Annotated in this window: 40 protein-coding genes, 1 pseudogene and 1 other annotated feature (1 of these 42 running past the window's edge); of the genes and pseudogenes, 5 read left to right on the top strand and 36 right to left on the bottom strand. The window is 45.9% G+C overall.

Annotation, left to right across the window (positions count from 1 at the left end; translation table 11 throughout):
- Positions 1-29: 29 nt before the first annotated feature.
- The 11 genes and pseudogenes from OCV54_RS02480 to OCV54_RS02425 form a co-directional block, all read right to left on the bottom strand.
- Positions 30-176 (bottom strand): annotated as a pseudogene (locus OCV54_RS02480) (DUF6017 domain-containing protein); the annotation flags it as partial.
- Between the two features lie 442 nt (positions 177-618).
- The gene (gene rlmD / locus OCV54_RS02470) at positions 619-1,998 is read right to left on the bottom strand and encodes a 23S rRNA (uracil(1939)-C(5))-methyltransferase RlmD (protein WP_055222471.1); all 1,380 of its coding nucleotides are present in this window, start codon (positions 1,996-1,998) and stop codon (positions 619-621) included.
- Between the two features lie 133 nt (positions 1,999-2,131).
- Positions 2,132-2,656, bottom strand: a complete 525-nt coding sequence (locus OCV54_RS02465) for a metallophosphoesterase (protein WP_055222470.1) — start codon at positions 2,654-2,656, stop codon at positions 2,132-2,134.
- Positions 2,657-2,717: 61 nt separating this feature from the next.
- Complete coding sequence (locus tag OCV54_RS02460; RefSeq protein WP_022217550.1) at positions 2,718-3,320, bottom strand: XTP/dITP diphosphatase; 603 nt, start codon at positions 3,318-3,320, stop codon at positions 2,718-2,720.
- A 39-nt stretch (positions 3,321-3,359) separates the two neighbouring features.
- Complete coding sequence (locus OCV54_RS02455; protein WP_055222469.1) at positions 3,360-5,054, bottom strand: lectin like domain-containing protein; 1,695 nt, start codon at positions 5,052-5,054, stop codon at positions 3,360-3,362.
- Positions 5,051-6,208: a THUMP domain-containing class I SAM-dependent RNA methyltransferase gene (locus tag OCV54_RS02450; RefSeq protein WP_055222468.1), complete on the bottom strand. Its 1,158-nt coding sequence runs from the start codon at positions 6,206-6,208 to the stop codon at positions 5,051-5,053. The genes OCV54_RS02455 and OCV54_RS02450 overlap by 4 nt, the downstream gene beginning before the upstream one ends.
- A gap of 32 nt (positions 6,209-6,240) precedes the next feature.
- Positions 6,241-6,549: a rhodanese-like domain-containing protein gene (locus tag OCV54_RS02445; RefSeq protein ID WP_055222467.1), complete on the bottom strand. Its 309-nt coding sequence runs from the start codon at positions 6,547-6,549 to the stop codon at positions 6,241-6,243.
- Between the two features lie 130 nt (positions 6,550-6,679).
- On the bottom strand, positions 6,680-9,322 hold the full coding sequence (locus tag OCV54_RS02440; protein WP_022217547.1) for a valine--tRNA ligase: 2,643 nt from the start codon (positions 9,320-9,322) through the stop codon (positions 6,680-6,682).
- 95 nt (positions 9,323-9,417) lie between these two features.
- Positions 9,418-9,633, bottom strand: a binding site (T-box leader).
- 61 nt (positions 9,634-9,694) lie between these two features.
- Positions 9,695-10,531 (bottom strand): hypothetical protein, encoded by an 837-nt coding sequence (locus OCV54_RS02435; RefSeq protein WP_055222466.1) that lies wholly within the window; start codon positions 10,529-10,531, stop codon positions 9,695-9,697.
- Between the two features lie 7 nt (positions 10,532-10,538).
- Positions 10,539-12,464, bottom strand: coding sequence for a DUF5716 family protein (locus OCV54_RS02430; RefSeq protein ID WP_055222465.1), 1,926 nt, complete (start codon positions 12,462-12,464; stop codon positions 10,539-10,541).
- Between the two features lie 33 nt (positions 12,465-12,497).
- Positions 12,498-16,064 carry a DUF5717 family protein gene (locus OCV54_RS02425; protein ID WP_022217545.1) on the bottom strand — a complete coding sequence of 1,189 codons (3,567 nt, stop codon included), beginning with the start codon at positions 16,062-16,064 and terminating at the stop codon, positions 12,498-12,500.
- Between the two features lie 186 nt (positions 16,065-16,250).
- Here OCV54_RS02425 and OCV54_RS02420 point away from each other — a divergent pair, with 186 nt between their 5' ends.
- Positions 16,251-17,321, top strand: coding sequence for a pyridoxal phosphate-dependent aminotransferase (locus OCV54_RS02420; protein WP_055222464.1), 1,071 nt, complete (start codon positions 16,251-16,253; stop codon positions 17,319-17,321).
- 55 nt (positions 17,322-17,376) lie between these two features.
- Entirely contained in the window at positions 17,377-18,018 is a 642-nt protein-coding gene (locus OCV54_RS02415) for a phosphoribosyltransferase (protein ID WP_022217543.1), read from the top strand.
- Positions 18,019-18,143: 125 nt separating this feature from the next.
- Here the strand turns inward: OCV54_RS02415 and OCV54_RS02410 are convergent, their stop codons facing one another.
- The 21 genes from OCV54_RS02410 to OCV54_RS02310 all read right to left on the bottom strand — a co-directional run bounded on the left by OCV54_RS02410 (position 18,144) and on the right by OCV54_RS02310 (position 39,423).
- The gene (locus OCV54_RS02410) at positions 18,144-19,715 is read right to left on the bottom strand and encodes an extracellular solute-binding protein (RefSeq protein ID WP_055222463.1); all 1,572 of its coding nucleotides are present in this window, start codon (positions 19,713-19,715) and stop codon (positions 18,144-18,146) included.
- A complete protein-coding gene (locus OCV54_RS02405) occupies positions 19,712-20,503 on the bottom strand; it encodes an ABC transporter permease (RefSeq protein ID WP_055222462.1) in 792 nt (263 codons plus the stop codon). Before OCV54_RS02405 ends, OCV54_RS02410 begins: the two co-directional genes overlap by 4 nt.
- On the bottom strand, positions 20,503-21,303 hold the full coding sequence (locus OCV54_RS02400; RefSeq protein WP_015534262.1) for an ABC transporter permease: 801 nt from the start codon (positions 21,301-21,303) through the stop codon (positions 20,503-20,505). The genes OCV54_RS02405 and OCV54_RS02400 overlap by 1 nt, the downstream gene beginning before the upstream one ends.
- A gap of 14 nt (positions 21,304-21,317) precedes the next feature.
- The gene (locus tag OCV54_RS02395) at positions 21,318-22,766 is read right to left on the bottom strand and encodes a polyamine ABC transporter ATP-binding protein (RefSeq protein WP_015534263.1); all 1,449 of its coding nucleotides are present in this window, start codon (positions 22,764-22,766) and stop codon (positions 21,318-21,320) included.
- 33 nt (positions 22,767-22,799) lie between these two features.
- Positions 22,800-23,024: a hypothetical protein gene (locus OCV54_RS02390; protein ID WP_015534264.1), complete on the bottom strand. Its 225-nt coding sequence runs from the start codon at positions 23,022-23,024 to the stop codon at positions 22,800-22,802.
- A 635-nt stretch (positions 23,025-23,659) separates the two neighbouring features.
- Positions 23,660-24,553 carry a hypothetical protein gene (locus tag OCV54_RS02385; protein WP_055222461.1) on the bottom strand — a complete coding sequence of 298 codons (894 nt, stop codon included), beginning with the start codon at positions 24,551-24,553 and terminating at the stop codon, positions 23,660-23,662.
- Between the two features lie 52 nt (positions 24,554-24,605).
- The gene (locus OCV54_RS02380; protein WP_055222460.1) at positions 24,606-25,760 is read right to left on the bottom strand and encodes a M20 metallopeptidase family protein; all 1,155 of its coding nucleotides are present in this window, start codon (positions 25,758-25,760) and stop codon (positions 24,606-24,608) included.
- Positions 25,757-26,539 carry a TraX family protein gene (locus OCV54_RS02375; protein ID WP_022217537.1) on the bottom strand — a complete coding sequence of 261 codons (783 nt, stop codon included), beginning with the start codon at positions 26,537-26,539 and terminating at the stop codon, positions 25,757-25,759. The genes OCV54_RS02380 and OCV54_RS02375 overlap by 4 nt, the downstream gene beginning before the upstream one ends.
- A 314-nt stretch (positions 26,540-26,853) precedes the next feature.
- Positions 26,854-28,311, bottom strand: coding sequence for a glycoside hydrolase family 32 protein (locus OCV54_RS02370; protein WP_055222459.1), 1,458 nt, complete (start codon positions 28,309-28,311; stop codon positions 26,854-26,856).
- 22 nt (positions 28,312-28,333) lie between these two features.
- Entirely contained in the window at positions 28,334-28,516 is a 183-nt protein-coding gene (locus OCV54_RS02365; RefSeq protein ID WP_262563236.1) for a hypothetical protein, read from the bottom strand.
- Positions 28,517-28,589: 73 nt separating this feature from the next.
- Entirely contained in the window at positions 28,590-29,264 is a 675-nt protein-coding gene (locus OCV54_RS02360; RefSeq protein WP_004850770.1) for a V-type ATP synthase subunit D, read from the bottom strand.
- Positions 29,265-29,543: 279 nt separating this feature from the next.
- Entirely contained in the window at positions 29,544-30,914 is a 1,371-nt protein-coding gene (locus OCV54_RS02355; protein ID WP_004850771.1) for a V-type ATP synthase subunit B, read from the bottom strand.
- A gap of 4 nt (positions 30,915-30,918) precedes the next feature.
- A complete protein-coding gene (locus OCV54_RS02350; RefSeq protein ID WP_022217533.1) occupies positions 30,919-32,682 on the bottom strand; it encodes a V-type ATP synthase subunit A in 1,764 nt (587 codons plus the stop codon).
- A gap of 36 nt (positions 32,683-32,718) precedes the next feature.
- The gene (locus OCV54_RS02345; protein WP_022217532.1) at positions 32,719-33,039 is read right to left on the bottom strand and encodes a V-type ATP synthase subunit F; all 321 of its coding nucleotides are present in this window, start codon (positions 33,037-33,039) and stop codon (positions 32,719-32,721) included.
- The gene (locus tag OCV54_RS02340) at positions 33,032-34,003 is read right to left on the bottom strand and encodes a V0D/AC39 family V-type ATPase subunit (protein WP_015534272.1); all 972 of its coding nucleotides are present in this window, start codon (positions 34,001-34,003) and stop codon (positions 33,032-33,034) included. The genes OCV54_RS02345 and OCV54_RS02340 overlap by 8 nt, the downstream gene beginning before the upstream one ends.
- A 14-nt stretch (positions 34,004-34,017) precedes the next feature.
- Positions 34,018-34,620: a V-type ATP synthase subunit E gene (locus OCV54_RS02335; RefSeq protein ID WP_055222458.1), complete on the bottom strand. Its 603-nt coding sequence runs from the start codon at positions 34,618-34,620 to the stop codon at positions 34,018-34,020.
- A gap of 24 nt (positions 34,621-34,644) precedes the next feature.
- A complete protein-coding gene (locus OCV54_RS02330) occupies positions 34,645-35,118 on the bottom strand; it encodes a V-type ATP synthase subunit K (RefSeq protein ID WP_004850778.1) in 474 nt (157 codons plus the stop codon).
- 28 nt (positions 35,119-35,146) lie between these two features.
- A complete protein-coding gene (locus tag OCV54_RS02325; RefSeq protein WP_055222457.1) occupies positions 35,147-37,174 on the bottom strand; it encodes a V-type ATP synthase subunit I in 2,028 nt (675 codons plus the stop codon).
- A gap of 37 nt (positions 37,175-37,211) precedes the next feature.
- Complete coding sequence (locus OCV54_RS02320) at positions 37,212-37,523, bottom strand: vacuolar (H+)-ATPase G subunit (RefSeq protein ID WP_022217528.1); 312 nt, start codon at positions 37,521-37,523, stop codon at positions 37,212-37,214.
- 379 nt (positions 37,524-37,902) lie between these two features.
- Positions 37,903-38,328, bottom strand: a complete 426-nt coding sequence (gene rpiB, locus OCV54_RS02315) for a ribose 5-phosphate isomerase B (protein ID WP_015534276.1) — start codon at positions 38,326-38,328, stop codon at positions 37,903-37,905.
- Positions 38,329-38,370: 42 nt separating this feature from the next.
- The gene (locus OCV54_RS02310; protein ID WP_015534277.1) at positions 38,371-39,423 is read right to left on the bottom strand and encodes an L-threonylcarbamoyladenylate synthase; all 1,053 of its coding nucleotides are present in this window, start codon (positions 39,421-39,423) and stop codon (positions 38,371-38,373) included.
- Positions 39,424-39,599: 176 nt separating this feature from the next.
- Here OCV54_RS02310 and OCV54_RS02305 point away from each other — a divergent pair, with 176 nt between their 5' ends.
- Complete coding sequence (locus tag OCV54_RS02305; RefSeq protein ID WP_055222456.1) at positions 39,600-40,370, top strand: N-acetylmuramoyl-L-alanine amidase; 771 nt, start codon at positions 39,600-39,602, stop codon at positions 40,368-40,370.
- Positions 40,371-40,922: 552 nt separating this feature from the next.
- A complete protein-coding gene (locus OCV54_RS02300) occupies positions 40,923-41,816 on the top strand; it encodes an adaptor protein MecA (protein WP_015534279.1) in 894 nt (297 codons plus the stop codon).
- Positions 41,817-41,880: 64 nt separating this feature from the next.
- Here the strand turns inward: OCV54_RS02300 and OCV54_RS02295 are convergent, their stop codons facing one another.
- Together OCV54_RS02295 and OCV54_RS02290 are read right to left on the bottom strand one after the other, a co-directional pair.
- Positions 41,881-42,648 (bottom strand): CpsB/CapC family capsule biosynthesis tyrosine phosphatase, encoded by a 768-nt coding sequence (locus OCV54_RS02295; protein WP_022217525.1) that lies wholly within the window; start codon positions 42,646-42,648, stop codon positions 41,881-41,883.
- Positions 42,649-42,695: 47 nt separating this feature from the next.
- Entirely contained in the window at positions 42,696-42,908 is a 213-nt protein-coding gene (locus tag OCV54_RS02290; RefSeq protein ID WP_015534281.1) for a DUF1858 domain-containing protein, read from the bottom strand.
- A gap of 195 nt (positions 42,909-43,103) precedes the next feature.
- Between OCV54_RS02290 and OCV54_RS02285 the strand changes: the two genes are divergently transcribed.
- On the top strand, positions 43,104-43,274 hold the full coding sequence (locus OCV54_RS02285; RefSeq protein WP_015534282.1) for a DUF362 domain-containing protein: 171 nt from the start codon (positions 43,104-43,106) through the stop codon (positions 43,272-43,274).
- A 99-nt stretch (positions 43,275-43,373) separates the two neighbouring features.
- On the opposite strand, the gene OCV54_RS02280 is transcribed toward OCV54_RS02285, so the two are convergent.
- Both OCV54_RS02280 and OCV54_RS02275 read right to left on the bottom strand, forming a co-directional pair.
- On the bottom strand, positions 43,374-46,091 hold the full coding sequence (locus OCV54_RS02280; protein ID WP_055222455.1) for a cysteine peptidase family C39 domain-containing protein: 2,718 nt from the start codon (positions 46,089-46,091) through the stop codon (positions 43,374-43,376).
- On the bottom strand, positions 46,092-46,114 hold the end of the coding sequence (locus tag OCV54_RS02275) for a hypothetical protein (RefSeq protein ID WP_015534283.1). Its footprint extends 535 nt past the window's final position; only the last 23 of its 558 coding nucleotides appear in the window; its start codon lies off the right edge, out of view; its stop codon occupies positions 46,092-46,094.

Here is a 46,114-nt window from a genome sequence, read left to right as displayed (position 1 = left end):
CAACTGCTGTTTCCAGCAGCTATGAATCGTTACTTACCATAGAAGTCATGGTTTACTTCTGCTTTATAGTAATTACTACATGTTACCGGAGCATTATACAGTGTCGTGAGCATATAGCTTCGTATGTTGCGTACCTTTGTAGTATTGTTGCGAAGGCATTCCAGCACATACTCCATCGTATCAGTTTTCACGCCTGTTTTTGCATTTCTTCCACTGCGTTTTCTTTCTTGATACTTCTGCATACACACGTTTATATTTATCTATTCCAACATTATCGAAAAAAATTGAAACATTATTCACGTCAAATCGCTTATCTCTCTGAAGTAAACGTACAAACCAACGTATGTCATTTTTTGTCCCTTGAAGCCTTATCTTTAACATATTGACACCTCCTTGAATAGAAAATAAAAGGCAGGGATATTCAATATTTTGTAATTAAATATCCCTGCCAAATTGGCTATTTTATTCACTTTTATTCATCAAAGAATATTGTGTCCCTCGTGTCGACTCTATAGCCGACAACGACATGAATTCTGTCCACTATCTGCTTTTTATTCCTTTTCACATCGGTTCTGCCGAAATTGAAAAAGCTGCAAAAGTGCGTAAATTCAAGGATTTTCACGAATCTGTACGACGTAGCCCTATTATAGTCTCCACATGCACCGTCCCCGGAAACTGATCGACGGCACAAGCCTTGGTCACAAAATATCCATGCTCCTGCAAAGTCACCAGATCCCTGGCAAGTGATGTAGGCTTGCAACTTATGTATACAAGCGCTTTCACGCCATAGTTGATGATCTTCAACAGGGCCTTCGGATTGATTCCGTCACGAGGTGGATCAAGTACTATGAAATCCGGCTTATCCTCTATGTCGTCTATGACCCTGAGCACATCACCGGCAATGAATTCGCAGTTGTCAAGACCATTGAGCTCCGCATTCACACGGGCGGCATCCACGGCTTCCTCAACTATCTCCACGCCGATGACCTTCTTTGCAACAGGCGCAAGAAGCTGGGCTATCGTTCCGGTTCCGCTGTAGAGGTCGAATATGACGGCATCCTTTGTATCACCCACATAAGAGCGCGCCTTGTCATAGAGTCTCTCCGCGCTCTTGGTATTTGTCTGGAAGAAAGAGAACGGTGATATCTTGAACTGAAGTCCAAGGACAGTCTCATATATATACTCTGTTCCGTAGAGCAGATTTGTCCTGTCGCTGATGACTGCATCCGCCATGGAGTCATTTTCCGTGTGGAGAATTCCCGCGATCTTGCCCTCAAGTGGCAGCTCCAGCAGCCCCTTCACGTATGCATCAAGGTCGAGAGCCGCCAGATTCTGGGTGGTTGTCACCAGATTCACCAGCAGATCGCCATTTGTCGCCGAACGTCTGATAACCAGATGGCGCAGAAGCCCCTCGTGCTGCATCTTTTTGTAATATGGGAGTCCCGCCTCCTTGCAGAACTGGACAGTATATTTCACTATCTTGTTCAGATCATCATTCACTATATAACAGTCATCCATCTGAACGATGTCGTATGTGCTGTTCTTCTTGTGAAGTCCAAGCGCCAGCGGGCCGTCCTTGTACTCATCGCCAAATGAGAACTCCATCTTGTTCCTGTATCCCTTTGTCACAGGAGATGCAATTATCCCCTGCCACTCATAAGGATGAGCCTCACCATCGATCACACCGTCAAGAAGCCCTTTGACAAGCTCCTCCTTCACCTTCAGCTGATTCTCATAGCTGAGCGTCTGGTAGCTGCAGCCACCGCACATTCCAAAATGCGAACAAACCGGCGAAGCATCCTCAAGTTCCGACTTCTCCAAAACCTCAAGGAGTCTGCCGTCGGCCTTGCCCTTCTTCAGCTTCGTTATGCGGCAGCTCACCTTCTGGCCTTTTATCGCACCCTTAACTGTTACTTTTCTGTCATCCATATGAAAGCTTCCCTTGTTCGGGAACTCATATGTGTCTATCACACCTTCAACTATATCGTGTTTCTTCATTCTATTTCCAATCCTTATTTATTTTTCTGGAACGGTCTGCCCTATCCCCACAGATCCTCAAAAAACTTCTTCCTCTTCTTCTCCTCCGGTATGGAACATCAGCCATTTAAAGCTGCCTTCGGCAGGGCTGATGCTACATGTCAAATTTTCTTCGAAAACTTGACACATTCGACTCTACCCTCGGCAGCTCATTCTGCGCAAAAAACGGCGTTCCGTGCTGGTCAAAATCAAGCAGCATATACGTTCCAATCCGGTTGTCCCTCGGCAGAGCCAGACTTCCCGGATTCACTATATATGAACCCTTGTAGCACGTCAGGTCACGGCGGTGTGTATGTCCATACATTACGAAGTCATATCCTTCCGTGTCGATAAGCTCCTCCAGATATGAAATACCGCTGTTCACACCATACCTGTGTCCATGCGTTATAAATGCCCTCTTATCTCCGATGTTGAATTCGTCATATATCGGGAGCTCCGGGTTGTAATCGCAGTTGCCCCTCACCATGTGGATCTCACAGTCAAACAGGTCATGTATCAGCTTTTCGTCTCCCTCCACATCACCGAGGTGTATCAGCATGTCCACGTCGCCAACTATATCGTGTATCTGTTTTAAGCAGCTACTCTTGCCATGAGTGTCACTTATTATCAGTACTTTCATCTATTCCTCCTAACGAGAATCCATCGATCCCACTGATCATTAACTGATTTATTCCTGATTCTCACTTACTCTCCCTGTGCGCTCTGATGACGTTCTTCATCAGTCTCAGTGCATTTCCCCTGTGACTGATCTTGTTCTTCTCCTCAGGATCAAGCTCCGCAGTGGTCTTGCCCAGCTCTGGAAGGTAAAATATAGGGTCATACCCGAAACCGTTCTCGCCGCGCTCCTCGTAGCCTATGATTCCCTCTATGGTTCCGCGCTCTGTGTACTCGCTTCCATCCGGGAACACTGCTGCTATAGCGCACACGAATCTTGCTGTCCTCTCAGGATCTGGAACCCCGGCCAGCTTGTCTATTATGTACTGGTTCTTTATCCTATACGATGTGTCCTCGCCTAGGAATCTCGCGCTGTATATTCCAGGCGCCTTGTCCATATAGTCGACCTCAAGGCCTGAGTCATCGGCAAGCACCAGACATCCGCTCTCCTTGCTGATGGCTCTCGCCTTGATCAGAGCATTCTCCTCAAATGTCTGTCCGTCCTCCACTATGTCTATATCGATCCCAGCCTCCTTCATGGACTGTATCTCAAATCCGAGGTCAGCAAGTATCATGCGGACCTCCTTCATCTTTCCTTCATTTCCCGTTGCAAATATCAGCTTGTCCATAATAGTTCTCCTTTCCCACAGCTTACATACACTTCCTGTTTATTCTGTCTTATCCGTAAATGCCTTGAGGCAGACGTTACATTTTCTCTCTTTTTCCGCACTGTACCACTGATTTCCATACAGACTTATATAGCCTTCTCCGTCGGAGATGTCAAAGCTGTCGGTCATGGAATCCGCATCATACTCTATGGCTATCGGGTATTTGCTGCCCGGCGTGGTTATATGTACTATGACCGCAAATTTCTTCTCATCCGGGAGCTTTACCACCTCATCCAGGTTGACCGTGTAGTATCCTGCATACTCCATCTCGCCTGACGCGACAAGCTTCTTATTTGCCAGATCGTCAGTGTTCTCAAAATTTGTAGCCACATATACTTCATATGTCGTCTTTGCATCAGTAGCATAGAATGACACAGCCTTGAGCTCCTCGCTCTTGCCTGCCGTGTAAACATTTGCAAAATAGGCATCCTCCTGGTCAAATCCAAGAACTCCTACCCAGCCCAGCTTGTCCGACTGGTATATCTTATCGTAGTTGTCTGCACCCTCAAGTCTGGTGTACACAACACTGGTCTCGCAAATATGCGCATCATAGTAGGATATATAGAAATATCCATCCTCGCCAAATTCGGTTCCCCAACTGTTCTTACAGATAAAAGCACCATCTTTCTTCGGCGCCTTGTTAAAGTTGTTCTTGCTGTAATTGTCATCCCATCCTACTATTACCACATCGTGGTTGATTCCCTCTGAACCATCATAATAGTACGCATGAGTCTCCTCGTTGTAATACTCCGAGCTGCTGTCGGCATCTATCATATCGCTGTATATCGCAGTCTCCACACCGCCCTTGGTGTACACTGCCTCTTTCACAGCCTTCAGATTCTTGTCGTCAATTATCTCCGCCTCCTGCAAATGCTTCACGGCCTTAAGCTTGGAGTTCGTCTTGTCATCCCCGTACGGATCATCCTTCTCGAGAACCGGTCCCTTCCAGGATGCAAGATATGCAATACTCATCCTGTACTGGCCACCCTCAAACTGTTCAACGCCAAATCCGTTGTTCATGGTCATGTTATCCACAGAGAACTGCAGCTTTTCATCCGGCATAAGAGTTGTCTCAAGCGCAGCCAGCGACGCAAATGCCCAGCATGTTCCCGAGTCTCCCTGGTCTCTGACCTCTGTGACCCTGCCCTCTTTTCTCATGTCGTAGGCGGCCGGCAGCTTACTGTCCTCACCGACCTTCTGCAGGGATACACGGCCTGTGTCATAATTGTACTCACATGTATAGTCGAGCGTGTCCGCTATATACTCTATAGGGACAAATGTCTCGTCATCCTTCTTTATCGGCGCATCCGCGATCTTCACGTCCTTGCCGTCCAGCTCTGCATCCTGGGAATCAAGCACCAGTCTGGCGACTCCTTCATTCCTCTTGATCACGATACTGCCATTCACATACTCTATGTATGTGCACTTCATCTTATCCTTGAGCATCTTCAGCGGCATCATAAGGTGAAGATTATTGCTTACATACGGCTTGTACTCGTCCTCTTCCACCTCACTGCCATTTACATACAGTGTGAGTCCCGCTTCATTGTAATCGCCCGCAAGCTTCTCAGACATGCCGGAAACTGCGTGTTGATCCTCCTCGTTCTTCTCCAGACGTCCCGACGGCTCCTTTGTTCCGTAATACGCCAGAGCACCTATGGCAAGGATCAGAATTATATATACAAATTTCTTCAAGCTTCTTCTCTCCTTCGTTTAGGCGGCTTCGGTCCCATAAACTGATAGAAATATGATTTTATCATTCCGTTGTATATCTTGCGGTTTCTGTCGGCCTTTCTGCCGATATACTTCTCCGCATCCGTATACGATGTGATGAGGAACATTGACCAGTCATCAAGATTCCTATAGCTCTCGCCGATGGTCCTGTACAGCTCAGGCAGAGCCTCCTTCTCCTCAAGTCTCTCTCCGTAAGGTGGATTTGTGATTATAAATCCATACTTCTTCGGATTCCTCAGATCCTTCACATCCCTCTGCTGAAAATGGATGTGCTGCTCCACTCCTGCTGCCCTGGCATTCTCCATGGCACACTTCACCATATCGCCATCCAGATCATATCCCTGTATGTTCATCTTCACATCGTGGTCTATGAGATCATGAGCCTCATCCACCGCATTGTACCATATCTTCTTGTCACAGATCTTGGACCACTCCTGGGCCGTGAACTCCCTGTCCATTCCCGGTGCGATGTGTGCGCCTATCATGGCAGCCTCTATCGGAAATGTTCCACTTCCGCAGAACGGATCTACAAGAACTCTGTCCCTGTGCCACGGCATGAGCATGATCAGCGCGGACGCCAGCGTCTCCGATATAGGAGCCTTTCCAACCAGCTTTCTGTATCCCCTCTTGTGAAGTGACACACCTGACGTGTCAAGTGCTATGGTCACTATATCCTTGAATATAAATACTCTCACCGGATAGCTTGCGCCATCCTCCGTGAACCATGACACTCTGTATGTCTGCTTCAATCTCTCAACCATAGCCTTCTTGACTATGGACTGTATATCCGATGGACTGAAGAGTGCACTCTTGTTTGATGTCGCCTTGGACACCCAGAATTTTGCATCCCTTGTCAGATACTTCTCCCAGGCGATGGCCTTTGTTCCCTCGAACAGCTCGTCAAATGTGGCGGCCTTGAAGCTGCCACATTTGAGCATGATACGCTCGGCTGTCCTTATAAAAATATTTGCCCTTGCAATCGCACTCTCGTCTCCGGCAAATGTGATCCTTCCGTCCTCCACCTGGACTATCTCGTATCCAAGATCAAGTATTTCTTTTTTCAGTACCGACTCCAGTCCAAAATGACATGGAGCTATAAGTTCTACTCTACTCATTTCCTGCCCTTTCTGTGGGTTGTATATTTGTTCTATCGCTGTCTTGTGAGCGGGCCTCTGTACTGCGCCAAGCCTCCCACCGTGTTGATAACTCTGTATCCATCCTCGCTCATGATGAGCGCAGCCTTCATGCTGCTCACCCCATGAGCACAGTATACCAGCAGATATTTGCTTTTGGGAAGAGTATACTCCCCCGCTTCTATCAACTCAAATGGAATATTTACCGCCATGGGGATGTGTCCCTCCAGAAATTCATCGCGGTTCCTGACATCCACTATTATGCCGCCCCTTGCAACAGCTTCACGTATGATGTTGCGTATGGGAATACTTGTGAATCCCATTTCTCCACCTCCTTCATACCGACAGAAAAACCTCTTCTGTTATATGATATGAAGGAAATGTCTCATCGACACAATAAAAACGAAGATCCCGGCAGGCGAAAAGCCAATTCCGTCTGTCGGGACCTTATAATTACTTCTTAAGCTGTGCAAGACGCTCGGCAACCTGCTCAGACATCTCAGTGTACTTGGCAAGCTTTGCCTTCTCCTCCTCAACCTTTGCGGCTGGGGCCTTGTCAACGAACTTTGGATTTGCAAGCATTCCTGATGCACGCTTGATCTCTCCGGCAAGCTTAGCAGCCTCCTTCTCAAGTCGCTCGATCTCCTTGTCGATATCCACAAGCTCCTCAAGAGGAATGTATACAGCGGCATCGTGGATCAGTGTTGATACTGCATTCTCATCGATTCCTGTCTTGTCCTCCTGAACGTGTACCTCGCTGGCATAACCCAGTGTGGCAAAGAAGCTCTTTGATGACTCAAATATATGTCTCACGTCCTCCTTTGCAGATACGACATATACCTTTGCCTTTCTGCTAGGTGGTACGTTCATTCCTGTACGAAGGTTTCTGATGGCACGGACTGCTGCCTTGATAGTGTCAACAGCGGCCTCGTCAGCCTCAAAGTTCCACTCGTCTGTGTACTCAGGCCACTTGGAGATCATGATCGACTCCTCCTCGTCCTGAATGTTGCAGAAGATCTCCTCTGTGATGAATGGCATGTATGGATGAAGAAGCTTAAGTGCCTGGATCAGAACTGTCTTAAGTGTCCAGAGTGCTGCTGCCTTTGTCTCATCCTCATCGTTGTAGAGACGAGGCTTAACCATCTCGATATACCAGTCACAGAACTCCTCCCAGATGAAGTCGTATACCTTGGATACAGCGATACCAAGCTCGAACTTCTCCATGTTGTCTGTCATCTCTTTTGCAAGTGTGTTGACCTTGGACAGGATCCAGCGGTCAGCTATTGTCAGGTCTGACAGCTTCACATTTGTGAAATCTGCCTTCTCCATATTCATCATGATGAAACGTGTTGCGTTCCAGATCTTATTTGCAAAGTTTCTGGAATTCTCAACTCTCTCCCAGTAGAAACGCATGTCGTTTCCAGGAGCATTTCCTGTTATAAGTGTCAGACGAAGGGCGTCTGCACCGTACTTATCTATAACCTCAAGCGGGTCAATACCATTTCCAAGTGACTTACTCATCTTACGTCCCTGGTCGTCTCTTACAAGTCCGTGGATCAGCACATGCTTGAACGGGCTCTTGCCTGTCTGCTCAAGTGCTGAGAATACCATACGGATTACCCAGAAGAATATGATGTCGTATCCGGTTACAAGCACGCTTGTAGGATAGAAGTATTCATACTCAGGTGTCTTATCCGGCCAGCCAAGTGTTGAAAATGGCCACAGTGCAGATGAGAACCATGTATCGAGCGTATCCTCATCCTGTGTGAGATGTGTGCATCCGCACTTTGGACATACTGTAGGTGTCTCACGGCTGACGATGGTCTCGCCGCACTCGTCACAGTACCATGCAGGGATTCTGTGTCCCCACCAAAGCTGTCTTGATATACACCAGTCACGGATATTCTCAAGCCAGTGGATGTATGTCTTGTCGAACTGCTCAGGCACAAATGAGAGCTCATCGGTCTTGATGATGTCAAGTGCTGCCTGTCCCATCTCCTTCATGCGGACGAACCACTGAGGCTTGATCATAGGCTCTACAGTTGTCTTACATCTGTCATGTGTTCCTACGTTGTGGCTGTGTGGAACTACCTTTACGAGAAGTCCCAGTGCGTCAAGGTCTGCCACCATCTGCTTTCTTGCCTCGTAGCGATCCATGCCTGCATACTTGCCTCCGAGCTCATTTATGGTTGCATCATCGTTCAGTATATTTATCTCCTCAAGATTGTGACGCTTTCCAACCTCGAAGTCGTTAGGGTCATGTGCAGGTGTGATCTTTACACATCCTGTTCCAAACTCCTTGTCAACATATGGATCTGCGATAACCGGGATCTGTCTGTCTGTAAGTGGCAGCTCCAGCATCTTTCCTACTATATCTGTGTATCTCTCATCGTCAGGATTTACTGCAACGGCTGTATCTCCGAGAAGTGTCTCCGGTCTTGTGGTTGCTATCTCCACAAATCTTCCAGGCTCTCCAACTACAGGATAGTTGATATGCCAGAAGAATCCGTCCTGCTCCTCATGTATAACCTCAGCATCTGATATGGAAGTCTTACATACAGGACACCAGTTGATGATCCTTGAGCCCTTGTAGATGTAGCCCTTCTCGTACAGTCTTACAAATACTTCCTTGACTGCCTTGGAACATCCCTCGTCCATGGTGAATCTCTCTCTGTCCCAGTCAGCGGATGAACCCATCTTCTTGAGCTGGCTCACGATACGGTTGCCGTACTCTTCCTTCCATGCCCATGCATGCTTTAAGAACTCCTCACGGCCGATCTCTTTCTTATCTATTCCCTGCTCCTTCAGCTTCTCTGTAACCTTAACCTCGGTTGCGATGGCTGCGTGGTCTGTACCAGGCTGCCACAGTGCTGAGTAGCCCTGCATTCTCTTGAATCTGATAAGTATATCCTGCATTGTATTGTCCAAGGCATGTCCCATGTGGAGCTGTCCTGTTACATTTGGAGGTGGCATTACGATCGTAAATGGCTTCTTGCTCCTGTCAACCTCTGCGTGGAAATACTTCTTCTCCTCCCACTTTCTGTAGAGTCTGTCCTCTATCTGGGAAGGATCATATGTCTTCTCTAACTCTTTCATCTCATTCTTCCTTTCTATTCTTCCTGATCTCTTACATGTTGATATATACTTTTACAAAATTTTTCACAAAAAAACCCGCTCTCCGGACATTCTGTCAGAAGGGCGAGTAAATATTCGCGTTACCACCTTGTTTTGTATCTCATCTTATCCTATAACGGGAACGCCCCGGCATGGCCTATCCTTATCATGATCTTTCAGCCATGCAGCTCAGAAGCTACCTTCACAAGTCTCTGTCAGGAACGGTCTCACAGCCCACGAACCATTCTCTCTGTCTGACTCCACATGCTACTCCTCTTCGTCACAGCATTTGCATATATCTTCTTTATTCATTGTGATAGTACAACATAGGCTGGCTGTACGTCAAGCACAAAGTCATCCTATCTGGTTTCTGAACTGATCCTTGAGTGCACTCAGGATGGAATTCATACGCCTGTCATAGTCCTCTATGTCGCCGTGCATTCTGTTGTACACAGCCTTCTGGACTTTGTTGTATATGGACATCTCATGTACATCCTCCTTTGAATCAGCGATCTCGTTCATCAGATCGTCCAGGAATCCGGCCGGCATACCGCGCTTTCTTATCTCCCTCTGGAGTGTCGCCGTGTCCACCGTCACCGCCATTACACAGAAGTATTCTATCAATGACTCATTGTTCTTATTCAGCGCAAATGCTCTGATGAAAGCATCATTTGCCTCCTCAAGCTGAAGATTGCCCGCCAGCGCAACGCCTTTGTTGTGATATATATTTCCAAGGAACTCATCGTACTCACCATGTGACTCCTTGTACTCTATGATGTCATCGTATATGGCGTCAGCCTTGATGTAATGCTTGTACATCATGTAGCTGTCAGCTCTCTTCTTGTCCAGCTCATACGGCTTGAGAGTCCTGATTCTCTTGCACTCGTCCATGAATTCCTTCACTTCATCCTTGCTGTAGAACTCACCAAATGTAAGTATCTCCACCATGATATCCTGGATATACGCATTCTTGGCATTGAGCGCGTCTATCTTGTCTGCAAGATCCTCCATGTCTATGGCCGTTCTCAGCCAGGTGCTGAGTCTGTCCGCAAGGTCGTCTTTACCTATGAGCACCATATTGTTGAATATGTAGTAGCACAGCTCCTCATATGAATATATGGTTATCTTCGTATTGAGGAATGTGTACGGATTGTCCGCTGTCTTTGTCTTACAAATAATAATTCCACTCATATGTGTATCACTCTCCCGGATCAAAATGCTGTCCTCTGAGGTATGACGGGATGCTGAACGCACTCTGCTCATACTCATCGGAATCTTCGTCATCCAGATCCTCTTCATCTATGGTTTCTTCATCGTCCGGCTCTGACTCGTCGATCTCAGTCTCGCTGTCATCTGCATCGTCTGTAATGTCATCTGATTCTGATTCGTCATCATCTACCTCATATGCAGCATCCACTGATTCCGTTTCGTCATCATCTACCTCATATGCAGCATCCACTGATTCCGTTTCGTCATCATCAATTTCATCTGAAATGTTCTCAGGATCAGAGACCGCATCATCTTCTAACTCTTCAGCCTCCGTCATATCCGCCGCATCGTCGTCAATCTCTTCCACAACATCCTCTGCTTCTGTTCCGAAATCATCCGGCTCTTCCACAGTCTCCGGCTCCACAGGTGACGCTGTTCCGTAATATACCACAGGCTCTTCATGTACCTCCGGCTCGGCTTCCACCGTCTTTGCATTACCATGCTCCACCGCCGGATCTTCGCCTCTCAGTTCCTCGGTGTCACCCATGCGTATCCTGAGCTCCTCTTCCCTTCGCGCCGCCTCAAGCTTCTCCGCATGCTTTCTCCTGATGGCTCCTATATCAAATTCTTTTCTGTATATCTTATTTGTGGTAGGATACAAACTTCCAAATCCAAGATCACGGATGACTATCGCGCCCTTATCCGCACCATAATACTCCACGGATATCGACAGCTTTGTCGTCTTCTTTGGTCTCGCCGGAAGTCCGTATATCTCCACAGTCTCCCGCCATTCTTCCTCAGTCAGTATATCCTGGTATACGATCTGTATCCTTCTTGTGTTGTCGAGGAATACCTCTATGCTTCCGCGGGTGTTGAACCACTCAAGCCCGCCGTATGCTATCGGCCAGAACGTCTTCTTCTCATCCATGAGATTTATTCCGATATTTGTCTTGACCGTCTGCTCCGTATCTATAAAATATCTGCTGAGCGCCTCCGTGTACACACCGCCAAGCGATCTGTAACATGCACCCTTTGTATATATATTCTGTCCAACAAATACCCTTCTGCCCTGACACAGGACCGCCGCCGACTGCTTCATCCAGTTGTCAGCAAATCCTATTCCCGTGAGGAATACAGAGGATATAAACACCTGTGACATACATTCCTTAACTATATCCGCAAATGCCTCATCCATATCCTCATGGTATTTTCCAAATCTTTTCATGTTCATCCTGTCATGGAAGTTCACATGCTCAACGGTCACTATCAAAGGATATTTCCTTGTCATATCTATCCTGTAAAAATCCAGCCCGCTCCTGCCGAAATCAAACAGTCCCACGCTGTTATTCCTGAGCGGCTCAGGCTGTGCAAATATATAGCACAGGCCACTGTCCAGATGGCTCACTATATTAAACTGGTCATGGGTCAGACGGAGTGCCGACTTAAGTCCTCTGACTGCAGCTATGATGCGCGGATCTGTGTCAGCCACTGTGACTGTCAGTTTCTTTATCACAAAACCCTCAAACTGCTCGGTAAACTGTCTTATATGCAGTATCATCATCTTCACAAGAAGATCTCCCGCCTTATAATTACGCCCCGCAACTTCTATATTCTCATTTCTCAGGGTACGCTCATACACCTGATCCACAACCGTTCCATTTTCCTCGAACCTGCAGGCTGAAGCCTTCGCCCCTGCACACCAGCCAGCCAGATCTATGAACTTGTAAGCTTCACTCTGTCCGTCATCCGACTTTTTGTTGTACGCGCTGTAGAACATGATGTTAGGGAGCATATATGTATCCCTCGCCTCCTTGTGGTACACCGATTCCGGCTCCCGCGTGTCAACATTATAATAACTAAGCTGTGTATATTCCGGGCCAAGATCCAGACCCAGATATAACTGTGTGTCAGACATAAATTATGCCCCTCCTTGTGAAAAATCAAAAAGTTAAAGCAACATCAAATTGGCGTCGAAGAAATGGCTGTTGTACAGATATGTGTCCATTGCCTGTATGAGCTCATGGTCATTTCTTGTCTCCTGGCTAACCAGCATGCTATTGATAAGTTCAAAGCTGCTGCTTCCATCCTTATGGAATGTCTCATTTTTGAGTATGTCGCTCTCAACCACGACTGAAGTTCCAACCACTCCATCGATGGAGTAGACAAGCGACTCTCCGTGGAATACGACAACTTCCTTAACATACACTCCCGGAATTATCTCATTCATCCTCTCGGATTTGTAGTTTGCCATACTGCTGCTCTCCTGTCCAAAGCTGTAGCTGACCCATACCTGCTTTCCGCTTTCACCCTTGAATATGACATATGTCTTGAATCTCATATCCCCTGGCAGCTTTACGATCGACTCAAATTTTCTGAAGAACGGAAGTATCTTGCTGTATTCTATAAACTGTTTTACATTTGCCTTGATCCATTCCTGCTGCTCCTCAGTGTATCGTCCACTTCGGTTGCTAAAATAATACAGCAGGCTCATTCTGGATATCTCGTCCTTTATATTGCCCTTGGCGATCTCCTTGTACAGATCCTCCATTATATATGAAGGGATCTTCTGATCCTTTATAAAATACTGGTGCGCGCAATATCTGAGGAAAGCTTTCACCACCATGCCTCGGCTGCGGCCGCGATAGTACACCTCAAATATATCGTATATGGACTCTATATATCCGTCCGCGAACATCATCTGTGCGAGTATGTTCTCAGACAGCATATCAATATTTCTGTAATTTGAATTGACCGACTTGAAGAGATTTGCCATCTCCTCGAGTGATCCGTTGTAATTGTTGATGAGATATGACAGTATCTTCTGTCCGGCGTACCCTCTCCTGTATATATACACGCATATGGATATGAGCAGCCTGCTCTCATCGTATCTCTTGTCATCGATTCCAAACTCGGCTATCTTGATCAGCTCATCTATATCCACATCCACATAGCCAAATCTGTACATTCCCTCAAATGCATTCTCATACATATCCAGAGCTATATAATATGTATTTATCCTGGAAGCATATGAAGGATCCACGTAATCCAGATCTATCTTGGACAAATATTTTCCGAGAATGTCCGCATCGAAATTCTCATGATAATACTCAACCATATGGGTAAGCGCTTCCTGTCTCACCCTGTAGCTCACCTCAGGGCAGAGTGCGATATCTCTGGCAAGATTTATCTCCTTTGCATCCCTGTGTGTAAATATATCTATATCGTTGTAGAGGAACAACAGGTATCTGTAATCCCTTGGACTGTACTCGTGACAAATGTCCAGATAGCTCCTCTCGTCTACGATTCTCTCCATTCTGTACTGTACGGTGCTCACATATCTGCCGCCGTTGTCATCCAGAAGTGTGACTATGGCAGACGGCGATATTATCTCTACATATGCCTCACCATTAACCACCGGAACCTTGACCTCTCCGCCAAGCTCACTGTGGGATACCAGTATGTGTGTTATATTCTCATTATCACACACGAACTTTCTCTTGAATATTATGTTGATGAGCTTTGTGGCAAATTCCGGTTTCACCGTATCAGGATCAAGGAATTCATCGTATATGACTGTCAGGTCATCGCTCACATTTCCCTGAAGTATCATCTTCTCCATGAAACGCTCAATGGCAGGGACAAAATCCCTGTACACCGACTTCTGGTTCTCTTTGTTCATAATGACATTTGCATATATATATGCCAGCTCCTCGTCCGTCAAAACGTTCTTGTAACTGAAATATCTGAGTATAGCCTCCGGTATCTCATCGTAGTGGTTTTTGTCCATGCTCCTGATAAAGCATTCATTCAGACCAACATACTTGAGATCCTTGTCCGATGCGTCACTGTAATATCTGTGATAACACGGATCGTACATCTTATTCTTGATCAGTATTCCACAAATGGCATCCAGAGTCGTCCTGTCATGCCTCATATCGTATATCTGCTCAAGCATCTTAAATGCCTGCTCGTCAAAATCCTTCTGTCTCGAAGCAGTCTTGACAAACTCCACGATGACATCCTCTGAGACAAATTCATTTCTCATGCCCCATCTGAGGGCTGCGATCTCAAGCGGTGCGATCTTCTTCATCATGAGAGGCTGCTTGTTGAACATGTCACATATCTCAAAGTATATTACCGGACTGTTTACACCTGAGTTAAACAGCTTCTGTATATCCTCGTAGAGAACCCATTTGTCCTCTGTATAATTCACATCCACAAATAACAGTATCCAGAAATAGAACAGCCTGTTCTTGTCATTTGCCTCAAATCTTTCTCTGACCATGGCAGCAGTTCTGTCTATGATGAACTTCTCCCTGCGCAGAAGCGACTTCAGGTAACTGAGATAACACTTCTCCATATCCTCCATGCTTGTGAAATTGGCATCCGCATCTATTCTCAGAAATTCCTGCTCGACAAATTCCGTGTGTCCCTCCAGGATCTGCATATGGAGCAGTCCCAGCCTGTACATGCCATACTCCGGTCTGTATTTTATAAGGGTGTTCAGGGCATCCCTAGTCTCCGCTATGTACTTCTTCAGATCGATCTTGTCCGTTCTGAAGTCAATATATGCACGGATCAGAGCCTCCTCCGCCCTCTTGATGGTGAATCTCGTCTGCCTGCTCTTTGGAGTCATCTTGATGACCTCAGGCTTTCTGATGCTCACCTGTATTCTCATATTCTGATAAGTGTTCCATATATAAATGTAACCCGATGACTCCCCGTCGTGGATCTTCTGCGGATCTATGAGGAAACTGAGGTCAAATGTGTTGCCATCGAAGCTGTTCCACTTCAGCACGCTGGTCTCCGGTATAAGGAAATCGCAGTCCGATGCTATCTTGGTATTCGTGTAGCCCCAGGTGTTCTTGGTGATCGTAACCGATGCCCTGACCAATTCGGATGGCATCTCAACCAGCAGATCGTTCTGAGCCACGGACAGTGTGAGTGCCCTCTTCTTGTGTGTATACACAAGGAATTCCTCCATGGCCTGTCCTATGGACAGTGACATCCCCAGTGTGTCATACACCCTCTGAAGCTTTTCATCCCTGCCTATAAAAGTGCGCACAAAATCCTCGCTTCCGAATATCCTTATGGCATCCTCCCAGTTCTCCTCTGCATATGCTGCAAACTGGAACAGATCCTCGAGCTTCTTACCCTCGACCTGAATATATGGAGCGACTATAGCTATATGATAAGGGATGATAAACTCTCCCCCATCAGTGATTATATTTATATGACCCTTGAAGGATTTGCCTTGCTCGATTCCTCGGGCGTCAAATGAATAGCTGACTCTGTTCTTCCTGCCCACAAATGTGTGACTCTTGAAATCCAGTATATAGCGGCTGTCGTATACCATCAGTTTCACTGCACAACTGTTTGAAGAATCCACTGTAAACTCTCCATCATACACAGTTCCCGCCTCGATATTCAATTCTATCTTGCTGACTGATATGGCTACCGCTGGTCTGTCAACCTTAAACTCACCACGAGCATACTGTTCAACTATTCCCTTCATCGTCTGGTCTCCTGTATCTATTTCTATTGTCTTTTTGTCAAAAATCACTCATAGTGGTTGTATTTGAAGCTTCCAATCGGTATAATTGACAAAAAGACATATATTCAGATTATAACAAAATATTGTCTCTTTTTAAACAATATATACAGAAAAATAACTTAAAACAACTGAAAAAGGGGTTTTTTTATGAAAAATGGGGTTATCAATCTAAAAACAGAGAATCTCCTCAGTCAGGTCGAAACTGTTCGTGCAGATCTTAACATGAATCCACTGGGAGTTCCCGAATCTGTTACTAAAGCTATTGCGGACAACATGAGTCAGTTATCAGTATACCCTGATCACACCACAAAGAAATTAAAGGAGGCCATATCCGCATACTCCGGAGCAAAGACAGACGACATAATCGTCGGCGGCAGCTCCTATGAATTTGTCAAGATACTGTGCGAATTTACCTCGCCTAAGAAAGCTATCCTGATAACACCTGGAGCACAGAATTACGAAAAGCTGCTCTCTATGAACGGCTGTGAGATAATCTACTACTCCACACCTGAGGAGGAGGATTTCACCCTCGATATCGCAGATTTTATATCGAAGTTGTCAGAGGACATCGATATTATATTTATATCGAATCCTAATGGTACAACATCACAGATAATCGATGCAGAGTCTTTGGAATTTATAGCCAAGATATGCGATGGCAATAACATAACCATGGTCGTTGACGAGGAATACATGGATTTTGTTGATGATCTGGAGAGTAATTCTGCCATTCCTCTCACATCGGAATACGAGAATGTTATCGTGCTGCGAAACACAACGAAATTTTTTGCAGTTCCCGGACTCAGGCTGGCATATATGATCACATCGAATCCTGTTCTCAAGAAAACACTTGAGATCACCGGACTGCCATTTGCGATAGGCAAGCTTGTGGAGGCCGCCGGGGTCGCCATGTTCACCGACGAAAAATACATTGCCGAATCAAGAGAGCTCATCAGAACCGAGCGCAACCTTGTGTACTCGGCACTGTCCACCCACAAGTCGATCAAGCTGTACAAACCGGCCGCCAACTTCATACTGATCCGTATCCTGAGGGATGCTATTTCCGCGGGTGATGTGGTGGATTACTGCATGCCAAAGGGTCTTTATATACGAAGCTGTGCTGATATAGGCGGACTTGACAACAAATACATAAGATTCTGTTTTATGAATCCAAAACAGGATGACCTGCTGGTCAACACCGTGCTGGAAATAGTCTAGGAAATTACTGTTTTATTTACAGACAACATAATAATAGAAAAGGAGAATTTAAACTATGGAAAACATGACAACCAAGATCACATCGTCTTATAACAATGCACTGGACATCAAAGTAGTTGACGGACATTTTGCAACTAACCATTCCCACATCAACAGATACATCGATATGACAACCATCAAAAGCAGAAGAAAGATGGCTCTCGCTGCTGCCAAATCCATGGCTACAGAGTATGTTGCAACAACGATCGTTGACACCATCGTCTGCATGGACGGAACAGAGGTTATCGGTGCTTACCTTGCAAATGCCCTCACAGAGAACGGTATCGTGTCCATGAACCAGCACCAGACCATATACATCATGACACCTGAGGTTCATTCTTCAGGCCAGCTCATATTCCGTGATAACCTTCAGCCAATGATCAAGAACAAGAACGTTCTCCTTCTCCTTGCATCGGCAACCACCGGCAAGACAATCAAGCAGAGCATCGAATGTATTGAATACTACGGTGGAAGCATCTCAGGAATATCAGCTATCTTCTCAGCTACAGACGAGGTTGCAGGCCACGAGGTTCACTCTCTGTTCAGCAAGAAGGATATCGACGACTATGCTTCTTATTCCGTTGACGAGTGCCCTATGTGTAAGGCCGGCAAGAAGATAGAAGCCATTGTCAACAGCTATGGTTATTCGATGCTGTAATACCACAGAAACAACGCAGCCTTTCCCTCGCCGCTCACATAAACTAAAACGGCTGCCTCGATGGCATATGGCCTTTCTTACCGAAAACCACATACCATCAAGGCAGCCGTTTATTTTATACTATTCTATTTTCCAAGATAAAATTTCTTTGACCTTTTATGATATACGATCACTCCGGCCAGTGCACCGATCACCGCTGCCACAATAAACCATGCCCATGTCGGCACATCTTTGATATTGTAGCATCTGATGTTGATCCACATCTGGTTGATATCCTTGGTGGCATCCTCATCGAAATACTCCATGACCGCACTTCTCTCTATGGCGTCCTGTGACGGATACTGAGCCCCAAGCTGTCTGTTGACCTGTTCCGCAGAAGCTCTGAGAACGTAGTCAGGATCTGAGTTGTCCCCTGTGAAGAAATATCCAAGTGGATAATCAACAACATCCTCCTCGTCATCCTCTGCACCATAAGTGTAATCCAGATAAGAATATACCGTATCGTCATCCCCACCTGCTATGACTGAGGTATAACCAATGTAATACATGTTGCGGACTGCATTGTCAGGTCTTGACACAAAGTTGATAAACGCCTCGGCCGCCTGCTTTCTGTCAGCGTCACCGTCTATTCCATTTTTCAGCATGACCCATCCGTCAAAGTACAGATTTGTGCACTCCTCAGGGACCGCAAAGTCAAGCTTCACACCATCCTCCTCAGCCTGATCCATGGCATAAACTGCATCTCCTGACCACTGGTAATTCGCAACAACCTTTCCTGTTATCATGTCTGCCTTACCGCTGTCAGTCTCAAATGAATACACATTATCCTTTATGTCCTGAAGAAGATCCTGTGACTTTGCTATAGTCTCAGGACTGACATCGTTCATGATATCCTTGAGCTGCTCTGAGTAATCATCCTGAGCCCTGAATTCAGTGTCCATCAGCTTGTCCCTCTGCAGTGCCCCGACTGCGGCAAAGTAGGAATCTCTGACATTGTCTTTTATGGTGATCTGTTTTGCAAACTTAGGGTTGTTGAGGACTGTCCATGTTCCCGCCTCGTCAGCGGTCATCTTCTCCGGATTGTACAGAATTCCCGTAATTCCAAACATGAAGCCAGCTGCATATTTGCTCCAGGTCTCTCCATTTATCTCATGCGTCTCAAATGTATCTCTGATGTATGGCGACACACCATTTATATAATAATTCTTGTCGTTGTTCTCATCGAAAAAGTCATCGGACAAAGGCTCAAGCTTGTTCTCAGACATAAGCTTCATGATCATGTACTCCGAAGGACATACAAGATCATACACATCGCCGAGAGTCAGCATATTATAGAGATCCTCATTGGTGCCGAAGCACGAATACTGAACATTCACCTTCACACCATAATTCTCGTAATACCAGTTCTCGAAATCCTCCACCATGGAATTCTCACCAAATATAGTTGTTCCATTGTCCAGTTCCAGGGCTTCGTCTTCATCCCAACCACCCTCGTCAATGTACTCTTCCCAGCTGCACACCCTGAGAGTGACCTCTTTTTCAGTAGCAGATGCGCCGTCACTCTTGACAGAAGCAGCATCTCCTATATCCTCCGCTGCCATTACCGGCAGCATCTGTCCGGCAAGCAATGAAACAGCCATGACTGCTGCCGCCAGCTTTCTGGAAATCGAACGTCCAAAACATCTATGTCTTATCATCGCTCCACCTCCTTCTTTTTTCCGGCCACATTCATAGCCACAACGATTATGACAACCAGTGCAAATATGACTGTTGAGAGCGCCCACAGGGCTGTCTTAACTTCCGTCTGTGAACCTTTTGTCGCATTTACAACGTAAGTACTTATGGTGTCAAATGTCGCAGGCTTGGTGTATGTCGCGATGAAGTAATCATCCAGTGACAGTGTAACAGCCAGCGCAAATCCCGAAATAATACCCGGAAGTATCTGGGGTATCACTACCTTTGTGAGTCCCTGGAAAGGTGTAGCTCCCAGATCTAACGCAGCCTCATACAGACTGCTGTCCATCTGCTTGAGCTTTGGCACCACTGACAGATATACGAAAGGTGCCGACAAAACCACATGGCCGATGACAAGTGGAACATAGCTGTCCTTGCTCATGCCAAATGCAACTATGAGCAGTATACATATAGAGAAACCTGTCACAACATCTGCATTTACAACAGGCACCTCATTCATGGCATTTATCGATGCTGAAGCCCATTTTTTTGAATAAAAAGCACCTATGGCACCGAGTGTTCCGAGTATGGTTGCTATCAGTGCTGAACCTGCGGCCAGAAACACAGTTCCAACGATCATTGACCTCAGCTCGTCCTTGGTGAACAAAGTCACATAATTGTGAAGCGACCATCCGTGAATGCTTCCGATATTTGCCGATGTTGTAAAGCTGTAAACAGCCAGTATCAATATAGGCATATATATGAGAAGAAGCATAATGCATATAAATATAATCTTAGACCATTTCTTCATTATAACAACGCACCTCCTCTGCTTCCGCCGTCATCATCCGTGTACTTGTTTGTCACAAGTGTGAATACAAGTATTATCACAAGAAGGACGAGTGCTATCATGGAACCGCCGTTCCAGTTGTATGCTGAGAAGTAGCTTCCTATCAGACTACCCATGATGTATGTGCTGTTGTAAAGCATGTCAAGCACAACATAGTTAGTCATAGATGGCAAAAATACCATAACTATTCCGCTGACGATTCCCGGAACGGTGAGCGGAAGTGTGACCTTGACAAATGTCTGGAAGCTATTTGCCCCAAGATCCACAGCGGCCTCCATAAGGCTGCCGTCAAGCTTCAATATGGTTGTGTATATAGGAAGTATCATAAATGGCAGAAAATCATATGTCATTCCTATAACCGAATTGAGAAACGGGTGGAATGCCAGATTGCCCTCTATAACCGTGAGTACCTCCTTGAGTGCTGTGATCCTCAGTGTGAAGTTGATCCACATCGGGAGCACGAACATCATGACAATTACCGATTTCCTTTTCATCTCACTTCTCGCAAGTATATATGCGATCGGATATGCCAGCAGCAGACACACCAGAGTAGTCACTATGGCAAGCAGAAAGCTGTACGCCAGAGTACCTATGGTGTTCGGGCTGGTAAAGAATCCCGTCAGATTGTCAAATGTAAACCTGCCCTCGCCGTTGGTGAAGGCATAATAAATAATTACAAACAGTGGTGCAACTACAAAGCATATGAGAAATAATGCGTATGGGATGCCCAGCTGTTTTCTTGAAAAACGTAAGCCGTTCATGTTCATCCCTCCATCTATTTCTTAAGTGAAAACTTCATCTTATCCTCTGGAATTATCAGGCTGACTCTGTCCTCCATGTTCCACAGGTACTCGTCATCCACGATAAAGTCCTCCTCATTGTCAGTTCTCACCACATAGCTGTAGTGGTCTCCCTTATATATAAGATTGATGATATGTCCGCAGATTATACCAGCTTCCTCGTCATCACTCATGTCGATATCCTCTGGAAGTATAGATACTATTACCTTGATCTTCTCACGGTCTATCGCCTCACCATTTGCATCCACCAGCACGCCATCCTTCATGGCTGAACCCGGGACGATCTCCGTGAGGTCGCATGATACCTTACCGTCAAATACGCCGAGGGCATAATTTCTATTGACTGAGCTCTCAATCTTGTTGATTGCAGTCTCCGATATCATGATGTGTATTCCATCAGGTTCAACATTGAGGCCAACCTTGTCTCCAACCTTGGCGGACTTTGTGGTCTGAATAACTATCTCATTCCTTCCGGACTCAACGGTGATCTCATAGTGCACACCCTTGAACACAACAGATGTCACAACTCCCTTTACAGCACCCTGTTCAGGTGTAGTGATCATCACATCCTCCGGTCTTACTACGGCGTCCACCTTTGTTCCAATCTCCACGTCATCCAGACAGACAAATTCTGCACCACAGAATCTTACCTTTAACTTGCCCGTCATAATTCCGTTGAAGATGTTACTCTCGCCTATGAAATCCGCAACAAATGCGTTCTTTGGCTCATTATATATATCTTCAGGAGTTCCTATCTGCTGTATCTCACCCTCGCTCATGACAACTATCTTGTCTGACATGGTGAGTGCTTCCTCCTGGTCATGTGTTACATAGATAAAAGTGATTCCCAGCCTGTCATGCATTCCCTTGAGCTCTATCTGCATCTCTTTTCTCATCTTGAGATCCAGTGCGCCAAGAGGCTCATCCAGAAGAAGTATCTCTGGCTCATTGACAAGAGCTCTCGCTATAGCTATTCTCTGCTGCTGTCCACCCGAAAGCGTGGCGACTTTTCTGTCCTCAAAGCCCTCAAGGTCAACCATTTCAAGGACCTTCTTGACCTTCTTCACGATCTCTGCCTTAGGAAGCTTCTTGAGCTTGAGGCCAAATGCTATGTTGTCAAAGATATTCAGATGTGGGAACAGCGCATACCTCTGAAAGACCGTGTTGATAGGTCTCTTATTTGGTGGAAGCTTGCTGATATCCTGTCCATTCAGTAATATCTCTCCTGAAGTAGGAATCTCGAATCCTGCTATCATTCTAAGTGTCGTGGTTTTTCCGCAGCCTGAAGGGCCTAAGAACGTGACGAACTCGCCTCTCTTCACTTCGAGGTTAAAGCCGTCAACTGCTGTGAATCCATTGTCATAGGTCTTGACAATGTTTTTCAATTCAATGATATTGTTGGAATTATTGTTGTTTTTTTCCATTTATTTCCTCCTTAAGTATCGTGACATACTCCGTCACTTACTTACAGTGCCCCAACAAAGCGCATTTGTCATCTGCCATTCCAAATGGACGACAAGAGCGACCGCCCCGCCGTCAGCGGACAACAAATCCACGCTCCATGTATCACTGCTGTATATCTCACCAGCCCGGGGAGCAAATAACGAAAAGCCTATCTGATAGCTCTCCTCGCATGAGCACAACTTTATCTTGCCCTCATACTGTCGGGGAATCAAAAACATGTTAAGAAAAAACCCCTTTATGATACCGGGTGATGGCATGGATCACGGTTAGTAGCCCTATCCACCTGCCTCTCCATGTCGAGATACATTTTAAGGCACGGTATCCAGGGTAAAATAGCTAACAGACTTCCTATTTTTCCCGAAATCCATGAAGATCATCCTGCATTTTATGCAGAAAAATCGACCCTGTCTCCAAACATTCCGCATATTCGCGGCTGCATCCCTGCAATTTGAAACAAAGTCGATTTATTCTAACATATAATCATTGGTAATGATATATATTTTCATTTAATTCTTTAACAAAACAGGTCGTTACCTGTTATTCATTCTGAACAATTCCGGAATGACTCAAGAGGCAGTCACATTTTACTGAATCCATCAAATCCGAATCGCTATTCAGATAACAGTTAATAAATTCTAGATCAGAAGTACCGCCAGCTGCACCAGTGCTGACAGCCATATGAGAACCACCAGATATATCTTTGCCGCTTTTGTCATGTCGAACCTCCACACACAATAATCCATCACTCTTCAGGACATGCTATGCAAAACCTCAGAATATTCTGCAACACATTCTATATTTATTTTGTTCAATAAGAGTATTTTTATGCCTGAGTTCGGAAGTTTCCACAGTATCATCTGATAATCCTTCTTTCCGTTTTCCCATATTTCCATGTATATACATACGTAAGCTTCATCTGCCCGTGCTCTGACTGCCATTCAAGATGTCCGTCTTTCATCCGAAAATCTATGCCCAGCTTGTCCGTGTCTATCTCTCCTGGCTGGTATGTTCCATCTTGACCGTCACGAGATACATCGCTGATACCAGCGACCTCGTATCTCACCTTCTCAACATCCGCCTCCACCTGTGCTTTGGCCATGTAACCAGCCGCAGAAAACATAGCCAGATCAAAAATCACGGATACAAAGCCAGCCAAAAGTACAGTCATTATCTTCTTAAACAGATAGGTTCTTACCTTTCTGTCATCGACTGGTTCAAGCCTTCCTCTATATCTTCTATTGTCAGACTGTCTATAATATACAACTGCCCCAGCCACCCAGAATACAACAACAATACACAGGCATATTCCAGGAATCGACACTCCGGGGAGCCAGCGCCACCACCCTACATAATACTTTATGGCCACCACCGCAAAACAAAGTGCACATGCAGCCGTGATACATGCTGATATCACGCTATCCCTGTCCCTTCCATCAACGATGCAATAATCTTCTCGTTCTCTCGGCAGATTTTCCAGCACACAATTATATTTTCTTCTGTCATCTGGGACCTCATATCCGGCCTTGCCCAGTTCTCTCAAGTACAGCCATGCGTCCAGGCAGGCAAGCCACAAACCAGCCATAGGGCAAAATGTAATAACGCTGGTCACCATCATAACATCGCAAAATGTACTGACAATATCATCAAAAAACACACCACAGATCATTCCTGCAAGTGTAGGAACAGATACCACCACCGCGGTGATCAGAATTATACGCATTACGCGCTTGTCATATTTTATCTTCATACGACTTCACCCCATTTTTGAACATCAAATAACTTACTATCTCTTACATGCACTACATCAACGCCAGCCCCACAAACATTTTAACTGCTGTCTCTATGATCTCATCCGGGAACTCGAATCCCGCCGTATGGAGCTGGGCATGATCCTCACCATCGCCTACGCCGAAGAATGCTCCCTTTGTCTCCTGCAGATAGTATCCGAAGTCCTCCGACCACCTCATCGGCTCAGCAAGTTCTGTAACCACAATATTCTGGTCAGCAGCACATTTTCTCAGTTTGTCCACATTCACAGCATGATTTTCCGTTGCCGGGAACCGCTCTATCTCCTGTATATCAAGGGTGAAGCCCCCATCGTCCGCAGTATTTTGTGCAATCTGCTTTATCTCATCCACATACCCGGCAAATACCTTTTCTCTCTCAGCCCTCACCGTCATACGCAGCGTTCCTTCTGATGCAGCCACACCATAATTGGCATTTCCAATATCCATTCCGATGAGCGTCATCCTGACAAATCCCCTGCTGCGGTTGTACTCCTCCGTAAGCTCCTCTATCTCCAGCAACAGCCTGGCAAGCGCAGGCCCCGGATTCTTTCCCGCCTCAGGATATGCCGCATGGCTGGCTGTCCCTATCATATGTATCTCAAGCCCCGTTGATGCGCATGCAAATGTTCCATCTATCGTCAGCACATGATTTCTCGGATATCCCGGTATGTTATGAAGTCCATAAATCTCACCTATATTCTTCTCAATTATAAGATCTCTGCACAGCCTTGCCCCGGCACCGATCTCCTCGCCGGGCTGGAAAATGAAATAGACGCCCCTGTTAATTATCTGATTCTGGCTTGCACGGGACAGCCAGGCCGCAGCCCCACATAATATACTGCTATGTCCATCATGCCCGCAGTAATGTCCCGGCTTTCCATCCTGCCCACACACTGCATCCATGTCTGCCCTGAACGCGATCGGCGTTCTTTCTTCATCCCCTATTCTGTCATCAGAAGATTTCAGCACCGCATAAAACCAAGCACCTCTATCCACGATCTCAAGGTCAGTATTCTCCCTGAGAAACGACATGAGCACCGCCTTAGTCTGCATCTCATGCATCGAAGCCTCAGGAATGCTGTGAAGCCTGCGCCTGAGGTCATATATCTTTGTCATCAGCTCTTTGTCAATTTCCATAACGTCTCCGTGCTCCTTCTCATCTATCACAGCCCAAGACACATCCTTATAATACCGAGTATCAGCATATGCACTGGATAGAACAGGTAATTCACCAGCTTATTCTGCCTGCCGCGCTTGCCATTGTATGTCAAAGTCAGTCCAAACCCCAACAGTGCCCACGGTTCCTTGAACATCGCCAGGTAGCAGAACGGTATTGCAATTGCGGACTTTTCATGAAATATATACAGGAAATATCCTATAAGTATGGCGTGGTAGTCATAATCAACCGCAAGATTCATCGATATAAGACACACTATGGCAACTATCGGTATCGTTGCTATAAACCATACTGCCTTGGGAAGCTTCTCCATTTTTTTCCTCAGCACATCAATGATCCATATCATTGCCAGCACCATCGCCAATGTAAACATAATATTATTTGCATTCCATTCAAAGAATACGCCACTGGAGAACATGTCATAAGGGATCTCAGATATCACGCCAAATATAAGCAGCATTCCAAGATACTTCCACTTGTTTCTCGTATGAAAATATCCTTCCACCAACATATATATGAATATCGGGAAAGCTATCCGCCCCAGGACATCAAATACATCACTTACAGCCGATATTATTCCACCATCCAGATACGGATACAGCAATGTCTTATTCGTATGATCTATGAGCATTGAAATGAACGCTATATACTTAAGCTGTGCTCCGGAAAGCAGACCTATTCCGTTCAATGTTATTTTTCTGCACGTTTCACAAGTTGCACCCTCTGCCTGCTCAGAGTTATTTTTTATTTTATAATTATGAACTTTCATGCAATTTCTCCTTTGTTTTCCCAACATTTACTGATGTTTTAGTCCTAATAAGTACAGTAGTCGTTTTTAGGCCCCCGCACTGATGCACTACCACACTTTTCAACAGTGTTTTCACTATAAGTATAACATAACTGCATTGAATAACAGAGCTTAACTTTTTTTCAATACGCTTAAATTTATGACATTGCACATTTACATGTAGTCAGCATATTTGCTGGATAAATAAACAAAATACCAGTCTGCAAAATCAGATGTTTTTCTAATCTTTGCAAGCTGGTATTCGATCACCCTCTGTGTCAATCAGAGCATATGACCTATATGTTCAGATCGTATTTCTCCACCTCAAGTTCCACACATCCGTCAGTTTCAAATACAATATCCTGAGCATTGCGCGGTGTATATATAACTGTAGACAGCACCTGTTCTCCATCATTTACAAATATCTCTATGGAATTCCAATCCATCACTATTCTCATTTTTGAAAGTCCATTGCCATTCTTGATTTTGACCTTGCGCACACAGTTTGTATCACGTATCCATCCCGCAAATGTTCTGTCTATCTCAAGCATTTGTGTTCCCGGGGTATAGCTGACATTGGTTTCATGAATCTCATCCTTTGCAAAGTGCATTGTAAAATGTCCGCATTCAGCTTTCTTTATATCAACTGTCATATCGATAACTCTGCCGTTAATGCCTTCATATGTCTTCTCACCACGCAAAGTATCATTAACTACCAGCTTGTTCTGCCTGTATCCACAAAGCTCTCTGACCGGAGTCTGAATCAGCTTGCCGTCAGAGATCATTAGTTCTCTTGGAACTGACATCATACATGCCCACTTCTGTCCACGTGGCAGCGTATTTACGCTGTCCCAAGACTGCATCCAGCCAATCATCACTCTTCGTCCATCAGGTGTTCTTATAGTCTGTGGTGCATAAAAATCAAATCCACTGTCCACAGATACTGCTTTTTCATACTTGAAAATATGTTTCTCTTCATCCACATCGCCTGTGAAGAATACCACGTTATTTCCATTGTGAAACTCTCCATCTGCTGACATGTCCTGTGGGGATACTATAAGCACCTTATGTCCATCCATCTCAAAATAGTCTGGGCACTCCCACACTGCGCCAAATCTGCCTGTTTCATCCTTTGCAAATACTGATTCAAATTTCCAGTTGTACATATCATCTGAAGAGAACAGTACAACCTGAGGGATTCCATCATATGTCCGGTTTCCAGCCAGCATATAGTACCTGCCGTCCGCATCCTTCCAGACCTTCGGATCTCTGAAATCAGCACGGCTGCATTCCTCCGGCATGATCTTCCCATCAACAACAGGATTGCCGGATATTTTTTCATAACTAATTCCATCGCCTACAGCCATACACTGGTTTTGTATAACATTCTTAGTTCCATCAGCCAGTTTTTCCTCAACTACTCCTGTATAGAACAATACATGCTTCCCGTCATTCTCTATTGCAGTTCCTGAAAAGCAGCCAAATGAATCATAATCCGAGTCAGGTGCCAGTGCTGTTGGAAGCTCCTCCCATCTTATAAAATCATCTGAGGTGGAATGTCCCCAGTGCATAGGTCCCCACTCCGTGCTGTATGGATGGAACTGATAAAACAAATGTGCCTTTCCTCCATATATGGAAAATCCATTAGGGTCGTTTAACCAGCCCACCGGAGTTGTAAGATGGAACTCCGGCTTGTCTGCTCTGTCTACTCTGTTCTTTTCTATATATTCATCTGCCTTCTGGCATGTATACATACTGTGACCTCCTTCTTCTTGATTAGATTGTTTTTTCGGTTGTGCTGTCAAAGAAGTGCAGCTTATGTGGCATGAATACGAACGAAACCTTGTCGCCTATCTGGCTTATCTCATACTTTGATACTCTTGCAACAGTCTTGCTTCCAGCAAACTGGAAATACAGATTATTTTCAGTTCCCGTCCACAAGAAGATCAAACCGCCCACACCCTTTTATTTATCTGAGGTGTGGGCGGTTTTTATCAAAACTTTTGTCCTATAAGTTTAAATATCATTCTGTCTACTGCGCATGCTCGAACTGATGCTCTTTGTAGTGATGAGCCTCCTCCAGCATCATGTCCTTGACCTTCATAAGTCTGACCTGGGTGCTTCGCTCATTCTCATCAAGCTTCATGCTTATATACTTTATTCCCTCCCGAGTCTCCGGGATGATGACATGCTCAAGAGCATTTACACGCCTTCTGGTCTTCTCTATCTCCGCTGCGAGCATCTGGCAAGACTTCTCCACCTCCGCCAATCTCAGCATATCAGGAAGTATATCCGAGAGGGACTTCACTGCATCGTCCAGCTCTCCAGATGTAAATGCAAATCCATACGAATAGATGTCATTTGAATTTGCGCTTTTCGTCTTATAGTCGTACACAGGAATGTCAACACTCATTACATTCCTGTCGCCAAGGGCGATCCGCACCTCCTGCTTCGGAGCCATGAGCGCCGTACTCAATGTCTGCTCATTCATACCCGCCTTCGCTATTACAAAGCCTGTGTTGGCAGCTTTGATGCCAGCCTCAACCTTCTTTCTCAGTTCCATATTCTCTCTTGCCATGTCAAGGAACTGCCTCATCAGCTCATCTCGCTTATCCTTAAGGAGCTTATGGCCTCTGGATGCCGTGACCAGCTTCTTCTTAAGCCTTGTCAGCTCCATTCTGGTTGGATTAACCACAACATTAGCCATCTGTCTTCTCCTTTCTTCCAAATATATTTTCAAGCTACTTGACATGTATTACAAAGACAACGTGTATATGGCAATTTTGAATGTCGTACATTTAATTGTGTCCCCATTGCGGCATATATTGCCAACCGGGGGTCGCTTCCGCTTATTTCGGTCTGCAGCGGTACTAAGGTGCCGCTTGAGGCGCCACCTAAGGACCGGCGACCTCAAACTCCCCCTATTGGCAATATATGCCGCAATGGGGGACGAACACAATCTACATCTTTCAAAATTGCCTACCCACTACTTTCCGTAATACATGTCAAGCCACTTGTCGTCGATACGTTTCAGCTCGGCTCTAGGAAGAATGGAGAGAAGCTTCCAGCCTATGGCAAGTGTCTCCTCAATACTTCTGTCGGTGCCGTACCCCTGGGATACATACTCCTTCTCAAATGCCTCTGCAAACTTTGCATATATAATATCTATATCCGAAAGTGCCGACTCACCCAGGATAGTCATAAGTTCCTTGGCATCCTTTCCTCTTGAATAAGCTGCAAATAACTGGTTCATGGTGCTGGCATGATCTCCTCTGGTCTTGCCCTCACCGGTTCCCTTATCCTTAAGTCTGGACAGTGATGGAAGTACATCGATAGGCGGTGTGACTCCCTTTCTGTACAGCTCTCTTGAGAGAATGATCTGTCCCTCTGTGATATATCCCGTAAGGTCTGGTATAGGATGAGTCTTGTCATCCTCAGGCATGGTCAGGATCGGTATCATGGTTATACTTCCATTCTTACCCTTCTGTCTTCCGGCTCTCTCATACAGAGTTGCCAGGTCAGTGTACATGTATCCAGGATAACCACGGCGTCCCGGAACCTCTTTTCTTGCGGCTGATACCTCACGAAGTGCATCCGCATAGTTCGTGATATCCGTGAGGATTACCAGAACGTGCATGTTCTTCTCAAATGCAAGATACTCAGCGGCGGTAAGCGCCATTCTAGGTGTGGCGATTCGCTCAACAGCAGGATCATTTGCCAGGTTGATAAAGAGGACTGTTCTGTCTATGGCACCAGTCTCCTTGAAGCTCTCTGTGAAGAAGTTTGCCTCCTCAAATGTGATACCCATGGCTGCAAATACGACGGCGAATGGCTCATCTGTTCCGCGCACCTTTGCCTGTCTTGCTATCTGTGCTGCAAGCTGGCTGTGCGGAAGTCCTGAAGCCGAGAATATCGGCAGCTTCTGTCCTCTTACCAGTGTGTTCAGTCCGTCTATGGCTGATATACCTGTCTGAATGAACTCAGACGGATAGTTCCTGGCAGCCGGATTCATCGGCAGACCATTGATATCTCTTCTCTCATCAGGAAGTATCTCAGGGCCGCCATCTATAGGTCTTCCAAGTCCGTCAAATACACGGCCAAGCATATCTTCTGATACGCCGAGCTCCATACTCCTTCCAAGGAATCTTACTTTGCTGTTTGAAAGGTTGATACCTGTCGAATTCTCAAAGAGCTGTACCAGGGCGTCCTCGCCATTTATCTCAAGGACCTTGCATCGTCTGATCTCGCCGTCCGCCAGCTCAATCTCACCCAGCTCATCATAAGCTACATTCTCAACTCCGTGCACCAGCATCAGAGGACCCGCAACTTCCTGTATAGTTCTATATTCCTTTGGCATAGTCTTAGTCCTCCTTCTCTATAGCTTCCTGAAGCTCCTTGTCAAGCTCCCTGGATATCTTCTCGTACTCTTCATCCACATTCTCAGGAAGCACATATTTGAATCGTCCGATCTTTTCTCTGATCGGCATGTTCAGAATATTTCTTATGCTTGCTCCACCGGCCAGTGCCTGCGCTGACTCCTCATAAAATGCCATGATGAGCTCCATCATCAGAAACTGCTTGTGAAGCGGTGTGTATGTGTCCACATCATGGAATGAGTTCTGGTGAAGAAAATCCTCTCTGATGGATCTCGCCGCCTCCATCTTCAGTCGGTCTCCCGCTGAAAGGGCATCCATACCTACCATCTTAACGATCTCATCGAGCTCTGCCTCCTCCTGAAGCAGGGTCATCATCTTCTGTCTGTCGACCATGAACTTTTCATTTACATTTTCCTCGAACCATTTGCCCATATTGTCCACATACAGAGAGTATGAGGTCAGCCAGTTGATGGCAGGAAAATGTCTCTTGTACGCAAGCGATGAATCCAGTCCCCAGAATACCTTGACGATTCGAAGTGTTGCCTGTGAAACCGGCTCGGAAATATCACCACCCGGAGGAGAAACCGCACCGATAACCGACAGTGCTCCGGTTCTGCCCTCGCTGCCGAGAGTCTTGACCATTCCGGCTCTCTCGTAGAACTGTGCAAGTCTTGAACCGAGGTAAGCAGGGTAACCCTCCTCACCAGGCATCTCCTGCAGACGTCCTGACATCTCTCTGAGCGCCTCAGCCCAACGCGATGTGGAATCCGCCATGAGTGCCACCGAGTAACCCATATCACGGAAATACTCAGCTATAGTTATACCCGTATATATAGATGCCTCTCTGGCCGCAACCGGCATATCCGATGTGTTGGCTATGAGGACTGTTCTCTGCATGAGTGAATGTCCGGTCTTCGGATCCTTCAGCTCTGGGAACTCGTTCAGAACATCTGTCATCTCATTTCCGCGCTCTCCGCATCCGATGTAGACAACGATATCCGCCTCAGCCCACTTTGCAAGCTGATGCTGGATAACTGTCTTGCCGCTTCCGAAAGGTCCGGGAACCGCAGCCACTCCTCCCTTTGCTATAGGGAAGAATGTATCTACAACTCTCTGTCCTGTGATAAGTGGCATGATCGGTGGTATCTTTTCCTGATATGGACGGCCCTTACGAACCGGCCACTTCTGCATGAGTGTCAGCTCCCTGTCACCCTTGTCTGTCTCAACCACACACACAGTCTCCTCAACTGTGAATTCTCCTGCCTTTATCTCTTTGATGGTTCCTGTCACACCATAAGGCACCATGATCTTCTGTGTGACGACCACAGTCTCCTGAACTGTTCCTATCACATCGCCTGCCGACACTTTATCACCCACCTTGGCAGTCGGCACAAATGTCCACTTGATATCTCTCTTCAGCGATGGAACTTCTACTCCTCGCTTCAGGTTGTTACCACATATCTTCATGATATCATCCAGTGGTCTCTGGATTCCATCGTATATACTGCTTATAAGTCCCGGTCCCAGTTCAACTGACAGAGGCATTCCCGTTGACTCGACTGGTGCTCCCGGTGCAAGTCCTGATGTCTCCTCGTATACCTGAACTGATGCCTGATCTCCGTGCATCTCTATGATCTCGCCGATAAGTCTGCTCTCACTTACACGCACCACGTCGTACATATTTGCATCACGCATGCCCTCAGCGATGACCAGTGGTCCGGCGACCTTCTTAATCTTTCCTGTAGCCACTTAACAGCTCACGCTCCCTTCTATTTGTATGCTCCACTACTCTTCATTAAATAAAATATCCGAGCCTACAGCCTGCTCAACGGATTTCTTTACTCCCGCTATTCCAGCCCCTGTATTGCCAGATATCCCCGGTATGAGAATGATCGCAGGCTTCATAACCTCTCTGTATCTGTCTATCTCTTTATTGAGATCCGAAGCCAGTGCCTCGGTCATATATATGACTGCATAATTGTCCTCCGCCAGCCTTTTCAGCAACGTGACCCCATAATCCAGATTATCTACAGGGAATGTATCCAGGCCCAGAGTTGCAAATCCGTATATACTGTCATAATCGCCCATAACAGCTATCTTATACATACATCTCCCTTACCCTTTCCCTGATAGCCTCCTCCGGAAGCTGGTTCAGCTTGCATGTCAATATGATCCTGACTGTCTTTATCTCGTTGAGCCTCGCCAGAATGTACGCCACTATCGGTCCCACCGTAAATGGGTTGTACTTCTGAGGCTTTATCGTTTCTATGATACGGTTGTCACACCATCTCTCAAATGCCGATGCCGACTTAGAAAGTGCCTCTGCCCCACCAGCGTATGCTGTATCTGCAAGGTATCTCTCTATCTCCTCCATGCCAGCCACCGCAGCCGTCGCCAGCCTGTCAATATCCAGAGTATTGCACTCCGCCATGGCTCTCTTCATGAAATCCTTGTTTTTACCTGTCTTCATGGATCTCACCGCTATCTTGATATCTGCAACAGCCACCGTCGTCTCTGCATAATCCCTGAGCAGGCTGTCATCTGCCTTCTTTGCAGCCTGCATGATTGCCAGCAGTGTTCCTCGGTCTATCACAGCATCGCACATCTGTCCATCTCCAGCCTGTGCCATACAGTCCCAAGCCTCCCTCGCGCAGTCTCTCATGTGTTCTGGAAGTCTGTCCCACGCCTTGTCACTTACGATGGACAGCATCTTCTGACCGTCTATCTCGGCATTGTCGAAGAACACATGGGCAGGAGTCTCCCCGGCAACCACAGTCTTGATCGCCGCCTTGAGGTTGTGATACAGATCTGGAAGTCTTATGACATCGAACACGGACATATCATCCACCATCTCAGCCACAGCAGCCCACGTCTTGTCAGTCTCCGCCCTAAGTATGTCATTTTCATCCATACTGGCTTTATCACTATCGCCCCAGCCCTTCTCTATGATGAACTGAACCGCCTTCTTGTAGGAATCCGTGGCCACGAGCTGTTCTATGACTGCCTGACTCATAAGCGTCATCTCAAGTGCCCTGATCCTGGCAACTGCATATATATATTTGTCTGCCATCTGCCTACCTCCAGCTATCTGTTATCAACAAATAATAATTCATTTACCTTGTCTGCCAAATGTTCTCTGTTCGCGTCCAGCATCGCCCTGAATGAACAGTTTTCCTCGATTCCTCCGTAGATCAGGATAAATCCTCCATCTATATCACAGTTCCCATTGGACACCTTAAGGCTTCCTCCATGAGCTGTAGCTATCTGCTCTATCTGCTTCTCAGTCTGTGGTGTAAGTCGTTTTCTGTCTTTCCCGGAGAAACATATCTCTCCGCTTTTCGGCTGTACCGACTTCTCCAGACATTTGACGATCACCTGGAAATACTCCTCATCCGGGAGCGCCACCATTGCGTCATATGCCTTATCCAGCATATTCCCAATTATGGACTGCTTTGCCGCAAGTATCGCCTGTCTCTTCTTAAGTTCTGATGAGGACTTTGCCCTGAATGATCCGGACTTTTCTGCCTGGGCAACCTTCTCTCTGGTCTCCTCATTCATCTTATCCACAGTCTTTTTGGCATTTGCAATGATGGAATCCGCGTTTCTGGCAGCCTGAGCTTTGATCTCTTCAGCTTCCTTCTGCGCTTCCTGAAGGATCTGTTCTACGATTGTTTCCAATCCCGTCATAAAGTACATCCTCCTTACAAAAAGTTATAATTTGATTCCATTTACCGCAAGAATTGATACCAGAAGTGCAAGGATCGCATATGTCTCAACCATGGCTGGGAAAAGCATCGCCTTACCAAACTGATCAGGCTTCTTTACAACTATTCCAACTGCTGCAACTGCTGTCTTGCCCTGGTGCATTGCTGATACAAGACCAACTACCGCTATTGGAAGACATGCTGCAAGCATCATAAGTCCCTGTGCTACTGTGAGCTCCTTCGGTGTTCCTGAAAGGATTCCTATGTTGGACAATGCTATGAATCCAACAAGAAGTCCATAGATACCCTGTGTACCCGGAAGAAGCTGGATGATAAGAACTTTTGCGAATTTGCTTGGATCCTCACTTACTACACCTGCTGCCGCCTGACCAGCAACTCCTACTCCATATGCAGATCCCATGCCTGCAAGAATTACTGCAAGCGCAGCTCCCACTAATGCCAAAACCGTTCCCATTGTCATAATATTTTCTCCTCCTAAAATTGGTTTCTTATTTCTGTGTTTCTGTACCACTTACTATATCAACGTACTTCGTATTCTCCCTGAACGGCCTGAATGGATTGCCGCCGCCCTCGTAGAATTTGCCGAAGAACTCTACATACTGGAGACGGCATGTGTGCACGTATGCTCCCAGCATGTTGATCGCAAGGTTGAACAGATGTCCTACTATAAATACGATGATGAACACTATGGCTCCGAATATTCCATCGCCAGCCATGCTTCCCATCTGGTTTATTACCTGTGCTATAACTCCTGTCGCAAGTCCCAGTGCAAGAAGTCTGGAGTACGACAGCAGATCTGACAGCCAGCCTGTCAGGTTGTATATGTCATACAGTCCAAGTGCAAGTCTGAGCACCGGATTCTTGTGGTCTCTTCCCGACATGAGCACGATGATCGCAGCTCCCGCAATCGCCAGTCCGTAGCTTGTATTCTTAAGCCATCCAGGGAAATTGAACTGCATCTGTGCTATAGATGCGAACAGCTCCGTCGGCATGAGCATCAGCACAAGTCCTGTGATGAGCATGAACCACGACAGCACGTCGCATATGAATGATTTCGCATCTCCCTTCTTCAGACACATATATCCCTTGAGTGCCAGTCCGCCGAACAAATGTATAAGTCCGAACAGCAAAGAGAATAACAAAAGCTTCATCGGGTCATCCAGCGGTGCAAACCATACCGGCTTGAACGTCACCTCGTGGTGGAAAAACGTCCTCGATACCACCGTTATCAGGTCTCCGAAAAAACCACCAAATAATATTCCCCATATCAGTGTGGATATACCACAGTACATGAACAGACGCAGGGACTTTTGAAGTCCGTTCTCCATCTTCGGGAATTTCCTGATCAAAATAAAACATGCCAGGAATATGATGAGTCCATACGCCGCATCGGACAACATGAGTCCGAACAGGAATATATAGAATATCGCCATCGGTGTGGTCGGATCCATCTCACCTTTTCCCGGAAGTCCAAATGACTCCAGTACGCCCTCCGCCGATGCGAACATCTTCGGATTCTGAAGCTGTATAGGTGCCGCTTCATCCTCCGGAACATCATATACATCAGCCATCAGGCTGAAATTCTCATTGAGTACAGCCACTACCCTGTCTGCATCTCTCTCCAGCACATATCCCGATATGACAAATGTGCTCTTTGACTGGAGAAGGCCTCCAAGGACCTTATATTTATCCGCCCTTATGCGGTAATAGTCAGCCAGAAGTCTCAGCTTGTCTCTGTCATCAGCCATGGATACTAGTTCATTCTTCTTGTCCTCTATCCACTGTTCGAACTCCCTTATATCCGCCCTGTACTTATCCGTCTTCTGTTCAGGTGTTCTTTTGGAGAAATACGAAATTCTTGTAAATCCATGGGATCTCAATATCTCCTCCACCCTCTGTGATACAGTTTTAATGGCTATTGCCACCATACAAGTCTGGTCCTTATCAGATCCTACAACAGTGACTGTGTATCCCGCTATCTCCGGTTCCGCAGAGCTTATATACCCCTGAATATCCGTCTCCGTGAGCCCCGGTGGCATAGTTCCGATCATCACATCCGTCTTCTCGGTCCCTGTGGTATTGATCGGTATGTCCATATTCAGCCACGGCGCCAATCCGTCTATAGCCACCTGACATTTGACTATTCCCGCCTCACAGCCGGCTATGTCCTTGCTGATCTCCTGGATCTTTTTAACCTTACGGTTATAATCCCATCTTCCAGCTATGATCTCCTGAATGTCAGCCTCTGACGCCTCCTGCCGTCCTTCCAGGCTGGCAAATATGGATTTCTCCTCCGGAGCATATTTATCAATTATCTGTAAGGCTTCATCTGTATTCTGTACTCTCTTCTCGTACTTTGCTCTCTGGCTTGTGGTACTCATCTTCCTGAAGTCATCAGTCTCTTCGTTATCAGTCTGTATCTCAACCATTCCCAGCGACTGGAGCTTCTCAAGAATTGCTTTTCTGTCCCTCTTCATGGCACAGATCTCAATCTTCTTCATAGGAAGTACCGCCATACATTTACCCCCTTTCTTAAAATGCCTGCAGGACTTTTCATCCCACCAGCTCTGCGATGATCATGGAAGTAACCTCGCCTTCCATGGACGATGCACGTTCCCTGAGATGTGCGATCTCAGCGGTGGCAATATCCATCGCCTTCACCGTGAGTTTCTCCTCCTCAGATCTGCCGGCTCCCTCGGCACTCTTCATGCTTTCTCTCGAAGCTGATCCTGCGGCCGCGATCATATCCGCAGCCTCCTTCTTTGCAGCAGCTACTGTATAGTCGGCTTCTTCCTTGGCCTTGCGAATGATCTCGTCAGCTTCAGACTCTGCATCGGTTATCTTCTTCATAGTCTCCTGCAGCATAACATTCCTCCCTTATAAAAATTTATGAGCAGACTCAATTCCATAAACACTTCATCAAAGCATCACTTTAGATTATTATGTCAAAACTCAAGTAATATTATTTTATAATGAGTTGGCTATATTGTAAATAAACATTTTGTAAAGTTTGTACAACCCCCTTGATATTTTTTTATTGTTAATGTACAATGTGACTATGTTGATAATACTTATGTTTATCCATTAATCATTTTTCTTCCTTTTAACGCGGTTATATGTCGAACAAATGATGCAGTTTGACGAAAACCGTATAAAAAAAGATCCCATGACAGTCTTGACCATACTGTCATGGGATTCTTTTTTGAGTATGAACGGGGTCCCCCTTACGGCATAACTTATGATACTACTCAATCATTCCGATTCTTCTTACGTGACGCTCATCATTTGAGAATGGTGTGTCGAGGAATATGTCGACTATCTTAAGTGCAAGTCCAGGTCCTATGACTCTGGCACCCATAGCCAGCATATTTGCATCGTTGTGCTCTCTTGTCGCCTGTGCCGAGAAGCAGTCGTGGCAGAGTGCAGCTCTGATTCCCTTTATCTTATTCGCTGAAATCGATATTCCTATTCCTGTTCCGCAGATGATGATTCCCTTATCACACTCACCTGAGGCTACTGCCTTTGCTGCTGCCTGTCCATATACCGGGTAGTCAACTGACTCTGTGCTGTAACAGCCAAAGTTCTTGTACTCAAGGCCTCTCTCCTCAAGATGCTTTATAACCTCCTGCATAAGCTCATATCCGCCGTGGTCACATCCAAGTGCTATCATGTTCTGATTCTCCTTTTTATATAATATTTTTTTCGAAATTAACTAACAGCTTATTATCCTGTGTCCTGCAGCCTTGATGAGACGGTTCATGATGGCGTAGCCCATGTCCCCCTCCTCAAATGACTCGCTGTATATATACTGTGCACCTATGTCATCACAGGTTCTGAGCAGACTGTACAGTCCGGCAGACACAGTTATCTCGTTCTTCTTGCTTCCGGCATCGTATACGTTCTCGCATACTCCGTCATCATAAAGACTGACATTGTCAGTGTCACACAGTATCGCAGTCTTGTATCCCTGTGCCTTTTTCTCCGCAACAAGACTTCTTATCTTCTCAGCAGCAGCCAGTCTATCGCCCTCTACTATGCTGAGTTCTCCCTTTGGAGCATAGTGTGTGTACTTCATCCCCGGAGCCTTAGGTCTCAGAGCATTGTTCATACCTGTTATCGCCGGATCTATAGTCACATCGCCAACGATATCCCTTATCATCTCCGGAGTGATATATCCAGGCCGTAATATAGTCGGTCTGTCCCCGGTCATGTCCACTATCGTCGACTCTATACCGATTCCGACTGCCCCACCGTCGATGATCATATCTATCCTGCCGTCCATATCCTGCTGCACATGCTGCGCAGTGGTCGGGGATGGTCGTCCGGACAGATTGGCACTTGGAGCTGCGATATACACTCCCGAATCCTTTATGAGTCTCATGGCAACCGGATGTGATGGCATCCTGATGGCAACCGTATCAAGTCCGCCAGTGGTCGTGTGCGGAACGACCTCTTTCTTGTTGAGTATGATGGTGAGTGGTCCCGGCCAGAATGCTTCCATGAGCTTCTTCGTGTCGTCACTCACTGTCTCCGCCAGTTCATACACGCTTGATGTCTCTGCTATATGGACTATGAGCGGATTGTCCGATGGCCGGCCCTTTGCCGCATATATCCGATGTGACGCATCCGGATTCAGCGCGTCTCCTCCAAGGCCATACACTGTCTCTGTCGGAAATGCTACAAGACCACCTCTCTTAAGTATCTCCGCCGCCTGCTCATACATGCGGTCGTCATCCACTCCTGCTTTTGCAATTATAGTGTTCATCACTTTACCTTCTTCTATAATAAATTGTTATCGCTTCTATATTATTGTATATACGCCCATATTTTAGCCCAGCACCGCATGTGTGTCAAATGTTTAGGCTATATTTGGGTAACATATATCATATAACGTCCGCCGCCGTCATATAAAATAGTAATTACACTTCCCGGGTATCACCGATGCGTACTTCCACCAAATTATACATACTTGTATTTGCCATAATATTTGCAGTAATACTTCCTCCAATCCTCTGCTACATATTTATAGTCCGTCCCGCAGACCATACAGCCGGGCAGGATACTTCCACCAATACAGGAAATGAGCACACATCCACCAAAGGTTTGGACACCACAGATGCGGCCAAATCATTTACGATCCTCATCGATCCGGGACACGGCGGATTTGACCCGGGTAAGGTCAGCCCGGATGGGATCATGGAAAAGGATATAAATCTGGCCATCGCCTCAAAGCTGGCATCGGCACTTACGGATCAGGGATTTTCCGTGTATCTGACCAGAGACTCCGACAAGTCCCTGAACAGTGAAAATGCATCCAGCAAGAAGACTTCAGATCTGAAAGCCCGCACCAACCTCGCCACAAATGTAAACGCTGATCTCTACATCAGCATCCACCAGAACAGCTATTCAGCCGAGTATGTCCACGGAGCGCAGGTATTTTATTACTCCACTTCCTCCGGTGGTAAAGCCTTGGCGGAGTGCATCCAGGAGCATCTCATCTCCGAAGCCGATCCATCCAACACACGGGCAGCAAAGGGCAATTCCGAATACCTTGTTTTGCGGGAAAGTCCATGCACCGCCGTCATCGTTGAGTGCGGCTTTCTGAGCAACACAAAGGAATGTTCCGATCTGTGCAATGATGAATACCAGACCGCCCTAGCAAACGCCATCTGCAATGCAGTCTGTACATGGCATGAACAGCACGCCAAATAAAACCAGGAGCTCTGCTGTGACAGCGGCAGAGCCCCCAAATAGATGTTAAGTGTAATTCTGTGCATATAATTATGTTCTATATGCTACTGCTGCCTTTTAACCCCCTATAGGCATCACCCCCAAATAGTTTATTTTTCCAGCCCTGCCATGCAATGTAAAGACAGATGTGTTGTGATGTATTATTCTCCTTTTATGTGCCATGTGTCAGTTATGGAAATGTGTGAGCACTGTCATATCACTATCTCTGGGAATTGTATCTGAGACGATAAGAATCAGACAGAATTTGTAGAAAAATAAAGAAATGAGCTCATCTAAATATCCTGAGCACGTCCCGCTCACAACTCCACAATAACGCATAAAAAGCCATTTTCCAACCCCATTTGAGCATATTTTATGAAATTTTCATAAAAGTATACATAACGTAGAATTAGGGATATTTTTTCACGGAAAATTCCAATATTTTCTCCATATATCCTATTTACTTGCTTGACAAATGTGGTAAACTATAATACACATTTTAATACCATTAAATTATTGAAGGGGGTCGATTCTATGAAGATTGAACGTCTAAGTGAAAATCAGATAAGATGCACACTCAACAAAGCCGATCTCACCGAAAAGCAGCTCAAGATCTCCGAGCTTGCCTATGGCACACCGAAGGCAAAAGAGCTCTTCAAGGATATGATGCAGCAGGCATCTGTAGAATTAGGCTTTGAGGCTGACGACACTCCACTTATGATCGAAGCCATACCGGTATCACCAGATTGTCTCATACTCATTGTGACAAAGGTTGAAGATCCGGAAGAACTGGATACCCGCTTTTCCAGATTCTCAAAGACCAGCGAATATGATATTGATGACGATGACGAATACATGGATGATGATGACATAGATGACGATCTTGACGACAACGATGAGTCCAGGGATAACAACGGAACCATCGCAAGACTTGAGATCAGTGGATCCGGTTCCGTTCCACAGGGCGTAAGAGAGGCACTTGAGGGCATTTTCAACACCATATCCGGACTTGCCGGAACCGCAGGAGATTTTGCCGCTGCGGCAAATGGCAGCAATACATCATCTGATGACAGCACCACAGGCACTGCCGCCAGTACAACAGGCAGCACAAAGGAATCAGGTTCAGCAAGGGAGAGCATGTGCTCACTGTACATCTTTGACTCACTTGCAACCATCATAAGTGCAGCAAAACAGGTTGCTTCTTTCTACTTCAGCGAGAACTGCCTGTACAAGAATCCTTCCAACGGAAGATATTATCTGGTTCTCACGAACAGCAATAACACAAGCCAGGAATTTGTGAGAGTCTGCAATATCCTTGCAGAATACGGAACAGCACAGAAGCTCACATATGCCATGCCGGCACATTTCAAGGAACACTTCACCGCTATTATGCCGGAGGAAGCACTTCAGACACTGTCAGCATTATAAGTAATAGCCAGAGATTCCGGCGCAGCAAAAAAGACGTACCGCACAAGCGATACGTCTTTTTGTTTTATATGTCAATATCATCATTCTCGATAACTGCTTTTGGATTGGTGTAGAAGAGCTCCGTCATGTAATCCTCTCCATACTTTCGCTCTATGTACTCAGCACACTCCCTTAGGTATGGTGCTTTATCCTCTGAATCCAATGCATCACTTGCCACAAAGTGAACAAGCTCTCCCTTGAGAAGCTTTCTCGAAAAATTCTTGATGTCATGTCCAAGATCTCCAACCACAGCCGATGCACTTATCTGTACATATGCACCAAACTGAATGAGCTCCTCGACCTTGTCCTCATCTTCCTCAAGGCATTCATACTGTTCTACATTGGCAACTATCGGTATATATCCGTCCATATTGATGTCTCTTATAGCTTCAGATATCGTCTCAAAATCCACATCGTAAGGGAATCTGATCATAACATACTTGCTGTCTGCCATGGAATCCAACTGACCAGATATGATCTTCTGGTGGTTCTCATCGTTATACTCTATCTCTCTTCCAAGATAGACTCTGTAATCCGGATCTATCTTTCCAGCTTCAACGTTGAGCTGTTCCACAAGTCTGTCCAGTTTGTCTCCATCCATTATCGGATTCTTCTTGTTGTATGGCGGGGTGGCAACTATCGTCCTTATTCCCTCATCATACGCTATTCTGAGCATCTCTGCCGCTTCCCGGAAATTATCCGGTCCATCCTCTGTTCCCGGTAAAATATGACAATTAATATCTATCAGTCCAAATATTCCCTGCCCGGGAGGATTTGTTCCGTCTGTCTTCATATATCTCTCCATCCTTTATAGTACACCTGGTTACTTTGGCAAGTATACTACTCAGCCTCCTTTTTTGCAAGATAATCATTGATCTCCTGCTCAAGCTCCTCTGCATCAAGTCCGTGAACGGCTGCTGCCTCCTCAAGACTCTCTCCTGCTGCTGCAAGGCATCCTATGCAATGCATACCTGCTGCCATCAGTATTGCTGCATTTCCTGCATCAACTGCAAGAATGTCATTTATAAGCATGTCTTTACTTATCTTTACCATTATTTATATCCTCCTTAGATTGCACTCTTACTCAGCATTCACATTATATTATACCCAATTTTAAATGTCTATCCCTTTTATTGTTACTTATTGATAAAACCCGTTGTTGATAAATATTATTATCACTTGCTAATTAATGAGTTTTGTTTTACAATAAGCGTGTGATTATTTTTACTTTATAAGGAGGAAACAATTATGGCATTCGTTATTGGCGATTCATGTATCGGTTGTGGTTCATGTGCTGGTGCTTGTCCAGTAGGTGCTATCAGCGATAATGGCGGCGTATTTGTTATCGATGGTTCACAGTGTATCTCATGTGGTGCTTGTGCTGGTTCTTGTCCAGTAGGAACAATCGCAGAGGAGTAATCTACATGATCCGTAACATTCGGATCCATGCTAAGTAACTTATACTACAACTATTATAAAGAAAACGGAGCGGTAACTCGCTCCGTTTTCTTTTTATCTTTATTCCTCAACATAAGTGTAGGATTCATTGTGCCACTGGAGCATCATATCCGTATACTCATCTCTTGACACAACTATCTCCTTGTCCTCGACAGGATCATAATATCTTATGTCTGCCTCATTATAGCTCACTATGAGAACATATCTGCCATCGCTTATCCTCGATATTACCGGTATTCCCGAACTCACATAACCGAGGAGCATATCCAGCGAAAGACCTGTAACATCTATGCCCTGTCTCTTTCCAAGAGAGTTAAGAGCCTCGACAGGATCTGTATACTGTGCTATATCATCCTCTGTCACCTGTACTCCCTGATACGTCAGAACCATGTACAGACAATCGCCGAGTGACGCATCCACACTTCCCGTACTGCGATGGAATATTCCAGAGGCAATGGTGTTGTATTCCTGGCTCTCAGCCTGCCTGTATATTACCTCGCCTTCGCTTGACACCACTATACCTGATACAGACACTGCATAATTTATCGCATCACCCGCCACGTCATATATCTTTGAAAGTCCAAGATTGTCGTACACATGATAGGTCACCTTATCACGCACTACTGTCATTATCATACTTGCAGCATCAGGATCTATCTTTTCCTTTGTTATGTTCAGCGCCGGTATATAGCTCAGATACATATTTGACGGAACCGTAAAATACAGCCTGTCATATCCGGTTATGGATGACAGATGGGTAGTTCCTATCGTCTCCTTTGTATCGTCCTCCTTGAAGGTTATGAAATCATCGTCCACAGACTTGAATCCACTGTCGGATTTCTCTCCTCTTGTCAGATACAGCAGATTCGTATCCACATCAACCTGCATCAGATAATACCCGCTCTTTGCGTATTCCTTTATCTGCTCGCCATCGCTGTTTACTATATACAATCTGGATGCAGGTATGTTATCTCTGGACTCCTCGCTGTACCTCGTACCAACAAATGACTCAGCATCCACATCAACCTGCGCATCAGATATGCTCGACACTCCGTATACCATATCCGAGTCCTTAAAGCCATAGCATATCAGACATTCCCCTGCTCCGGCGGTGATCTCATAACTCTTTCCGGTATGCATATTCATCAGAGTCAGCTTTGTATTGCTGCTCTGGTCCTCGCTCTCTCCATACGCCATAACTTCCATGTTCACCGACACCTTGACATCGCTGGCTGACAGTCCCTCCGCAATATAAGACTGCTGTCTCGTCTTCATGTCCACGGCGTTCACCTTTCCGCCGAGCATGTAATAAAACTTATCTCCGTCGTAATATGTCAGTCTGGAGGTCTCGCTCTTCATAGCCTCATAAGGCACATTGCACTCGACGAACAGAAGCTCGTCCACCTCCAGAGTCGTATAATCAAATGTATACAGCGCAACTCCGAGCTTTCCCTCATGATCTCCGCTGTTCATATATCCATACACCGCAAATGTCATATTTCCATCTTTGTCAAAGCTTATGATGTTCATGTCATGGTCGGAGTAAGTGTTTGAGTCATTTGCATGGTCATCCATTCCTGATCCGTACACCAGAGTTATCTGTCCATCGCCGTAGTCATACATCCAGAGCTGCCCATTTCTCACAAATGCGATCTTCTTGTTATCCTCTGTGTAGCGGTATTCCAGATCATCCGATGACACGATACCTATCTCATACACATTGTTTATAGCATCTATGCCGTCTTTGTCAAAATACTCGTCCACATATCTGTCATAGCTGAGCATGGTGATCTTCGGCTCAGTCTCCGTAACAGTATCTGCATCCTGTTCATCCGAATAGGCCTCATCATACGAAGCTGTTTCGTCAAAATATATTCCATCAGTGCCGGCTCCGTCCGCCTCATCAATCTGGCTGGCAACAGGCACATCCCTGTAGCTGATCTTATAGAACTCCTTAACTGTATAATAGCTCATGACATCCTGCGATGTGATGGACATGGCTTTATATTCCATCTCGATCACCGCATAGTTGACATCTATCTCCTTTATATATGTGTTTACATCGCTTATAACCGTAGGCTTAAGCCCATCCCAGAGGAGATCCGAGTATGCATTTGCAAGGTTCACATGTCCCAGTCCGTAGGAATCTCCCGTTCCGCCACCCGTGTATTCCTGCTTGTAGGTTCCTATGACCGATTCCGACTCCAGCTTGTCAAATGCAAATGTCGCATCGTGGAAATCCTTTGCGGCATTCAGCAGTTGGGACTCATGATAATTGTCATTTACGACCACTCTGGTATAGTATGAAGCACTCCTGCCATCACCGCTCTTAAGCTTGACAACCAGCATATACTCCATATCCTGCTTGAGATCCATTCTCGCACTTATATCAAGCACATCGTAGCCATCAGTTCCCGAGGCCGCCTCCAGATCACCCTTCTCTATAAGGGAATCTCCGGATATCGACCTGATCTCATACGAATACGACGCATCCTTAAATGCATCATTCTCCACCATTATCTCAAGATTCTTATTCTCATCTATCGGCGTCACAGAGTCCCTGAGAAGTGTGAGGTCGACCTCCCCTGTATAACCATGCATACAATTGAGAAGCGAATCGCCATAGCACACATAAGCTAATGGCAACTCTGCATCCTTCATCTCCGCAGCCAGATTCTTGTAACTTCTATTCTGAAATATATTGACCAAATATATTGTGATCACAAATATTGCTGCCATCACAAGTATTCTTACAAGTACATTTATTTTCTTCTTCACTTAATAAAACCTTCTTCTACGTC

This window comes from Coprococcus aceti, from assembly GCF_025567285.1.
Lineage (GTDB): Bacteria > Bacillota > Clostridia > Lachnospirales > Lachnospiraceae > Coprococcus > Coprococcus aceti.
This window is presented reverse-complemented; position numbering and strand designations above follow the sequence as displayed.

Coding starts and splice junctions, on each gene's coding strand:
- OCV54_RS02425 (WP_022217545.1), bottom strand. CDS start 16,064: ATGAAGGGAATAGTTGAACAGTATGCTCGTGGTGAGTTTAAGGTTGAC.
- OCV54_RS02450 (WP_055222468.1), bottom strand. CDS start 6,208: ATGAGTAGAGTAGAACTTATAGCTCCATGTCATTTTGGACTGGAGTCG.
- OCV54_RS02465 (WP_055222470.1), bottom strand. CDS start 2,656: ATGAAAGTACTGATAATAAGTGACACTCATGGCAAGAGTAGCTGCTTA.
- OCV54_RS02345 (WP_022217532.1), bottom strand. CDS start 33,039: ATGTATAAGATAGCTGTTATGGGCGATTATGACAGTATATACGGATTT.
- OCV54_RS02330 (WP_004850778.1), bottom strand. CDS start 35,118: ATGACAATGGGAACGGTTTTGGCATTAGTGGGAGCTGCGCTTGCAGTA.
- OCV54_RS02445 (WP_055222467.1), bottom strand. CDS start 6,549: ATGGGATTCACAAGTATTCCCATACGCAACATCATACGTGAAGCTGTT.
- rlmD (WP_055222471.1), bottom strand. CDS start 1,998: ATGAAGAAACACGATATAGTTGAAGGTGTGATAGACACATATGAGTTC.
- OCV54_RS02395 (WP_015534263.1), bottom strand. CDS start 22,766: ATGGAAAAAAACAACAATAATTCCAACAATATCATTGAATTGAAAAAC.
- OCV54_RS02355 (WP_004850771.1), bottom strand. CDS start 30,914: ATGCCAAAGGAATATAGAACTATACAGGAAGTTGCGGGTCCTCTGATG.
- OCV54_RS02405 (WP_055222462.1), bottom strand. CDS start 20,503: ATGAAGAAATGGTCTAAGATTATATTTATATGCATTATGCTTCTTCTC.
- OCV54_RS02300 (WP_015534279.1), top strand. CDS start 40,923: ATGAAGATTGAACGTCTAAGTGAAAATCAGATAAGATGCACACTCAAC.
- OCV54_RS02285 (WP_015534282.1), top strand. CDS start 43,104: ATGGCATTCGTTATTGGCGATTCATGTATCGGTTGTGGTTCATGTGCT.
- OCV54_RS02310 (WP_015534277.1), bottom strand. CDS start 39,423: ATGAACACTATAATTGCAAAAGCAGGAGTGGATGACGACCGCATGTAT.
- OCV54_RS02360 (WP_004850770.1), bottom strand. CDS start 29,264: ATGGCTAATGTTGTGGTTAATCCAACCAGAATGGAGCTGACAAGGCTT.
- OCV54_RS02410 (WP_055222463.1), bottom strand. CDS start 19,715: ATGATAAGACATAGATGTTTTGGACGTTCGATTTCCAGAAAGCTGGCG.
- OCV54_RS02415 (WP_022217543.1), top strand. CDS start 17,377: ATGGAAAACATGACAACCAAGATCACATCGTCTTATAACAATGCACTG.
- OCV54_RS02290 (WP_015534281.1), bottom strand. CDS start 42,908: ATGGTAAAGATAAGTAAAGACATGCTTATAAATGACATTCTTGCAGTT.
- OCV54_RS02390 (WP_015534264.1), bottom strand. CDS start 23,024: ATGTTTTTGATTCCCCGACAGTATGAGGGCAAGATAAAGTTGTGCTCA.
- OCV54_RS02400 (WP_015534262.1), bottom strand. CDS start 21,303: ATGAACGGCTTACGTTTTTCAAGAAAACAGCTGGGCATCCCATACGCA.
- OCV54_RS02340 (WP_015534272.1), bottom strand. CDS start 34,003: ATGGCAGACAAATATATATATGCAGTTGCCAGGATCAGGGCACTTGAG.
- OCV54_RS02385 (WP_055222461.1), bottom strand. CDS start 24,553: ATGAAGATAAAATATGACAAGCGCGTAATGCGTATAATTCTGATCACC.
- OCV54_RS02375 (WP_022217537.1), bottom strand. CDS start 26,539: ATGAAAGTTCATAATTATAAAATAAAAAATAACTCTGAGCAGGCAGAG.
- OCV54_RS02320 (WP_022217528.1), bottom strand. CDS start 37,523: ATGCTGCAGGAGACTATGAAGAAGATAACCGATGCAGAGTCTGAAGCT.
- OCV54_RS02370 (WP_055222459.1), bottom strand. CDS start 28,311: ATGTATACATGCCAGAAGGCAGATGAATATATAGAAAAGAACAGAGTA.
- OCV54_RS02335 (WP_055222458.1), bottom strand. CDS start 34,620: ATGACGGGATTGGAAACAATCGTAGAACAGATCCTTCAGGAAGCGCAG.
- OCV54_RS02420 (WP_055222464.1), top strand. CDS start 16,251: ATGAAAAATGGGGTTATCAATCTAAAAACAGAGAATCTCCTCAGTCAG.
- OCV54_RS02305 (WP_055222456.1), top strand. CDS start 39,600: ATGCGTACTTCCACCAAATTATACATACTTGTATTTGCCATAATATTT.
- rpiB (WP_015534276.1), bottom strand. CDS start 38,328: ATGATAGCACTTGGATGTGACCACGGCGGATATGAGCTTATGCAGGAG.
- OCV54_RS02430 (WP_055222465.1), bottom strand. CDS start 12,464: ATGTCTGACACACAGTTATATCTGGGTCTGGATCTTGGCCCGGAATAT.
- OCV54_RS02440 (WP_022217547.1), bottom strand. CDS start 9,322: ATGAAAGAGTTAGAGAAGACATATGATCCTTCCCAGATAGAGGACAGA.
- OCV54_RS02460 (WP_022217550.1), bottom strand. CDS start 3,320: ATGGACAAGCTGATATTTGCAACGGGAAATGAAGGAAAGATGAAGGAG.
- OCV54_RS02435 (WP_055222466.1), bottom strand. CDS start 10,531: ATGAGTGGAATTATTATTTGTAAGACAAAGACAGCGGACAATCCGTAC.
- OCV54_RS02325 (WP_055222457.1), bottom strand. CDS start 37,174: ATGGCGGTACTTCCTATGAAGAAGATTGAGATCTGTGCCATGAAGAGG.
- OCV54_RS02295 (WP_022217525.1), bottom strand. CDS start 42,648: ATGAAGACAGACGGAACAAATCCTCCCGGGCAGGGAATATTTGGACTG.